56 protein-coding genes, 1 pseudogene and 1 other annotated feature (1 of these 58 only partly in view) are annotated in these 55,656 nt (G+C 57.0%); of the genes and pseudogenes, 32 read left to right on the plus strand and 25 right to left on the minus strand.

Annotated features, from left to right (window positions below; translation table 11 throughout):
* Window positions 1-42 precede the first annotated feature (42 nt).
* The 12 genes from SERRSCBI_RS07615 (at window position 43) to SERRSCBI_RS07665 (ending at window position 13,533) form a co-directional block, all read left to right on the plus strand.
* Complete coding sequence (locus tag SERRSCBI_RS07615; protein ID WP_019454384.1) at window positions 43-810, plus strand: ABC transporter permease; 768 nt, start codon at window positions 43-45, stop codon at window positions 808-810.
* Window positions 810-1,550 (plus strand): ABC transporter ATP-binding protein, encoded by a 741-nt coding sequence (locus SERRSCBI_RS07620; RefSeq protein ID WP_033650620.1) that lies wholly within the window; start codon window positions 810-812, stop codon window positions 1,548-1,550. The genes SERRSCBI_RS07615 and SERRSCBI_RS07620 overlap by 1 nt, the downstream gene beginning before the upstream one ends.
* Before the next feature lie 31 nt (window positions 1,551-1,581).
* On the plus strand, window positions 1,582-3,465 hold the full coding sequence (locus SERRSCBI_RS07625; RefSeq protein ID WP_042785674.1) for a DUF4422 domain-containing protein: 1,884 nt from the start codon (window positions 1,582-1,584) through the stop codon (window positions 3,463-3,465).
* Between the two features lie 4 nt (window positions 3,466-3,469).
* Entirely contained in the window at window positions 3,470-4,624 is a 1,155-nt protein-coding gene (gene glf / locus SERRSCBI_RS07630) for a UDP-galactopyranose mutase (RefSeq protein WP_033650766.1), read from the plus strand.
* A complete protein-coding gene (locus SERRSCBI_RS07635; protein ID WP_042784053.1) occupies window positions 4,621-5,520 on the plus strand; it encodes a glycosyltransferase in 900 nt (299 codons plus the stop codon). The genes glf and SERRSCBI_RS07635 overlap by 4 nt, the downstream gene beginning before the upstream one ends.
* A gap of 14 nt (window positions 5,521-5,534) precedes the next feature.
* Complete coding sequence (locus SERRSCBI_RS07640) at window positions 5,535-6,677, plus strand: glycosyltransferase family 4 protein (RefSeq protein ID WP_033650622.1); 1,143 nt, start codon at window positions 5,535-5,537, stop codon at window positions 6,675-6,677.
* A gap of 253 nt (window positions 6,678-6,930) precedes the next feature.
* Window positions 6,931-8,337 (plus strand): NADP-dependent phosphogluconate dehydrogenase, encoded by a 1,407-nt coding sequence (gndA, locus tag SERRSCBI_RS07645; protein WP_042784055.1) that lies wholly within the window; start codon window positions 6,931-6,933, stop codon window positions 8,335-8,337.
* Window positions 8,338-8,577: 240 nt separating this feature from the next.
* A complete protein-coding gene (locus SERRSCBI_RS07650; protein WP_232230748.1) occupies window positions 8,578-9,660 on the plus strand; it encodes an acyltransferase in 1,083 nt (360 codons plus the stop codon).
* A gap of 50 nt (window positions 9,661-9,710) precedes the next feature.
* Window positions 9,711-10,175, plus strand: a complete 465-nt coding sequence (locus SERRSCBI_RS25035; protein ID WP_232230749.1) for a glycosyltransferase family 2 protein — start codon at window positions 9,711-9,713, stop codon at window positions 10,173-10,175.
* Window positions 10,159-10,734, plus strand: coding sequence for a hypothetical protein (locus SERRSCBI_RS25040; protein ID WP_232230750.1), 576 nt, complete (start codon window positions 10,159-10,161; stop codon window positions 10,732-10,734). The genes SERRSCBI_RS25035 and SERRSCBI_RS25040 overlap by 17 nt, the downstream gene beginning before the upstream one ends.
* Before the next feature lies 1 nt (window position 10,735).
* Window positions 10,736-12,010, plus strand: coding sequence for a glycosyltransferase (locus SERRSCBI_RS07660; RefSeq protein ID WP_042784056.1), 1,275 nt, complete (start codon window positions 10,736-10,738; stop codon window positions 12,008-12,010).
* A 149-nt stretch (window positions 12,011-12,159) separates the two neighbouring features.
* Window positions 12,160-13,533, plus strand: coding sequence for a glycosyltransferase family 2 protein (locus SERRSCBI_RS07665; protein WP_049866667.1), 1,374 nt, complete (start codon window positions 12,160-12,162; stop codon window positions 13,531-13,533).
* A 120-nt stretch (window positions 13,534-13,653) separates the two neighbouring features.
* On the opposite strand, the gene hisIE is transcribed toward SERRSCBI_RS07665, so the two are convergent.
* From hisIE to hisL, 9 genes are all read right to left on the minus strand, one after another.
* Window positions 13,654-14,274, minus strand: a complete 621-nt coding sequence (gene hisIE / locus SERRSCBI_RS07670; RefSeq protein WP_015377251.1) for a bifunctional phosphoribosyl-AMP cyclohydrolase/phosphoribosyl-ATP diphosphatase HisIE — start codon at window positions 14,272-14,274, stop codon at window positions 13,654-13,656.
* Window positions 14,268-15,044 carry an imidazole glycerol phosphate synthase subunit HisF gene (gene hisF / locus SERRSCBI_RS07675; protein ID WP_033642483.1) on the minus strand — a complete coding sequence of 259 codons (777 nt, stop codon included), beginning with the start codon at window positions 15,042-15,044 and terminating at the stop codon, window positions 14,268-14,270. Before hisF ends, hisIE begins: the two co-directional genes overlap by 7 nt.
* On the minus strand, window positions 15,026-15,763 hold the full coding sequence (gene hisA / locus SERRSCBI_RS07680; RefSeq protein WP_042784058.1) for a 1-(5-phosphoribosyl)-5-[(5-phosphoribosylamino)methylideneamino]imidazole-4-carboxamide isomerase: 738 nt from the start codon (window positions 15,761-15,763) through the stop codon (window positions 15,026-15,028). The genes hisF and hisA overlap by 19 nt, the downstream gene beginning before the upstream one ends.
* Window positions 15,764-15,768: 5 nt before the next feature.
* Window positions 15,769-16,359 carry an imidazole glycerol phosphate synthase subunit HisH gene (hisH, locus tag SERRSCBI_RS07685; RefSeq protein ID WP_021504315.1) on the minus strand — a complete coding sequence of 197 codons (591 nt, stop codon included), beginning with the start codon at window positions 16,357-16,359 and terminating at the stop codon, window positions 15,769-15,771.
* Window positions 16,359-17,426, minus strand: coding sequence for a bifunctional histidinol-phosphatase/imidazoleglycerol-phosphate dehydratase HisB (hisB, locus tag SERRSCBI_RS07690; protein WP_015377254.1), 1,068 nt, complete (start codon window positions 17,424-17,426; stop codon window positions 16,359-16,361). The genes hisH and hisB overlap by 1 nt, the downstream gene beginning before the upstream one ends.
* Window positions 17,423-18,511 carry a histidinol-phosphate transaminase gene (hisC, locus tag SERRSCBI_RS07695; RefSeq protein WP_042784059.1) on the minus strand — a complete coding sequence of 363 codons (1,089 nt, stop codon included), beginning with the start codon at window positions 18,509-18,511 and terminating at the stop codon, window positions 17,423-17,425. Before hisC ends, hisB begins: the two co-directional genes overlap by 4 nt.
* Window positions 18,508-19,815, minus strand: a complete 1,308-nt coding sequence (hisD, locus tag SERRSCBI_RS07700) for a histidinol dehydrogenase (protein WP_042784060.1) — start codon at window positions 19,813-19,815, stop codon at window positions 18,508-18,510. Before hisD ends, hisC begins: the two co-directional genes overlap by 4 nt.
* Window positions 19,816-19,819: 4 nt before the next feature.
* The gene (gene hisG, locus SERRSCBI_RS07705; RefSeq protein ID WP_015377256.1) at window positions 19,820-20,719 is read right to left on the minus strand and encodes an ATP phosphoribosyltransferase; all 900 of its coding nucleotides are present in this window, start codon (window positions 20,717-20,719) and stop codon (window positions 19,820-19,822) included.
* Between the two features lie 70 nt (window positions 20,720-20,789).
* Window positions 20,790-20,916, minus strand: a sequence feature (His leader region).
* Entirely contained in the window at window positions 20,892-20,939 is a 48-nt protein-coding gene (hisL, locus tag SERRSCBI_RS24675) for a his operon leader peptide (RefSeq protein ID WP_156965121.1), read from the minus strand. (Overlaps the previous feature by 25 nt.)
* A gap of 229 nt (window positions 20,940-21,168) precedes the next feature.
* On the opposite strand from hisL, the gene SERRSCBI_RS07710 reads away from it, so the two are divergent.
* A complete protein-coding gene (locus SERRSCBI_RS07710; protein WP_033642487.1) occupies window positions 21,169-21,993 on the plus strand; it encodes an SDR family oxidoreductase in 825 nt (274 codons plus the stop codon).
* A gap of 6 nt (window positions 21,994-21,999) precedes the next feature.
* Here SERRSCBI_RS07710 and SERRSCBI_RS07715 read toward each other — a convergent pair whose 3' ends face one another.
* Window positions 22,000-22,914: a LysR family transcriptional regulator gene (locus tag SERRSCBI_RS07715; RefSeq protein WP_042784061.1), complete on the minus strand. Its 915-nt coding sequence runs from the start codon at window positions 22,912-22,914 to the stop codon at window positions 22,000-22,002.
* A gap of 249 nt (window positions 22,915-23,163) precedes the next feature.
* Here SERRSCBI_RS07715 and speB point away from each other — a divergent pair, with 249 nt between their 5' ends.
* The 5 genes and pseudogenes from speB (at window position 23,164) to SERRSCBI_RS25245 (ending at window position 27,813) form a co-directional block, all read left to right on the plus strand.
* Window positions 23,164-24,096, plus strand: coding sequence for an agmatinase (gene speB / locus SERRSCBI_RS07720; RefSeq protein WP_042784063.1), 933 nt, complete (start codon window positions 23,164-23,166; stop codon window positions 24,094-24,096).
* Between the two features lie 77 nt (window positions 24,097-24,173).
* Window positions 24,174-25,559 (plus strand): sodium:solute symporter, encoded by a 1,386-nt coding sequence (locus SERRSCBI_RS07725; protein WP_042784065.1) that lies wholly within the window; start codon window positions 24,174-24,176, stop codon window positions 25,557-25,559.
* Window positions 25,560-25,575: 16 nt separating this feature from the next.
* Window positions 25,576-27,003, plus strand: coding sequence for a cytosine permease (locus SERRSCBI_RS07730; protein WP_042784066.1), 1,428 nt, complete (start codon window positions 25,576-25,578; stop codon window positions 27,001-27,003).
* A pseudogene (locus SERRSCBI_RS25240) lies at window positions 27,000-27,359 on the plus strand (nitrilase-related carbon-nitrogen hydrolase); the annotation flags it as partial. The gene SERRSCBI_RS07730 and the pseudogene SERRSCBI_RS25240, both read left to right, overlap by 4 nt.
* A 1-nt stretch (window position 27,360) precedes the next feature.
* Window positions 27,361-27,813, plus strand: a complete 453-nt coding sequence (locus tag SERRSCBI_RS25245) for a nitrilase-related carbon-nitrogen hydrolase (RefSeq protein WP_255352657.1) — start codon at window positions 27,361-27,363, stop codon at window positions 27,811-27,813.
* 73 nt (window positions 27,814-27,886) lie between these two features.
* Here SERRSCBI_RS25245 and SERRSCBI_RS07740 read toward each other — a convergent pair whose 3' ends face one another.
* Both SERRSCBI_RS07740 and SERRSCBI_RS07745 read right to left on the minus strand, forming a co-directional pair.
* Window positions 27,887-28,870, minus strand: coding sequence for a magnesium and cobalt transport protein CorA (locus tag SERRSCBI_RS07740; RefSeq protein WP_033642493.1), 984 nt, complete (start codon window positions 28,868-28,870; stop codon window positions 27,887-27,889).
* An 11-nt stretch (window positions 28,871-28,881) separates the two neighbouring features.
* Complete coding sequence (locus tag SERRSCBI_RS07745) at window positions 28,882-29,301, minus strand: GNAT family N-acetyltransferase (protein WP_033642494.1); 420 nt, start codon at window positions 29,299-29,301, stop codon at window positions 28,882-28,884.
* A gap of 131 nt (window positions 29,302-29,432) precedes the next feature.
* Between SERRSCBI_RS07745 and SERRSCBI_RS07750 the strand changes: the two genes are divergently transcribed.
* Window positions 29,433-30,533 carry a PQQ-dependent sugar dehydrogenase gene (locus SERRSCBI_RS07750; RefSeq protein WP_033642495.1) on the plus strand — a complete coding sequence of 367 codons (1,101 nt, stop codon included), beginning with the start codon at window positions 29,433-29,435 and terminating at the stop codon, window positions 30,531-30,533.
* A 13-nt stretch (window positions 30,534-30,546) separates the two neighbouring features.
* Here the strand turns inward: SERRSCBI_RS07750 and SERRSCBI_RS07755 are convergent, their stop codons facing one another.
* The gene (locus SERRSCBI_RS07755) at window positions 30,547-31,167 is read right to left on the minus strand and encodes a glutathione S-transferase family protein (protein ID WP_033642496.1); all 621 of its coding nucleotides are present in this window, start codon (window positions 31,165-31,167) and stop codon (window positions 30,547-30,549) included.
* 92 nt (window positions 31,168-31,259) lie between these two features.
* A complete protein-coding gene (locus SERRSCBI_RS07760; protein ID WP_033642497.1) occupies window positions 31,260-31,916 on the minus strand; it encodes an HAD family phosphatase in 657 nt (218 codons plus the stop codon).
* 107 nt (window positions 31,917-32,023) lie between these two features.
* Between SERRSCBI_RS07760 and SERRSCBI_RS24005 the strand changes: the two genes are divergently transcribed.
* On the plus strand, window positions 32,024-32,260 hold the full coding sequence (locus SERRSCBI_RS24005; RefSeq protein ID WP_071845076.1) for a hypothetical protein: 237 nt from the start codon (window positions 32,024-32,026) through the stop codon (window positions 32,258-32,260).
* Entirely contained in the window at window positions 32,205-33,227 is a 1,023-nt protein-coding gene (locus SERRSCBI_RS07765; RefSeq protein ID WP_033644235.1) for an isopenicillin N synthase family oxygenase, read from the plus strand. The genes SERRSCBI_RS24005 and SERRSCBI_RS07765 overlap by 56 nt, the downstream gene beginning before the upstream one ends.
* Before the next feature lie 59 nt (window positions 33,228-33,286).
* Here the strand turns inward: SERRSCBI_RS07765 and SERRSCBI_RS07770 are convergent, their stop codons facing one another.
* Both SERRSCBI_RS07770 and SERRSCBI_RS07775 read right to left on the minus strand, forming a co-directional pair.
* A complete protein-coding gene (locus SERRSCBI_RS07770) occupies window positions 33,287-34,432 on the minus strand; it encodes a PLP-dependent aspartate aminotransferase family protein (protein WP_033642498.1) in 1,146 nt (381 codons plus the stop codon).
* Between the two features lie 12 nt (window positions 34,433-34,444).
* Complete coding sequence (locus SERRSCBI_RS07775) at window positions 34,445-35,812, minus strand: cystathionine beta-synthase (protein ID WP_042784067.1); 1,368 nt, start codon at window positions 35,810-35,812, stop codon at window positions 34,445-34,447.
* Between the two features lie 467 nt (window positions 35,813-36,279).
* Between SERRSCBI_RS07775 and SERRSCBI_RS07780 the strand changes: the two genes are divergently transcribed.
* A complete protein-coding gene (locus SERRSCBI_RS07780) occupies window positions 36,280-37,485 on the plus strand; it encodes a serine hydrolase (RefSeq protein ID WP_033633487.1) in 1,206 nt (401 codons plus the stop codon).
* 103 nt (window positions 37,486-37,588) lie between these two features.
* On the opposite strand, the gene SERRSCBI_RS07785 is transcribed toward SERRSCBI_RS07780, so the two are convergent.
* From SERRSCBI_RS07785 to SERRSCBI_RS07795, 3 genes are all read right to left on the minus strand, one after another.
* The gene (locus tag SERRSCBI_RS07785) at window positions 37,589-38,080 is read right to left on the minus strand and encodes a fimbrial protein (protein ID WP_226772988.1); all 492 of its coding nucleotides are present in this window, start codon (window positions 38,078-38,080) and stop codon (window positions 37,589-37,591) included.
* Between the two features lie 19 nt (window positions 38,081-38,099).
* Window positions 38,100-38,918 (minus strand): fimbrial protein, encoded by an 819-nt coding sequence (locus SERRSCBI_RS07790; RefSeq protein WP_033644236.1) that lies wholly within the window; start codon window positions 38,916-38,918, stop codon window positions 38,100-38,102.
* Between the two features lie 232 nt (window positions 38,919-39,150).
* On the minus strand, window positions 39,151-39,483 hold the full coding sequence (locus tag SERRSCBI_RS07795; protein WP_025302211.1) for a hypothetical protein: 333 nt from the start codon (window positions 39,481-39,483) through the stop codon (window positions 39,151-39,153).
* Between the two features lie 664 nt (window positions 39,484-40,147).
* On the opposite strand from SERRSCBI_RS07795, the gene SERRSCBI_RS07800 reads away from it, so the two are divergent.
* From SERRSCBI_RS07800 to SERRSCBI_RS07840, 9 genes are all read left to right on the plus strand, one after another.
* Window positions 40,148-40,669: a fimbrial protein gene (locus SERRSCBI_RS07800; RefSeq protein WP_025302212.1), complete on the plus strand. Its 522-nt coding sequence runs from the start codon at window positions 40,148-40,150 to the stop codon at window positions 40,667-40,669.
* 78 nt (window positions 40,670-40,747) lie between these two features.
* Entirely contained in the window at window positions 40,748-41,302 is a 555-nt protein-coding gene (locus tag SERRSCBI_RS07805) for a fimbrial protein (RefSeq protein ID WP_042784068.1), read from the plus strand.
* Between the two features lie 31 nt (window positions 41,303-41,333).
* On the plus strand, window positions 41,334-43,868 hold the full coding sequence (locus tag SERRSCBI_RS07810; RefSeq protein WP_074446877.1) for an outer membrane usher protein: 2,535 nt from the start codon (window positions 41,334-41,336) through the stop codon (window positions 43,866-43,868).
* 79 nt (window positions 43,869-43,947) lie between these two features.
* The gene (locus SERRSCBI_RS07815; RefSeq protein WP_089191437.1) at window positions 43,948-44,712 is read left to right on the plus strand and encodes a fimbria/pilus periplasmic chaperone; all 765 of its coding nucleotides are present in this window, start codon (window positions 43,948-43,950) and stop codon (window positions 44,710-44,712) included.
* A gap of 74 nt (window positions 44,713-44,786) precedes the next feature.
* On the plus strand, window positions 44,787-45,425 hold the full coding sequence (locus tag SERRSCBI_RS07820) for a fimbrial protein (RefSeq protein ID WP_042784069.1): 639 nt from the start codon (window positions 44,787-44,789) through the stop codon (window positions 45,423-45,425).
* 50 nt (window positions 45,426-45,475) lie between these two features.
* Entirely contained in the window at window positions 45,476-46,030 is a 555-nt protein-coding gene (locus tag SERRSCBI_RS07825; RefSeq protein WP_033642504.1) for a fimbrial protein, read from the plus strand.
* A gap of 24 nt (window positions 46,031-46,054) precedes the next feature.
* Complete coding sequence (locus SERRSCBI_RS07830; protein ID WP_046686746.1) at window positions 46,055-46,477, plus strand: hypothetical protein; 423 nt, start codon at window positions 46,055-46,057, stop codon at window positions 46,475-46,477.
* On the plus strand, window positions 46,474-47,862 hold the full coding sequence (locus SERRSCBI_RS07835; protein ID WP_042784071.1) for an FKBP-type peptidyl-prolyl cis-trans isomerase N-terminal domain-containing protein: 1,389 nt from the start codon (window positions 46,474-46,476) through the stop codon (window positions 47,860-47,862). Before SERRSCBI_RS07830 ends, SERRSCBI_RS07835 begins: the two co-directional genes overlap by 4 nt.
* The gene (locus tag SERRSCBI_RS07840) at window positions 47,859-48,524 is read left to right on the plus strand and encodes a helix-turn-helix transcriptional regulator (protein WP_033650640.1); all 666 of its coding nucleotides are present in this window, start codon (window positions 47,859-47,861) and stop codon (window positions 48,522-48,524) included. The genes SERRSCBI_RS07835 and SERRSCBI_RS07840 overlap by 4 nt, the downstream gene beginning before the upstream one ends.
* A 54-nt stretch (window positions 48,525-48,578) precedes the next feature.
* Here the strand turns inward: SERRSCBI_RS07840 and SERRSCBI_RS07845 are convergent, their stop codons facing one another.
* From SERRSCBI_RS07845 to deoC, 4 genes are all read right to left on the minus strand, one after another.
* The gene (locus SERRSCBI_RS07845; RefSeq protein WP_042784072.1) at window positions 48,579-49,946 is read right to left on the minus strand and encodes an L-serine ammonia-lyase; all 1,368 of its coding nucleotides are present in this window, start codon (window positions 49,944-49,946) and stop codon (window positions 48,579-48,581) included.
* Between the two features lie 93 nt (window positions 49,947-50,039).
* Window positions 50,040-51,338, minus strand: coding sequence for an HAAAP family serine/threonine permease (locus SERRSCBI_RS07850; RefSeq protein ID WP_033650641.1), 1,299 nt, complete (start codon window positions 51,336-51,338; stop codon window positions 50,040-50,042).
* Window positions 51,339-52,319: 981 nt separating this feature from the next.
* Entirely contained in the window at window positions 52,320-53,084 is a 765-nt protein-coding gene (gene deoR / locus SERRSCBI_RS07855; protein WP_042784074.1) for a DNA-binding transcriptional repressor DeoR, read from the minus strand.
* 153 nt (window positions 53,085-53,237) lie between these two features.
* A complete protein-coding gene (deoC, locus tag SERRSCBI_RS07860) occupies window positions 53,238-53,918 on the minus strand; it encodes a deoxyribose-phosphate aldolase (RefSeq protein WP_033642510.1) in 681 nt (226 codons plus the stop codon).
* 217 nt (window positions 53,919-54,135) lie between these two features.
* Between deoC and SERRSCBI_RS07865 the strand changes: the two genes are divergently transcribed.
* Window positions 54,136-54,969: a hypothetical protein gene (locus tag SERRSCBI_RS07865; protein WP_033650643.1), complete on the plus strand. Its 834-nt coding sequence runs from the start codon at window positions 54,136-54,138 to the stop codon at window positions 54,967-54,969.
* 39 nt (window positions 54,970-55,008) lie between these two features.
* Here the strand turns inward: SERRSCBI_RS07865 and ybjG are convergent, their stop codons facing one another.
* The gene (gene ybjG, locus SERRSCBI_RS07870; RefSeq protein WP_033642512.1) at window positions 55,009-55,614 is read right to left on the minus strand and encodes an undecaprenyl-diphosphate phosphatase; all 606 of its coding nucleotides are present in this window, start codon (window positions 55,612-55,614) and stop codon (window positions 55,009-55,011) included.
* Window positions 55,615-55,619: 5 nt separating this feature from the next.
* Window positions 55,620-55,656: the 3' portion of a phosphatase PAP2 family protein gene (locus SERRSCBI_RS07875; RefSeq protein ID WP_042784076.1), read on the minus strand. The gene runs 698 nt beyond the window's last position; the window shows 37 of its 735 coding nt (coding positions 699-735); its start codon lies off the right edge, out of view — the gene reads right to left on this strand; the stop codon is at window positions 55,620-55,622.

Consider the following 55,656-nt stretch of genomic DNA (forward strand, 5'->3'; position numbering starts at 1 on the left):
TTTCATCTGTCAGGGAATTTCAATCTTAAATCGAGTTTTTATATGAAGTATAGCTTAGGTTATCTTTGGGATTTGGCTTCGGTCATCACAGAGAAAGAATTAAAAGTAAGATATAAAAGCAGCTTCTTTGGCTATTTATGGTCAATTGCTAATCCATTACTCTTTGCTATGATCTATTATTTTATTTTTAAATTGGTCATGCGGGTTCAAATACCAAACTATACCATTTTCATTATTACAGGCCTGTTCCCTTGGCAGTGGTTTGCCAGCTCAACGACTAACTCCTTGTATTCGTTTATCGCAAACGCACAGATCATCAAAAAAACCGTATTTCCGCGTTCGGTCATTCCTTTTAGTAATGTCCTGATGGAGTGTCTGCATTTCCTCTGCACGATTCCGGTCATTATCTTCTTTCTCTATGTCTATGACATGCGTCCATCAATTGATTGGCTTTGGGGGGTTCCGCTTATCGGCATTGCGCAGATGATGATGACCTTCGGGATCGCGATGATGTTATCGACGCTGAACCTTTTCTTCCGCGATCTGGAACGTTTCATCACGCTGGGTATCATGCTGATGTTCTACTGCACGCCGATTTTGTACTCCGGTGATATGATTCCTGAACAATATCGCTTCCTGATTGATTTTAATCCACTGGCTAACATGATACTGAGCTGGCGTGATCTTTTTATGAATGGCGTAATTGATTATCACCAGATAGGCATGCTTTACGGATATGCGTTGCTGTTCATTATCATTGGTGTCAGCATTTTCAATAAGTTGAAGTACAGATTTGCAGAGATATTATAATGAGCGTAGCTATAGAATTTAAAAATGTGACTAAGCGCTATCCATTATACCATCATATTGGATCTGGCATTAAAGAGCTGATTTTTAACCCGCGTCGTGCACTAAGTTTACTGAGTGGTCGTAGTTATCTGGCGATTGAAGATATCAGTTTCCAGGTTAAAAAAGGCGAATCGGTTGCGCTTATTGGCCGAAACGGTGCGGGGAAGAGTACGTCGCTTGGTTTGGTCGCCGGTGTGATGAAACCGTCATCCGGTTCTGTTCATGTAGTTGGCCGTGTGGCTTCGATGCTGGAGTTAGGCGGTGGGTTTCACCCCGAGCTGACTGGCCGTGAGAATATTCGACTGAATGCGACGCTGTTAGGCCTTCGTCGTAAGGAGTTGAAGCAGCGTTTGGATAAAATCATCGAGTTCTCCGAGCTGGGTGAATTTATTGACGAGCCCATCCGAGTTTACTCCAGCGGTATGTTGGCGAAGCTGGGTTTCTCTGTCATTACGCAGGTTGATCCAGATATTCTGATTATCGATGAGGTTTTGGCAGTCGGGGACATCTCGTTTCAACGCAAATGTCTCGAAACTATTAATGAGTTCAAGAAGAAAGGGGTGACAATTCTTTTTGTTAGCCATAATCTTCGTGATATCGAAAAAATTTGCGATAGAGTCATCTGGATAGAAAACCATAAGATGAAAGTTATGGGTGAGGCTCATACTGTTATAGCGCAATATAAAGAAGCAATGAGTTGAAATTCATAACCGTGATTGCCAGGTAGTGCAAATGCAGAATATTAAAATATATACGTGTCATCACAAGCCTAGCGCTTTTCTCGACTCAAAGTGGATACAACCAATTCATGTCGGTAAGGCTAATAGTCTTACCGAGATTGGATGCCTTGGTGATGATACGGGTGATAATATATCGTTCAAAAACCCATTCTATTGTGAGTTGACTGCGCATTATTGGGTATGGAAAAATGCAGAGCCAGCCGACTATGTTGGGTTTATGCACTACCGGCGTCATCTAAATTTCTCTAACGATCAGCAGGCCCCGGAGGACCGATGGGGCGTGGTGAGTGCTGAGAAGGTAAGTCGAGAATACCAAGATAAATTTGGTTTGAATGATGAAACGATTCCTCTTTGTCTCGAAGGCGTCGACATTATTTTGCCTAAAAAATGGGATGTTGGTGCTGCAGGTAGCAAAAATAATTATCAGCATTATAAAATCTCTAACCACTTGCATATCGAAGACTATGATGCCGCATTGACCGTATTGGGAGAGCTTTATCCCGAATATATCACTGCCGCAGAAAAATTTAACCAAGCCTCAGATGGTTATTATACGAATATGTTCGTGATGAGAAAGGACATCTTTGAGGACTATTCAATCTGGCTCTTTTCTATTTTAGATAAGTTGGAAGAGAGGCTGAGGTTTAAAAACTACAGCGATCAGGAAAAGCGAGTTGTCGGCCACATTGCAGAACGGTTACTTAACATTTATGTTGGTCACAAGCGAGAAGTTGGCACCTTAAATATTAAAGAGCTGCAGAGAACCTTTATTCAGAATGAAACCTTCTCGGCGACGCTGGAACCTGCATTCTCTGATAATAATGTACCGGTTGTCATTTGCTTCGATGATAATTATGCGATTAGCGGGGCTGCATTAGTCAACTCTATCATTAAGCATGCTAATCCTCTTTTGAATTATGATTTGGTGGTGCTTGAGAACGGAGTGTCTCAGGCGAATAAGCAACGTTTCTTCTCTCTGCTTGCTGAGCATGACAATATCAATCTCCGCTTCTTTGATGTTAACGCTTTTTCAGAGATAAAGAATGCGTTTACGCGTGCACATTTCAGTGCTGCAACCTATGCGCGTTTGTTTATTCCTCGGCTGTTTGCTGAGTATGAAAAAGTGATCTTTATTGACTCGGATACTGTAGTCGAGAATGATTTAGCAGAGTTACTCGATATCCCGTTGGCCGATAACTTGGTTGCGGCGGTAAAAGATATCGTGATGGAAGGGTTTGTTTTGCTTGGCGCCATGTCACAATCCAGTGACGGAGTGATGCCGGCGAAGGAGTACCTTTCTTCTTCATTGGGTTTAATCAATCCAGATGAATATTTCCAAGCGGGAATATTGGTATTTAACATTGTTCAGATGAATAAAGAGAATACCTTTTCCAGCCTGATGGAGGCGATGCAGGGTAAGCAATACTGGTTCCTCGATCAGGATATTATGAATAAAGTTTTCCATGGCCGCGTACATTATTTGCCGTTGGAATGGAATGTCTATCATGGTAACGGTAATACAGAGACATTTTTCCCCAATTTGCCATTTTCAACCTACATGCATTTCCTTGAGGCGCGTCGTAATCCGAAGATGATTCACTTCGCTGGTGAGAATAAACCGTGGAATACGCGTTACGTTGATTTCTTCGATAATTATCACAAGAATATACTGAATACGCCCTGGGCTCCGGAGCTTTATGCCCGCTTGCAAGGCGAGAGGAAGGATTCGTCACCCGCACGTAAGAAGAGTGGGGCACCGATATTGAAACGCTCCATAATGTTTATTCTTAATCGTGTAGCGCCGAAAGGGACAACGCGGCGTAATGCAATGACCAAATACTACTACAAATTTAGACAGCTAATTCGCGGATCATAAGATGATGAACAGTAAGAAAATTTTAATCGTTGGAGCAGGCTTTTCCGGTGCGGTGATCGGGAGAAAATTGGCTGAGCAAGGCCATCAAATTCATATTATCGATCGCCGTACTCATATCGCTGGCAACTGCTACGATGCTCGGGATGAAAAGACGGACGTGATGGTGCATACCTATGGTCCGCATATTTTCCATACCGACAACGAGCAAGTCTGGAACTTTGTGAATCAGTACGCCACAATGATGCCTTATGTTAACCGCGTAAAAGCGACGGTAAACGGCCAGGTTTTCTCGCTGCCGATCAATTTGCACACCATCAACCAGTTCTTCAAAAAAACCTGTTCACCAACGGAAGCGAAAGCCTTGATCGCCGAGAAAGGCGATTCCAGTATCACCGATCCGCAATCGTTCGAAGAACAGGCGCTGCGCTTTGTCGGCAAAGAACTGTATGAAGCCTTTTTCAAAGGTTACACCATCAAGCAATGGGGCATGTCCCCGGCACAGTTGCCGGCTTCGATTCTGAAGCGTCTGCCTATTCGTTTTAATTATGATGATAACTATTTCAATCATAAGTTCCAGGGGATGCCGAAAGACGGTTATACCAAAATGGTGGAAGGTATTCTGGATCACCCGAATATCTCGGTGACGTTGGATACCCAGTTCCAAATGCAGGATCGTGAGGGCTACGATCATGTGTTTTACAGCGGTCCGCTGGATGCGTTCTATGACTTCCAGTTTGGGCGCCTCGGCTACCGTACGCTGGACTTTGAGAAATTTACCGTGGAAGGGGATTATCAAGGCTGTGCGGTGATGAACTATTGTGAACAGTCGGTACCTTATACTCGCATCACCGAGCATAAGTACTTCTCCCCTTGGGAACAGCACGAAGGGTCGGTTTGCTATAAAGAGTACAGCCGCGCTTGCGAAGAAAATGATATCCCTTATTACCCGATTCGTCAGGTCGGTGAAATGGCATTATTGGAAAAATACGTCGATTTGGCCGAAAAAGAACATGACATTACCTTCATTGGCCGCCTGGGTACGTATCGCTACCTGGATATGGACGTGACCATTGCCGAAGCACTGAAAACGGCTGAAACCTATCTGGCCAGTCTGGAGCAAGAAAACGCTATGCCAGTATTCACGGTCAGCATCAGATGAGATGTTCGGCGTTAATTGTTACATTCAATCGCCTGGAAAAATTGAAACAATGTTGGGCGGCAACCTCTGCGTTGCCGTTTGATGACATTGTCATTGTCGATAACGCGTCGACCGACGAAACGCAGTCGTGGCTACACAGTATCGAAGATAGCCGTTTGCACGCCATACGCGCTGCGCAAAACGACGGCGGCGCAGGCGGGTTCAGGCTCGGAAGTGAATATATTGCGAGTAAGATAGACACCGACTGGGTGTTTATGTTCGATGATGACGCTTATCCCGATCGGACATTGTTGACACATTTCGCTGAATTGGCGCAACGGTTCGGCTATGAGGCCTACTGTTGCCGAGTCCTGGATAGACAAGGGACGTTATGCAAAATGAACGTCCCTTTCAGCAAGATGCCAACGTCGTTGGTACACACGTTGGGTTATATTGCCAGACCCGAACGTTACATCCCCGCAGAGCTTAAGCCTGCGGATGTCGTGACTTTCTCATTTGTTGGTGCAATAATACGCAAAGACGTTTTAGCCGCTAACATTGAGTACATTTGGCCAGAACTTTTTATTTATTATGATGATCTTTACTTCTCTTACAGGTTGAGTCAACAAGGGTATCGGTTCCGGTACTCACCAGAGTTGGTATTTCTGCACGATGTGCCTGCTGGCCAGGGGGGGATAAACCCGCCCTGGAAAGTCTACTATCTGGTCAGAAACCTGCTCCTCTCAAGGATGCTTTTCAAAAAACATGAAAGACCTTACTCACTCGGAGCTATCGTGTTACGTATTGCAAAATATTTACTTTCTTTTACCTCTCAAGGCAAAAAAGGTGAATATATTAAATACGTAGTGCGCGGTATTGTTGACGGTATATCACGTAAAAATGGTAAACAACATTAGCCGGTAAGAGTTAAATGAAAAAGATTTGTTATTTTATCAACTCAGATTGGTACTTTGAACTGCATTGGGTTGAAAGAGCGCTGGCGGCTCAGGCTGCTGGCTATGAAATCCACGTTGTTAGCCACTTTGTGGGAGACGACATTCAGCAAAAGTTGGCAGATAAAGGTTTTATCTGCCACGATTCATCAGTATCTGAGCTGTCCATCAACCCGTTCAACTTCTTTGGTTCATTGGCCAAGGTATGGTCGTTGCTCAAAAAAATTGACCCAGACGTACTGCATTGCATCACTATCAAACCTTGTTTGATGGGGGGGTTCTTTGCGCGTTTTTACAACAAACCGATTATTCTGGGCTTTGTCGGGCTTGGGCGTGTCTTTATGGAAGACAAATTGTCAATGAACGTCATTCGTTATCTGACGTTACATTCGTACAATCATATCTTTAAGAACAAAAAATGCTTGCTGGCCTTTGAGCACGAACACGACCGCGATCGACTTCTTGCGCTGACTGAAGCGAAAAAAAGCCAAACGGTTGTTATCGATGGTGCCGGCATTAACCCCGATATTTATCACTACTCGCTAGAAATCAACCGCGAAAAACCGGTCGTCTTGTTCGCCAGCCGATTGCTCTGGAGCAAAGGATTGGGCGATCTGGTCGAGGTGAAAAAGCGCTTGGCGCAGAAAGGCGTGGATTTTGTGTTGAATGTGGCGGGAATTTCCATTGTTGACGATCCGGATGCGATTCCGCTGTCGCAAATAGAAGAATGGCACCAGCAGGGGCTCATCAATTGGTTGGGTCGTTGCAGCGACGTTTACAGCCTGATTGAGGCCTCTAACGTTGTCGCTCTACCTTCTACGTATTCAGAAGGCATTCCGCGTATTTTGCTGGAAGCGTCTTCGGTTGGGCGTGCTTGCATCGCTTATGACGTGGGTGGTTGCCAAAGTCTGATTATTGATGAGTACACCGGCAGCCTGGTGGAGATGCGCAATATCGAGGTTCTGGCAGAGAAGTTGGAGCAGTTGCTTACCAGTCCAAGCAAGCGCGTTGAGATGGGTGTGCGCAGCCGTGAGCGTATCGAGAGCAAATTCGCCTCATCATTGGTTATTGATGACACGTTAAAGCTCTATCAGCGTGCGATCGCAGCCGGAAGTTATTGAGCGTCGTGTGAGCGTTGGGTTTTTCGGTAAAAGGACAGTGGAAAATCCAAATTTGTAAGCAAGAGTCATGGCTGTAACCTAAACGGCTGTTATTGTCGCGATTGTGTAATTTTTGATGGTTCGTAATCTGTTGCAAAGCCTATCGCACCAATCACTACCCACCCGGCTCAATCCTGAGTTAACATGTGTGCCACATCACAAAACCTGCTGGCCGACGTTGCCAGCAGGGTCATCCTCAGACAGGAGTTCCTAAATGTCCAAGCAACAAATCGGCGTTGTCGGCATGGCGGTAATGGGCCGCAACCTCGCGCTGAACATCGAGAGCCGTGGTTACACCGTTTCCATTTTCAACCGTTCTGGCGACAAGACTGACGAAGTAATCGCTGAGAATCCGGGCAAAAACCTGGCGCCGTATTACACCGTTGAAGAGTTTGTCGAATCGCTGGAAAAACCGCGCCGCATCCTGCTGATGGTGAAAGCGGGCGAAGCGACGGATAAAACCATTGCCTCGCTGACTCCGCATCTGGACAAGGGCGATATCCTGATCGATGGCGGCAACACCTACTATCAGGACACCATCCGTCGTAACCGCGAACTGTCCGATCAGGGCTTCAATTTCATCGGCACCGGCGTTTCCGGCGGTGAAGAGGGGGCGCTGAAAGGGCCTTCCATCATGCCTGGCGGCCAGAAAGAAGCTTACGAGCTGGTGGCGCCGATCCTGGAGAAAATCGCTGCGGTTGCGGAAGGCGAGCCTTGCGTGACTTACATCGGCGCTGACGGTGCAGGCCATTATGTGAAGATGGTGCACAACGGCATCGAATACGGCGACATGCAGCTGATTGCCGAAGCCTATTCTCTGCTGAAGCAGGCGCTGAACCTGAGCAACGAGCAGCTGGCCGAAACCTTCGCCGAGTGGAACAAGGGGGAGCTGAACAGCTACCTGATCGACATCACCAAAGACATCTTCACCAAGAAAGACGAAGAGGGTAAATACCTGGTCGATGTGATCCTGGACGAAGCCGCCAACAAAGGCACCGGCAAGTGGACCAGCCAGAGCTCGCTGGATCTGGGCGAACCGCTGTCGCTGATCACCGAATCGGTGTTCGCACGCTACCTGTCCTCGCTGAAAGATCAGCGCGTTGCCGCGTCTAAAGTGCTGACCGGGCCGAAAGTGGCACCGTTCACCGGCGACAAAGCCGAATTCATCGAGAAAGTGCGTCGCGCGCTGTATCTGGGCAAGATCGTATCCTACGCGCAGGGCTTCTCTCAGCTGAAAGCCGCGTCCAAAGAAAACAACTGGGATCTGCACTACGGCGAAATCGCCAAGATCTTCCGTGCCGGCTGTATCATCCGTGCCCAGTTCCTGCAGAAGATCACCGACGCTTACGCGGCGGACGCCGATATCGCCAACCTGCTGTTGGCGCCATACTTCAAGCAAATCGCCGACGAGTACCAACAGGCGCTGCGTGATGTTGTGGCCTATGCCGTGCAGAACGGTATCCCTACGCCAACCTTCTCCGCCGCGATCGCCTACTACGATAGCTACCGTTCAGCGGTGCTGCCGGCTAACCTGATCCAGGCGCAGCGCGACTACTTCGGCGCTCATACTTACAAGCGTACGGATAAAGAAGGTGTATTCCACACCGAATGGTTAGACTAACTTACTGTAATCATTAAATATTTTAAACCACCATGCTACTGGCATGGTGGTTTTCTTGGCTTTAATTAATTATTCCTACTAGCCGTTTCTGCATTAATTGTTACTACTTCATTTGGCGTCATTCCCTCTGTCTTCAATATTGCGAAATTATCAAGACAGCATATATATGCTGACTCTTTACGACACTATTAGATAGAGAGAAAGGTTCATATTAAGGTTTTTATGAAAAAATAACCTATCTTGAAGGTTTACGGGGTATATGCTGCTTTTATTGTTATTATTGATCACTGCGTCAGTATCTATAAACCAGATATTAGATATACATCGTTTAGCGATATTGGAGGAATGCTGCGGCGGTTAATTGCATGGACACCATTAAATATAGTTTACAGTGGAATTGCACCTGTTTGCATTTTTTTCATTCTAAGCGGTTTTGTTCTTTCGATTAAGTTCAATAAAACCCACGAGGGTAGTGCCATATTCAATGGCGTTGTAAAGAGATACCCAAGGCTGGTTCTTCCTATTTTAGCCTCTACGCTGATGAGTGCATTGCTATATTATATATTGAAGTATACAACTGGCCATGTGATTGAACTCGGTTTTATTCCAGCGATTCTTGAAGCGGTGTATTTCGCGCCTTTCCAACATGTGCCTTTGCATAATTATGCTCTGTGGACTATATCTTTCGAGTTTTATGGATCTTTTATTGTTTTTGGTCTGCTTGCGTTCTTCGGTATGCACCGTAGGCGACTAATATTTTATGCATTGGTCTTCTCTTTCCTTTATGCATGGGGCTCCTTTTATTGTCTCTTCGTCTTTGGAATGATTTTAAACGATTTATATATCGACAATAAATTCAAAATCCATGGAGTGCTGCGTGCACTTATGTTTTTGATCGGCATTGTGCTGGCAACTTCGCCGTATGAACGGGATGGCGTGTATTTATATGGAGGCATCTATAAATACATTGAATACATTTCCGTTGGCTCATATCGAGATACTTATCAAATGCTTATGTTGACAGGAAGTATGCTGATTTTTATGTCGATTTTAGGCAGTAGTTTGAGTGAAAAGTTGCTCGAAAACAAGCTGGCGCAGTTTTTGGGACGTATCTCTTTCCCGTTATATGTCGTACATGTCTGTATACTTAATATTATTGCTGCAATAGCGAAGAGTTATTATGGTGACATACACATGTCTACGTTCATAATGCTATTGTTAGTTACCGTATCAGTGTGCCTGTTGCTTTCTTACTATTTTGAAAAGTATATTGACTTGCCATCAATTAAAATGGCAAATGTATTCGCTAAAAAAATAGCATGATTTTCGCAACCATCAAATATATGGCTGACATTTTTAAGTGGATTCAATGAATGAATAAGGATGCTATGATCGACGTTAATAGTAATACTTCCGCAGCAAGCGAAAGTGTTAAGATTTCGATAATAATCCCGGTATACAATGCTCAGAATTCCATTGTCGCAACCCTGGATTCTATTTTACGTGCGATTAAGAGTACACATGAAATCATCCTCGTCGATGATTGCTCTACTGATAATACTATCTCGGTGATCGAGGGTTATCTTGCTCAGAGAGGAAATATCAAGCTCATTAGGCAAGAGAAAAATCAGGGGCCGGGTGTTGCCAGAGATGTAGGCTTGGCGTCAGCGAGCGGTGAGTATACGATCTTCTTCGACAGCGATGACTTTATGCTGCCTAATGTGGCCGATAATGCCATCGCCAAGCTTGAAAAAAGAAAAACTGGACGTTGCCGTAACTCAGTACAATATCGTTTATGGCAAAGCCAAAGAAAGTATTGGCATGTGGGAAGGCGATGAGAAGTTGTTTGAGGAAGTGCGAGTAAAATATGGTGATATCCTTTCTCTGCAAAAGCTACCTGATTTCCTGACGCTAACAAACTATCCTTGGAATAAAATCTGTAGAACACGGTTTTTAAAGGATAATGACATAAAGTTTGGCAGTTTACGTTTACATGAAGATATTTTTCCGCACTGGAAAATATTGATGAATGCAGAGAGAGTTGCCATTCTGAACGATGCAATATGTAATTATATGCTTTGTCCTGAAGGCAGTAATGTGACTAATAATAAAAGTCAGTTACGTATGCAGTGCGTAGATGCTATTGCTGAGTTATATGACTATATTAAGTCAGATAAGCGCTATGATGTTTATACAACGAGTTTCTTCTTGTTTAGCGTAAATCTGATTGATTGGGCAAAAGAAAATATAGTTATTGACTTCAAATCAGCACTAGTCTCCAAAGTGAGAGACGTTTTCCTGCAGAGCAGTTACAGTGATCTGCAAAAGGTTTTCCACACAAATAAATATATTCATTCTAAAGTGTGTGAGTATTTAGTTAATAAAAAGGTTTTTTGAGATGACTGCAAAATTATCTATCATTGTCACGTCCTATAACATCGAAAAATACATTGGCGAATGTTTGGACAATGTTCTAGCTCAAACGCTAGAAGATATTGAAATCATTGTAGTGGATGATGGTTCTAAAGATAGCACGCCGAAAATTATCGAGTCTTATGCCGAGAAAGATAAGCGTATCATTCCTATTTTGATGAAAGAGAACTCACCTGGTGGGGTTGCTACCGTTGCTAATATTGGCATGGAAGCCGCTACGGGCGAATTTATTGGTTTTGCCGATGGTGACGATCTTTACGATCCGACAATGTTCGAGAAGCTTTATAACATTGCAGTGGCTGAAAATGCCGATGTCGCGATGTGTAACTTCCTCGAGTTTGAGACAGAAACCGGCATCGAGAATGCGCCGTATGAACCTGCCTGGGCAACATTAGCGAACAAACCCGTTTGGGATATTCGCAGCGTTGAGAACAAGAAGAAAGTTCTCGAATTGTTGCCTGTGCCATGGCGTAAAATTTACAAGCGGAAGCTCATTACCGACAATAATCTGAAATTCCCTGTTGGGAAATACTTCTTCGAAGATAATGGGTTCCATTGGTTTGTCACGTTAACGTCAGATAAAGTCTGCTTTATCGATGAAGTGCTCTGCTATCACCGCCGTAACCGTGCTGGCCAGACGATGATGGCCGGCGGGGATCGGTTACTCGGTGTTTTCCTGCAGCACCAGGTTATTTTTGACTATCTTGAAAAGTCAAAAATGCTGGCGCAATACCGCGAGTATTCACTCAACTGGCTGGTTGGCCATATTGCTTGGGTAAGCCAGGTTCTTACGCCTACGTTTTCCACAGAGTTCTACGAAACACTGTTGCCGCACGTAAAACGCTATCAGAAAGGTGAGATCCAGTCTTACTTGTCCACGCGCTTCTATGACAGAAAAACGGTTGGTCTCGTTATTGCACTGATGAAAGAAAGCAGTGCAGATTTCTCAAAAGTCATGAATGGTTGGGTAGCGAAAACGAAGGCTGAAAAATTACGCTTCAACTACGATAAACTGGGGCCTGGTGGGTTGCTGAATATGCTGGTGCGTATAGGCAAGCACAAGTTTATCGAACGCGGACTACATCGTAAGAGTACGCGGGCTTTGTTGATTGAAAATAATGCAAGATTGGACTCCATTCATTGGCGTTTGTCAGAGTTAGAGAGAATGATCGAGTCTGGGTTTATTCTGCAAGAGCAGAGAATTGCGGAAATAAAAAAGCAGGTTGAAGAGATTAAATAATCAGAAATAGGCCTTATGCGGTAGCATAAGGCTTTTTTCATTTAATCTCCTTCGATTATATGATTATAGGATCAAGCGCGGGAGGTTTCGCTGGGGGCCAATGTCATTCTAAAAGTTGGCTTTATTACAATGAACATGGTGGAATAATAATGTCTGAAGTTAAAACGATACCCTATGTTTCGGTAGTTATGCCAGTTTTTAATGCCGAGATTTATATTTTTGATGTCATTGATAAAGTCAGAAAGCAAACGCTGAAAGAACTCGAGATTATTATCGTTGACGATAATTCTACGGATGGTACCAAGGCGATCCTGGAGCGTATTGCCGCCGAGGATGACAGGGTTATATTGCTTTCCGGCATTGAAGGTGGTGGGGCCGGTGCTGCACGCAATGTTGGTTTAAGCCATGCCCGAGGTGAGTTTGTTGTTTTCCTCGATGATGATGATTTCGTTGATGAAAACCTGATGGAAAAAGCCTATTCAATGGCGAAATCGCATGATGCCGATGTTGTCATTTATAGAAGCCAGTTTTATAACGTTCAGCAGGATAAGCATCTGTCGATTCCCTGGTCGATACGCACAGATCTGCTGCCACAAAAAAACGTGTTCTCTTCCATTGAGATCGAGAGGGATTTTTTCAACGCTTTTATTTGGTGGCCTTGGGACAAAATGTTGAAGCGTGAGAGGATATTAGCTGAAAATTTGCAATTTCAGCAAATAAGAACCTCAAACGATCTCTATTTTATTTGTGCGTTCGTTTTGTTATCTGAAAGAATATGTATTCTTGATGATGTATTAATTGATCACACGGTTTCCAGAGAGACATCTCTGTCTAATACCCGCGAAAAGTCCTACCACTGTGCAATTGATGCGTTGGAAGCATTGAGATCCTTAATGATTGAGAGAGGGATCTATGATGGACGAAAAACCGATTTTATCAACTATTCGGCTTCATTTCTCGAGTGGCATTTAAATACCTTGTACGGTAAGGCTTATTTCACATTATATGATGATGTCAGAAGTTATCTGAATAAGCTCGGTGCTAAGTTCGAGGATTTTTACGAAGAAAGAACACACGTTTTTTTCGACAGTCTTTATCGTTTGTCAGCGGATGAGTACCTCTTTTATTTAAGCCGACGTTTGCAGAATGAAAACGATGAGTTGGTTTCTGCTAATTATGATCTCTCTTCTGCCAATCGTGAGGCCGAGTCGTCTTATCAGATGTTGTCTACCTCTTACCAAGACGTTTGCGCCGAGTTCAAACGTAAAGAGGAAGCGGAACAGAAGCTACATGCTGAACAGCAAGCTATGGAGGCTAAGCTGAGTGCTCTGGAGGCTCGACTCAGAGCCCATGAAGGGGTGATTCTCGAGAAAGGCCACCAATTGAGAGCCGCTGAAAGCGAGATAGAGTCGCTTACGCATCAACTAAGAGAGTGCGAAATGCGCAATCGTGAGATAGTAAATTCTTGGCCATGGCGGCTGATGGCCCTGTTCCGGCCTTCGCGCAAAAACGGAAAAAATTAAGAATCACGTAGTGGGGGCTGGGCTTTGATTCTCTTCTGCTGCTGTTTTCGATGCTTGTGAACAAATAAAAAGCCGCCGAGGTTAACGCCCGGCGGCTTTTTTATTGCGCGTGATTTAATGTCACGCTTTTTTCTGATGCCGCTCGCGCAGCCGGCCGATCACCGCGCTCAGATCCAAATCCTGGTCCTGCAGCAGCACCAGCAGGTGATAGATCAGATCCGAGGCCTCGTTGGTCAACTCTTCGCGATCGTTGACCGTGGCGGCCAGCGCGGTTTCCACGCCTTCTTCCCCGACCTTCTGCGCGATGCGTTTGGTGCCGCTGGCGTACAGGCTGGCGGTGTATGAGCTGTCCGGGCTGGCATGCTTGCGCTCCGCCAACAGCTGTTCCAGCTGATAGAGGAACGTCCAGTCGCTGGCGGCCGGGTGGAAGCAGCTGCTGTTGCCCAGGTGGCAGGTCGGGCCGATCGGGTTGGCCAATACCAGCAGCGTGTCGTTATCGCAGTCCGGCGTGATGCTGACCACCTTGAGGAAGTGGCCGGAACTTTCGCCTTTGGTCCACAGGCGCTGCTTGGTGCGCGAAAAGAAGGTGACATTGCCGCTCTGCTCGGTGGTCGCCAGCGCTTCCGGCGTCATGTAACCCAGCATCAGCACTTCGCCGGAAACGGCGTGTTGCACGATGGCCGGCATCAGGCCGTCGGTTTTCTCCCAGTCCAGCTGGTTTCTCTGTTGTTCTGTCAGCACACGCGAATCTCCACGCCTTGTTCGACCAGGAACCTTTTCAGTTCGCCGATATTGATGATTTGTTTGTGGAACACCGATGCCGCCAGCGCGCCGTCGACGTCCGCATCGCGGAACGCTTCCAGGAAGTGCTCCATCGTGCCCGCACCGCCGGAGGCGATCAGCGGCACTTTGCAGACCTCGCGCACCCGACGCAGCTGCTGCAGATCGTAACCGTTGCGCACGCCGTCCTGGTTCATCATGTTCAGCACGATCTCACCGGCGCCGCGGCGCTGCACTTCCTGCACCCAGTCGAGGGTTTCCCACTGGGTGACGCGGGTGCGGCTCTCGTCGCCGGTATATTGATTGACGTGGTATTTGCCGGTTTCACTGTCGAACCAGGTATCGATGCCCACCACGATGCACTGCACGCCAAAGCGATCCGCCAGGCGGCTAATCAGATCGGGATCGGCCAGCGCCGGTGAGTTGATGGAGATTTTGTCGGCGCCGAAAGACAGGATCTGGCTGGCGTCCTCGGCGCTTTTAATGCCGCCGGCGACGCAGAACGGAATATCAATCACCTCCGCCACGCGCGACACCCAGCTTTTGTCCACCACCCGGCCGTCGCTCGAGGCGGTGATATCGTAAAACACCAGCTCGTCCGCGCCTTCTTGCGCATAGCGCTGCGCCAGCGGCACGATGTCACCGATGATTTCGTGGTTGCGGAACTGCACGCCTTTCACCACTTGCCCGTCTTTAACATCCAGACACGGGATTATCCGTTTTGCCAGCATGCAATCGCCTCCTCAACGCTAAATTTACCTTCCAGCAGGGCGCGCCCGACGATCACGCCGGCAACGCCGCTGCCGCGCAACTGGGCGATGTCGTCCAGATTGCCGATGCCGCCTGAGGCCTGGAAGGCCACCTGCGGATAACGGCGGCTGATCGCCTGATACAGCGCCACGTTGGAACCGGCCAGCGTGCCGTCGCGCGAAATGTCGGTGCACAGCACGTGTTTCAGCCCGTAGGGCAGGAACTGCTCTACCACCTGTTCAAGCGTGGCGTCGGAATCCTCCTGCCAGCCGCTGATGGCCACGCGCTTCACGCCCTGCGCGTCGATGCGCACATCCAACGCCAGTACCAGCGCGTCGGCGCCATAGCGTTCGAACCAGCTTTGCACCAACTGCGGTTGTTTCACCGCGGTGGAGCCGATCACCACGCGCGTGGCGCCGGCCTCCAGCAGGGCGCTGACGTCTTGCTCGTTGCGGATGCCGCCGCCGACCTGCACCGGCACGTTAACCCCCGCCAACAGCTTGCGCAGCAGCGGGATCTGGCGCGCGGCCGGATCTTTGGCGCCGGTCAGATCGACCAGGTGCAGCACCTGGGCGCCCTGTTGTTGATAGTCCTGCAGGCGCAGCAGCGGATCGTTGCCGTAGTCGCGCTGTTGGCCGTAATCGCCCTGATGCAAACGCACCACGTTGCCGTCGATCAAATCCAAAGCCGGAATAATCATGCTGCCTACATCTCCAGAAAGTTTTTCAACAGTTGCGCTCCGGCCGCTCCAGAACGTTCTGGATGAAACTGTACGCCGAAGAAGTTGTCTTTTTGCACGGCGGCGGTGAAGGGCTCGCCGTAATTCGCCTGAGCGATGGTGCTGGGGCATATCGGCATCGCATAGCTGTGAACGAAATAGAAGTAGGCGCCGTCATCGATGCCGCGGAACAGATGGTGGCCCGCCTGCGCGGATACCTGGTTCCAACCCATGTGCGGCAGCGGCAGGCCGAAGTCGGTCATCTGCTTTACCGGCGTATCGATGAGGCCGAGCGTCGTTATGCCGCCGTTCTCTTCGCTGCTGGCCGCCAGCAGCTGCATACCGAGGCAGATGCCCAGCACCGGCTGAGTGCAGGCCCTGATAAGTTCGATCAGATCGCGTTCGCGCAGCTGATCCATCGCCGCCTGCGCGGTGCCGACGCCCGGCAGGAACAGCTTGTCGGCGCGCAGCACGATCTCCGGATCGCGGCTCACTTCCGGCTGATAGCCCAGGCGCCGCACCGCATAGGTGACGGAGGCCAGGTTGGCGCAGCCGGTATCCAAAATCACCACGTTCATCACAGCACTCCTTTCGAGCTCGGCAGGGTATTGCCCTCGACGCGGATCGCCTGGCGCAGCGTGCGGCCAAACACTTTGAACAGGCTTTCGACCCGGTGGTGGTCGTTTTTGCCTTTGGTCTTCAGGTGCAGCGTGCAACCCATGGTGTAGGAGAGCGAGCGGAAGAAGTGCTCGACCATTTCGGTGCTGAGATCGCCGACGCGCTGATAGTTGAACTCGGCCTTGTACTCCAGGTGCGGGCGGCCGGAGATATCCAGCGCGCAGCGCGCCAGACACTCGTCCATCGGCAGCACGAAGCCGAAGCGGGCAATGCCGCGCTTGTCGCCCAGCGCCTTGTTCAACGCTTCGCCCAGCGCCAGGCCGGTGTCCTCTACGGTGTGGTGATCGTCGATATACAGGTCGCCTTTGACATCGATCTCCATGCGGAAGCCGCCGTGGGTAGCGATCTGATCCAGCATGTGGTCGAAGAAGCCGACGCCGGTTTTGATTTTGCTGCCGCCTTCGCGATCCAGCCAGACGTTGACATCGATCTGCGTCTCTTTGGTCACGCGGTTAACCCGCGCATGACGGTCGCGCAGGGTCAGCTGGCGCACGATCTCTTTCCAGCCCAGCACGCCGCGCTGGTAGCGCAGCCCCTGAATGCCCATGTTTTCCGCCAGCTGCACGTCGGTCGGCCGATCGCCGATCACGTAGCTGTGGGCGGTATCGAGCACGCCGGGTTCGAGGTAACCCTTCACCAGCGCGGTCTTCGGCTTGCGGCAGTCGCAGTTGTCCGCCGGCAGGTGCGGGCAGATCAACACGTCGGCGAACTGAATGCCCTGCGAGCTAAGGATCTGCATCATCAGGTTGTGCGGCGGATCGAAGGTTTCCTGCGGGAAACTGGCGGTGCCGAGCCCATCCTGATTGGTGATCATCACCAGCTGATACCCCGCCTGTTGCAGCGCCAGCAGGGAAGGGATCACGTCCGGCTCAAGCGCCAGCTTGTCCAGGCGGTCAACCTGGAAATCTTCCGGTGGCTCGGCGATCAGCGTGCCGTCACGATCGATAAAGAGGATTTTTTGGCTCACATTGGCTCCTGGCGAGTCTGGTTGGCGCCGGGCAGGGCGGACAAGGCGTCCACCACGCGTTGACATTCGTCGCGGGTGCCTATGGTGATGCGCAGGCAGCCGGACAACCCGGGCTGTTTGTTTTGGTCTCGTAAGATAATGCCCTGATCCCACAAGCTTTTAAACACATTACTTGAGGCGGTGAAGCGGGCCAGCAGGTAATTGCTGTCGCTGGCGAAAACCTGCTCGACGCAGGCGCATTTTTCCAGCTGTTGCTGCAGCCAGCTGCGGGTGGCGGCGATGTCGGTGACGCGCTGGCGCATGGTGCGGATGCCTTCTTCGCTCAGCGCCTGCGCGGCGATATCCGCCACCGGTGTCGAGAGCGGGTAAGGCGCGATCACCTTCAGCAGCAGGGCGATCAGATCTTCGTTGGCGAGCGTAAAGCCGCAGCGCAGGCCGGCCAGCGCAAAGGCCTTCGACAGCGTGCGCAGAATAGCCAGGTGTGGATAGTCGCTCAGCCACCCGGCCACCGAGGCCTGCGGGCAAAACTCGATATAGGCTTCGTCCACCGCGACGATCGCTTTGCCTTTGGCCATCTCCAGCAGGCTGCGCAGAGAGTCCGGGTCAATCAGGTTACCGGTCGGGTTGTTCGGGCTGCAGACGTAGATCAGTTTCACGTTGTCCAGGCTGTCCGCGATGGCTGGCAGATCCAACTGCCAGTCCTCTTTGGCGGCCACGGTGCGGCGCTCCACGCCAAAGGTTTCGGCGCTGACGGCGTACATGCCGTAGGTCGGCGGGCAGAACAGAATGGCGTCTTTGCCCGGCTCGCAGAAGGCGCGGATCAGCAGCTCGATGCCTTCATCGGCGCCGCGGCTGACCAGCACCTGCTCTTTCTTGACCCCGGCATAGGCGGCGTAGCGTTCGATCACCTGCGCCGGCTGGCACTCCGGATAGCGGTTGAAGGTTTGCGCCGTCAGCTGGAATTCCGGGGCGATCGGGTATTCGTTGGCGTTCAGCCATACGTCGCCCTTGCCGCCGAGGCGGCGCGCCGATTGATAAGGGGTCAGCTCGCGAACGTTGGCGCGCGCCAGTTTTTCGATGCTCATGCTTGCTCCTTCAGGGCGGCGACGCGCAGGGTCACGGCGTTCTTGTGGGCGATCAGCTGCTCGGCGGCAGCCAGCGTCTCGATGGTGGCAGCCAGGTTGCTGAAGCCCTGCGGCGTCAGCTCTTGCACCGTCATGCGTTTTTGGAAATCGGCCAGACCAAGGCTTGAGCAGGTGGCGGTGTAGCCGTAGGTCGGCAGCACGTGGTTGGTGCCGGAGGCGTAATCGCCGGCGGACTCCGGCGACCAGTCGCCGAGGAACACCGAACCGGCGCTGGTGATGCCGTCCACCAGATCGCGCGCATTGCGGGTCTGAATGATCAGGTGCTCCGGGCCGTAACGGTTGCTGATGGCCACGCACTCCGGCAGATCGCGTGCCACGATCAGGCGGCTGCTCGCCAGCGCTTGGCGGGCGGTGTCGGCGCGCGGCAGCTCGGCCAGCTGGCTTTCCACCGCGTCGGCCACCGCCTGCGCCATCGCCGCGTCCGGCGTCAGCAGGATCACCTGCGAATCCGGGCCGTGCTCGGCCTGCGACAGCAGATCGGAAGCGACAAATGCCGGGGTGGCGCCGGCGTCGGCGATCACCAGCACTTCCGAAGGACCGGCCGGCATGTCGATGGCCGCGCCGTCAAGGCGCTGGCTGACCTGCCGCTTGGCTTCGGTCACGAAGGCGTTGCCCGGACCGAAGATCTTCGCTACGCGCGGCACGCTTTCGGTGCCGAACGCCAGGGCGGCGATCGCCTGCGCGCCCCCGACCTGAAACACTTCCTGCACGCCGCACAGCTGCGCCGCATACAGGATCTCATCGGCGATCGGCGGCGGCGAGCACAGCACTACCCGGCGGCAGCCGGCGATGCGCGCCGGCGTCGCCAGCATCAGCACGGTGGAGAACAGCGGCGCCGATCCGCCGGGAATATACAGGCCCACTGAGTCGATTGGGCGGGTCACCTGCTGGCAGCGCACGCCCGGTTGCGTTTCGACGTCCACCGGCGGCAGTCGCTGCGCGTTGTGGAAGGTTTCCACGTTGGCGACGGCCACCGCCATCGCCTGTTTGATGTCGTCGCCCAACCGCGCGGCGGCGGCGGCGATCTGCTCGGCGCTGACGCGCAGCGTCGAGACTTCCGCCTTGTCGAAACGGGCGCTGTAGTCGCGCAACGCCCGATCGCCGTTGGCCTTCACGTTGTCGAGGATCTCGTTCACCGTGCGGGTGATGCTGTCGGAAGCGGCGATCGCCGGACGCATCAGCAGCTCGGCCTGGCGTTCGGCGCTGCACGTCGCCCAATCGATCGGCGTGTTGAAGGTCGACATGGCGTTACTCCATCATCTTTTCAATCGGCAGCACCAGAATCGAGCTGGCGCCGAGCGCTTTCAGTTTTTCCATGGTTTCCCAGAACAGGGTTTCGCTGCTGACCATGTGCATCGCCACGCGGTTCTGCGCGCCGGCCAGCGGCAGAATGGTCGGGCGTTCGGCGCCCGGCAGCAGCGCGACGATCTCGTCCAGTTTCTCGCTCGGCGCGTGCAGCATGATGTATTTGGATTCGCGCGCCTGGATCACGCCCTGAATGCGGGTCATCAGGCGGTCAATCAGCTGCTGTTTGGCTTCAGGCATTTCGCCGTCGCGCTGGATCAGGCAAGCTTTGGAGCGGTAGATCACCTCCACTTCGCGCAGGCCGTTGGCCTCCAGCGTGGCGCCGGTAGAGACCAGATCGCAGATGGCGTCGGCCAGGCCGGCGCGCGGCGCCACTTCCACCGAGCCGTTCAGCAGGCAAGATTTGAAGCGCACGCCCTGTTTGTCGAGATATTGCTTCAGCAGGTGCGGGTAAGAGGTGGCGATGCGGGCGTCCTGCAGGCTTTGCGGGCCGGCGTATTCGGCGTCGAGCGGGGTGGCCAGCGACAGGCGGCAGCCGCCGAAATCGAGGCGGCGCAGGGTGAAGTAGCGCGGGTCTTCACCCTGGGCGCGGCGGCTGAGCAGCTCTTCTTCCAGCACGTTCTCGCCGATGATGCCGAGATCGACCACGCCGTCCATCACCAGACCCGGAATGTCGTCGTCGCGCACGCGCAGGATATCGATCGGCATGTTTTCGGCGAAGGCGATCAGACGCTGCTGCTGCAGGTTAATCTTGATGCCGCAGCGCGCCAGCAATTCCTGGGATTCATCGCTCAGGCGGCCCGACTTCTGCATTGCGATCCGTAAACGTGTCTTGTCCAGCATGGTAACCTCTGTTTAATCTGTAATTTTATGAATTTATTGTAAAAACTATTCTTTCTGTCTGTCCGGAGCCAAAAAAAAACCCTCGGAAGAAATCTTCCGAGGGCTCTCTCTTGCGTTCTGCGCGCCACTGGAAGATTAACAAACCGTCTTCCAGCACACATCGCCTGAAAGACTAGTCAGGGTGATGGAGATGATGGTGGTTGAACTGAACGCGTGTCATGGTGTTTTCTCTCAGCAAAAGTCGGTAAAAAACCGTATGGCAATTAAGCTAAACTATCCGCTGTCCGCCGTGCAACTCTTTTTTATCGTCATAAATTTAATTTATTGAAACAGGTTGAGTTATTAGCCACACGCGGCTTTACCTAACCTTAAGCCGGTCAGATTGTATCGCCGCGCGCAGTGGCGTAGCCTTAGGGGCAGGGCGCTGCGATCTTCAGGAGAGGAAGAGGATGAAAAAGGTAGCCATTATTGGTCTGGGTTGGTTGGGCATGCCGCTGGCGTTGTCGCTGATGGGCCGCGGGTACGACGTGGTCGGCAGCAAAACCACGCCGGACGGCGTCGAGGCCGCGCGGATGAGCGGCATCGAATGTTATCAGTTGGAACTGACGCCGGAATTGATCTGCGACCCGGACGATCTGGCGTCGCTGCTGCGCGTGGATGCGTTGGTGGTCACGCTGCCCGCGCGCCGCACCGTCGAAGGCAGCGAGAACTATTTCAATGCGGTGCGCATGCTGGTGGACAGCGCAATGGCTTTCGGCGTGCCGCGGGTGATCTTCACCAGTTCCACTTCGGTGTATGGCGAAACCGCCGGCACGCTGCGCGAAGAGTCGCCGCTGCGGCCGGTCTCGCCGTCCGGCCGGGTATTGGCCGAGCTGGAGCGCTGGCTGCACGAGCTGCCGAATACCTCGGTGGACATTCTGCGCCTGGCGGGGCTGGTGGGCGCCGATCGTCACCCCGGCCGCTTCCTGGCGGGAAAGCTCGATGTGAAGGGCGGGTCGCAGGGGGTGAATCTGGTGCACCAGGACGACGTCATCGCCGCCATCCAACTGCTGCTCAAGCTGCCGAAGGGCGGCCACGTGTACAACCTGTGCGCGCCGCGTCATCCGGCCAAGCGCGATTTTTATCCGGCCCTGGCCGAGCAGCTGCACCTGGAGCCGCCGCAGTTTGCCGACGAAGCGGAACAGGATGAGCGGCTGGTGGACGGCAACCGCATCTGCAACGAGCTGGGTTTTGAATACCAGTATCCCGATCCGGCGCGCATGCCGGTCAGTTAACGTCCGTCAGGCCCCGCGCATGCGGGGCTTTTTTTCGCCGGCGCGCGCCAAATCCTCCAGCAGCGCGTTCAACGCCTCGTCGGGTTGGACGGGGCGGCTGACCAGGCTGAGCGTGGCGCGGTAAGAGAGCGCCGTGCCGCCCAACTGCCGCAGCAGCCCTTGCTCCACCCAGCGCGCCGCATAGTGGGTGGGCAGATAACCGAGACAGGTGCCGCTCAGCACCAGATGGGCGACGCTCTCCATGTGGTGGGCCACCGCGGCCAGATGCGGCGGGGCTATCGGGCACAGCTGCTGCGCCAGCAGGTAGCCGCGCTTGACCCAGCGCGCGTTTTCAATCTGCTCGCGCTCGGGTTCTTCCACCGCGAACAGCGGGTGATCCTCACTGCAATAGATCGCCTGCGTCTCCTCCAGCCACGGTTGATAACGCAACGCCTCCAGCTGCTGGCCAAAGTAGCCGATGCCCAGATCGAGCTGCCGGTGCAGCAGCCCTTGTTCAATCTCGTTCGGTGAACAGATGCGGCACTGCAATTGCACGTCCTGGCGGCGCCGCTGAAAGTGCTTGATGGCCTGACTGAACGGGTTGCCCGGCAGTGAAACCAGGTTATCCACCAGACCGATTTGCAGATCGCCGGTCAGCAGGCCGTTCAGCGACTGGCTGACCCGGGTGAAGTCGCGGGCGGCGTTGAACAAGGAACGGCAGGCGATCAGCATGCGTTCCCCTTTTGGCGTCAGCCGGAAGCCGGAGCGCCCGCGCTGGCACAGGCGAAAACCCAGTCGCGTTTCCAGCGAGGCCAGATGGGTGCTGATGGTGGATTGGTTCATCAGCAGCGTTTCCTGTGCGGCGCTGACGCCCTGGGCTTCCGCCACCGCGACGAACACCCGCAACAGCTTCAGATCGATATCGCTTAGGTTAGTGAGCATCGCCCCCTCCGCAGAACGTCGGCCGCTTAACCCATTTTTAACATCGAAGAAATAGGCGCGGCGCTGAAGATATGGCCTTTCTTATGGCATGAGATTGAAATAAAAATCAACGCTTCAATGGGTTAGTTACATCGTGTTTTTCGATGTTTACATGCAAAAGCGGGAATGGTAGCCGGTGCGGTCAACGGGGTAGTCTGCGAATGTTGCTTAAATGTTTCAATTTATCGCAGCCCAAGACAAGGAAACGCCATGCTGAACCAACCCCAAAGCGGCAACGACATGCCGCGCTTTGCCGGTCTCCCCACCATGATGCGCCTGCCCGCCGCCGATCAGGCGCGTGGTCTGGACGCCGCCTTTGTCGGCATTCCTCTGGATATCGGCACCTCCAATCGCAGCGGCACCCGCTATGGCCCGCGCCAGATCCGCCAGGAGTCGGTGATGATCCGCCCCTACAACATGGGCACCGGCTCCGCCCCATTCGAACGGCTGCAGGTGGCCGATCTGGGGGACGTCGCCATTAACCCCTACAGCCTGGCGGACAGCGTACGGCGCATCGAGGCGGCTTACCGCGAGATCCTGGCGCACGGCTGCACGCCGTTGACGCTCGGCGGCGACCACACCCTGACGCTGCCGGTGCTGCGCGCCATCGCCCGCCGACATGGCCCGGTCGGGCTGATCCACGTCGATGCGCATTCCGACACCAACGAGGAGATGTTTGGCGAACAGCTGGCGCACGGCACCACCTTCCGCCGCGCGTTTGAGGAGGGGCTGCTGGCGCCGGAAAAAGTGGTGCAGATTGGTCTGCGCGGCAGCGGCTATGCGGCGGATGACTTCGATTGGTCACGGCGCCAGGGCTTCCGCGTGGTGCCGGCCGAAGCCTGCTGGCATCGGTCGCTGACGCCGCTGATGGCGGAGATCCGCGAGCAGATGGGCGATGCGCTGGTTTATCTCAGTTTCGATATCGACGGGCTGGATCCGGCCTTCGCGCCGGGCACCGGCACGCCGGAGGTCGGCGGACTGTCGGTTTGGCAAGGGCTGGAGATCGTGCGCGGCTGCCGTGGGCTGAACCTGATTGGCGGCGACGTGGTGGAGGTGTCGCCGCCTTACGATCGCTCCGGCAATACGGCGCTGCTGGCGGCCAACCTGCTGTTTGAAATGCTGTGCGTGCTGCCGGCCAGCTGAGGCCGGCGTACTGACCCTGCCGGCGGAGCGGTTGCGTCGGGCCCCCTGATAACAATAACAACGGAGTGGAGGTACCCATGAATTTCGATCTGCTGGTTGTGGTGATTTACTTTTTGGTGATAGGCGCGGTGGGGTGGATGGGCATTCGCCGCGCCAACTCCAAAGAGGCGTATCTGGTGGCCGGGCGCAACCTGGGGCCGGGGCTGTATCTGGGCACGCTGTCGGCGGTGGTGCTCGGCGGCGCGTCGACCATCGGCAGCGTCAAGCTCGGCTACACCTACGGCATCTCCGGCGTCTGGCTGTGCGGCGCGCTCGGGCTGGGCATTGTGGTGCTGAGTCTGGTGCTGGCCAAACCGCTGCTCAAACTGAAGCTGTATACCGTCAGCCAGGTGCTGTCGCGGCGGTATCACCCGGCGGCGCGGGTCACCAGCGGCGCGATCATGCTGGCGTATGACCTGATGGTGGCGGTGACCTCGATCATCGCCATCGGCAGCGTGATGCAGGTGATGTTCGGCCTGTCGTTCAGCGCGTCTATCCTACTCGGCGGCGGGCTGGTGGTGCTGTATTCGACGCTGGGGGGCATGTGGTCGCTGACGCTGACCGACATCATTCAGTTCATCATCATGACCGTCGGCATGATGCTGGTGCTGATGCCGATGAGTATCGTCAAGGCCGGCGGCTGGGAGGCGTTCACCAGCCTGCTGCCCGCCGGTTACTACCAGCTGTCGTCGATCGGGCTGGATACTATTCTGGTATTTTTCCTGATCTACTTCTTCGGCATTTTGATCGGTCAGGACATCTGGCAGCGGGTGTTCACCGCCCGTAGCGCCAATGTGGCGCGCTTCGCCGGGCTGGGGGCGGGCGTCTATTGCGTGCTGTACGGCGTGACCGGCGCGCTGATCGGCATGGCCGGCAAGATCGTGCTGCCGTCGCTCAGTAATACCGACGGCGCCTTCGCCGCCATCGCGCAAGCGGTGTTGCCGGTCGGCGTCAGCGGGCTGGTGGCCGCGGCGGCCCTGGCGGCGCTGATGTCCACCGCCAGCGCCTGTCTGTTGGCGTCTTCGACCATCGCGCTGGAGGACGTGCTGCCGGCCATCCGGCGCAAACCTTCTGGCGGGTTGGCCGCCGGGCGCTTCACCACGCTTTTCATGGGCGCGGTCATGCTGGGGCTGGCGTTTGTGGTGCGCGACGTGCTGGCGGCGCTAACGCTGGCTTACAACCTGTTGGTGGGCGGCATGCTGATCCCGTTGGTGGGGGCTATCTTCTGGCCGCGCGCCACCAGCGCCGGCGCCATCGCCAGCATGCTGACCGGCAGCCTGTGCGTGGTGGGGCTGATGATCTGGCACGGCATCGACGCCAACAGCCCGATCTACGGCGGTCTGCTGGGCGGCGGCGTCGCCTTCGTGCTGGGCAGCCTGCTGAGCCGCCCGGCGCCGCAGCTGCAGACCCAAACCGAGCGTTGAAACGACGAGGTGGGACATGAACAATCGCAATGTGGCGCCACGCCCAAAAATTGAAGTGCGCTCGATAGACTATGTGCCCCGTCACGAGCGGCATGGCAAGGTTTGGCATCAGGCGCCGTTTTGGTTCACCGGTAATTTCGTTTTGACGACGATGGTGGTCGGTTTCACCGGCCCGGCGTTGGGGTTGGGCGCGCTTTATTCGATGCTGGCCATTGTCGTCGGCGTGGGGTTCGGCACGTTCTTCATGGCGTGTCATGCCAATCAGGGGCCGCGCATGGGGCCGCCACAGATGATCCAGTCGCGGGCCCAATTCGGCCTGCGTGGCGCCATCGTTCCCTTTGCCGCCGTGGTGTTTGTTTACATCGGTTTCAACGTGTTCAACGTTATTCTCGCGACCGATGCGATCAACACGGTATTGCCGGGTCACCGTCCGCCCTGGTATGCGTTGCTGATCGCGGTGGCCGTGCTGTTGGCGATCGTCGGCCACGATATGCTGCATGCGGTGCAGCGCTGGCTGACCTATGTGATGATGGCGGTGTTCGGCGTGCTGACGGTCGGTGCCGTGCTGTCGCTGCGGATGGACGCTGTCGTCGGCGCCGGGCATTTTTCGTGGGCGGCTTTTTTGATTCAGCTGTCGGCGGCCGCCGGCTACCAGATCAGCTACGCGGTGTATGTCTCCGACTACTCGCGCTATTTGCCGCATGAAACGCCGTCGGCCAACGTGATCTTTTGGACTTATCTGGGGGCGGCCGGATCGGCGCTTTGGCTGATGTCGCTGGGCGCGTTTCTGGCCTCAGCATTACCGGCTCCCGATGCGATCGGCAGCGTACAGGCGGTGGGGAATGGCATCTATCCGGGGTTCGGCACGCTGGCCGTGTTGATCGCTGTGCCTTCGCTGGTCGGTATCATGGCGGTCAACTGTTATGGCGCAATGCTGACCAGCCTCAGCGCGATTGACGCGTTCCGTAAAGTGACGCCAACGTTGAAATTACGCATGGCCGGCATCGGCGTCGTCGCTCTGACGGTGTTCGCGGTGGCGTTGGCTATCCCGGCGAGCTATCTCGCCAGCTTCAATACCTTCGTGCTGCTGATGCTGTATTTCCTGGTGCCCTGGACGGCGGTGAATCTGATGGACTTTTACGTGGTGCGCGGCGGGCATTACGCGATAGGTGAAATCTTCAACCCGGCGGGGATCTACGGCCGTTGGGGCGGCTCCGGTCTGACGGCCTACGCGATCGGCCTGCTGGCGATGGTGCCGTTCATGACGTTGGGCTTTTACACCGGCCCCTTTGCTGTTTTACTGGGCGGCGCGGATATCGCTTTTCTGATCGGCTTGCTGGTGGCCGGGAGCGTTTATGTCGTCATGTGCCGAAAGCTCGATCTCGAAGCCGAACGGCGGGTGGCGTTGCGTTGCGAGGGATTATTGGAAGGAGAACGGGAGTGAAGGAAAAAATCAGCGTCGCATGCTGCCAGTTGGCGCTGCGGGTAGGGGAAGCGGAGCACAATCGGGCGCTGTCCGCCCAGGCGATCCGCCGGGCAGCGCAGCGTGGCGCCAACGTCATCGTGTTGCCGGAGTTGGTGAACAGCGGCTATGTGCTGCGCGACAAGGCGGAGGCGCGGGCGTTGGCCGAGGCCGAAGACGGCCCTAGCCTCAGCCTGTGGTGTGCCCTGGCGAGTGAGCTGGATGTGGCGATCGTCGCCGGTTTTTGCGAGCGCCTGCCCGAGGGTGAGGTGGCCAACAGCGCGGCGTTGATCGATGCGCAGGGGGTGAGGGCGATTTATCGCAAAGCGCACCTGTGGCATGAAGAGAGTTCGATCTTTACCGCCGGCGATCGGCCGCCGCCGGTCGTCGAGACGCGTTTTTGGCCGGTTGGCGGTGATGATCTGTTACGACCTCGAGTTTCCGGAGTGGGTGCGCTTGCCTGCGTTGGCCGGTGCTCAGCTGCTGTGCGCGCCGGTCAACTGGCCGCTGGCGCCGCGCCCGCAGGGCGAACGGCCGGCGGAGATGGTGAAGGCGCAGGCCAACGCCGCCGTCAATCGGCTGTTCATCGCGGTGTGCGATCGTTGCGAAACGGAGCGCGGCGTTGCGTGGATCGGCGGTTCGGTGATCGTCGACGCCGACGGCTATCCGTTGACGCAGAGCCTGACAGGCGAAGGCATGGTGCTGGCATCGATGGATATCGGCGCTGCCGATGACAAGCACATCGGCCGCCACAATCACGTGCATCGCGATCGGCGTCCGATGCTGTATTGAAGCGGCGGGGCGGCCGGTGATCCCAGCCGCCCCGCGATCGTTTTCGTCGGCGGGAAAAGCGCCGTTCTGGCGCTTACAGCCAGCCCGATTTCTTCAGTTTCTGATACAGGAAAATGCAGCCGACGGCGGTCACTCCCAGCGTGGCGTGATAGGCCCACGGGAACTTCAGTTCCGGCATGTCGGCGAAGTTCATCCCGTACAGGCTGAAGACCACCGTCGGGATGGCCAAGATTGCCCCCCAACCCGCCAGCCGTTTCACCACTTCGTTTTGTTTGACCGTCACCAGCGCCAGGTTGACGTGCATGGCGTTGGTCAGCATTTCGCGCATGTCGTCGATATTGCTGACCACCTGATGGGCGTGATCTTGCACGTCGCGCACGTAGGCGCGCAGCTCTTTCGGGATCACCTCTTCGTGCAGGCGGATCAGCTGGTTGCAGATTTCATCCATCGGCAGCGCGGCGTTGCGCAGCGCCAGCAGATGGCGGCGCAGGGTATAGACGTTCTCGATCGCCGCCTGATCGAACTCTGACTGAAACATGTTGGCTTCAATGTTCTCGATGGTGCTCTCGAAGCGCGCCACCACGCTGCGGTAGTTATCCACCACGAAGTCCAACACCGAATAGAGGGCGAAGCCCGGCCCGCGGCACATCTGCTTGTGGTTCTCTTCCGCCTTGGCGCGGATCGGCGCGTAACTGGGCGAAGCGCCGTGGCGCACCGTCACCAGAAAGTTTTTGCCGACGAAGAAGTGGGTTTCGCCATATTCGATTTCGTCGTGCTCGCCCCACTGCGCGGTTTTCACCACGATGAACAGCGAGTCGCCGTAGGTCTCCAGTTTCGGCCGCTGGTGCGCGCACAGCGCGTCTTCGATCGCCAAATCGTGCAGCCCGAACTCCTCCTGCACCTTGCGCATAAACGCCGGCTCAGGCTGCCTTAATCCCAGCCAGATGAAGGTGTCGGGCTGTTTGACCACCTCGCTGATATCGTCGATGGTCACTTCGCCCAGCCGTTGGCCGGCTTTGTACGCCACACAGTTCACCACCATGCTTTTGCTGTCCATCCGTCCATCCATTAATCAGTCAGCGTTTTGGTAAGTAAATAACACTCATGTTCTACCGGATACTCTTTCAGCGTCATTTGCAGCTGATAGCCGAGCTTTTCGTAGAACGGTCGCGCCTGGAAGCTGAAGGTGTCGAGGCGGGCGTAGCGGCAGCCGCGCGCCTGCGCCTCATGCTCGGCGGCGCGCATCAGCCGGCCGCCGAGGCCGCTGCCGCGCTGGGTATCCGCCACCCATAGCCACTCGACGCTCAGCCAGTTGCCCCAGGTTTCGGCGGTCAGGCCGCCGATCACCGCGCCGGCTTCGTCGCGCGCATAGACGCTGAGCGGCTTGCGGTGGCTGGCGTCGATATGCGGCAGGTTGTAAGCGCGCAGGCCTTGCCTGATCGCATCGAGGGTTTGTTCGTCGATCGCGTCGGTAACGGTAATGTCCATTTTTCCTCCTGGGTAATGGATTAACTTAAGCACATGGCGGCTAAAAGGCAACCCGTTGAAATGTAATGCAAACGACCGCGGCCGCTGAGTGGGCTACACTAAACTGGTCATTTCATCTTCAGGAGGACGCCATGCCCCGATTGACTCTGCTGGCCGGTTTGCTGCTGTGCAGCGGCCTGGCGCACGCCGCGCCGACGGTCAGCCAATTGCAGGACGGCCTGGAACACCCTTGGTCGCTGGCCTTCTTGCCGGCGGAACAAGGCCTGCTTATCACCGAACGGCCCGGCCGGCTGCGGCTGTGGCAGCAGGATAAAGGGCTGTCGCCGCCGATCGCCGGTGTGCCGCAGGTCTACGCCGAAGGGCAGGGCGGCCTGCTGGAGGTGCTGCCGGCGCCCGATTTCGCCGCCAGCCGCCGGGTGTATCTCAGCTTCGCCGAACCGGGCGAGGGCGGCAAAGCCGGCACGGCGGTCGGCTATGGCCGCCTGAGCGACGATGGCGCGCGGCTGGAAAACTTTAAGGTGATCTTCCGTCAGCAGCCCAAGCTGTCGGTCGGCAATCACTTCGGCGGCAAATTGGCGTTTGATCGGCAAGGCTACCTGTTTATCACGCTGGGCGAAAACAATCAGCGGCCGACGGCGCAAGAGACCGACAAATTGCAGGGCAAGCTGGTGCGGCTGACCGCCGAGGGCGCCGTGCCGCCGGACAACCCCTGGGTCGGCCAGGCAGGTAAACGCCCGGAGGTTTGGTCTTACGGCCACCGCAATCCGCAAGGGCTGGCGTTGAACCCGTGGAGCGGCGCAATCTGGGAGCATGAGCACGGTCCACGCGGCGGCGATGAGCTCAACATCCCGCTGCCGGGTAAAAACTACGGCTGGCCGCTGGCCACCTACGGCATCAACTATTCCGGCCAGCCGATCCCCGAGGCGAAAGGGGAGCGGGTGCCCGGCACCGAACAACCGCTCCACTATTGGCGGGTTTCGCCCGGCCTCAGCGGCATGGCGTTCTATGATGGGCAGCGCTTCCCCGCCTGGCGGCACTCGCTGTTCATCGGCGCGCTGGCGCAAAAGGCACTGATTCGCCTGACGCTGAAGGGGGACAAGGTGGTGGCGGAAGAGCGGCTGCTGGGCGATCGCGGCGAACGCATCCGCGAGGTGCGCAGCGGGCCGGATGGCTACCTGTATCTGCTGACGGACGAACGGGACGGCAAGCTGCTGAAGGTCGGGGCGTCGTAACGCCCCGCACGCGTCAGGTGAGTGCGCTCATCACGCCGCGCTGGTAGGCCGGGCGTGCGCGCAGTTGCTGATACCAGCGCTCCATGTTCGGCCGCGGGCGGCGGGCGATCGGCATTTCGAACCAGGCGTAGGCGAAGCTGCCGAGCGGGATATCGCCGAAACCGAACGCGCCGCCGGAGAGGTAAGGCTGGTGCGCCAGCGTCTGTTCGATGACGTCGAAGTGTTTTTCCAGCGTGGCGATCGCCGTTTCGATTTTCGCCATGTCGCGCAGCTCCGGCGCGGTGCGTATCAGGCCCCAAAAGACGATGGTGAAGGCCGGGACAATCGTCGAGGTGGTCCAGTCCATCCATTTCTCGGCGGCGGCGCGCGCCTGCAGATCTTGCGGATAGAACGTCGCGTCGCCGAATTTCGCCGCCAGGTAGCGCACGATGGTGTTGGACTCCCACAGCACGAAGTCATCGTCCTGCAGCAGCGGCACCAGGCCGTTCGGGTTCAACGCGCGGTAACTCTCTTCGTTGACTTTGCCGAACGCCCCGCCGGCGTTGATGTGGGTGTAGTTGAGCCCCAATTCGGCGGCGCACCACAGCACCTTCCTGACGTTGTTCGAATTCTCACGACCCCAAATGGTCAGCATGGGATAACTCCGTTAGCGGATAATAAGGACCCTCTATACCTACGCCACAACGCGCTTTTTGTCACACCGCAGGGCACTTTTTTGTCTGCCGCTCAGCGTTCCCAGCGGCACACTTCCCAGCCGCGCTCCGCCGCCAGCGCGCTCAGTTCGCTGTCGGGGTTGATCACCGTGGCGCTGTCGACGAATTGCAGCATCGCCTTGTCATTGAGAGAGTCGCTGTAGCCGTGGCTGTGCTCGAACTTCAGGTGCGGGTGCTGCGCCAGCCAGTGCTGCAGGCGGATCACCTTGCCCTGTTGATAGGTCATGGTGCCGTAGGTGTTGCCGGTGAAGCGGCCATCGCTGATTTCCACGCCGATCGCCAGCGCATCGTCGGCGCCGAGCTGTTCGGCGATCGGCGCCACCAGATGCTCGCCGGTGGCGGAGATCACCAGGATGCAGTCGCCGCGTTCGCGGTGCCACTGCAGGCGTTCGCGGGCGGCGGGATAGACGCGCGGCAGGATGTCGCGGCGGATGTAACGCTGCACCCAGCCGGCCACGGTTTGCACGCTCAGGCCGGCCAGCGGCGCCAGCGTGGCCTGCATGTAGTCCTCCATCGACAGCTTGCCCTGATAATAGAGCTGCATCAGCTGCTGCTCCTGCAGTTCCAGCTCCGCCGGCGCGAACCCCTGGCCGACCAGCCAGCGGATCCACAGGCTGGCGCTGTCATCGTCAATCAGGGTTTCATCCAGGTCGAATAAGGCTAAATCCATCAGTATTTCTCCGGCAGGCAGGGTATGAGGTCGTTTACAGGATAGCGGATAGCGCACGTCGCCAGCCAGCGGCGTCGGCGAAATTGCGCAGAGCATAAGAAACATTGATGACGGTTTTGCGACAGTTTGTTGAACGTTTGCATAACTTAGAACGCAACAATATTGGCCGCTCCGGCGAGCGCGGTGATAACTATGAAGCAAATGCAGCTACCCGCTGGGGAGTGACAATGTTGATTATTCGCCTGTATGGCAGCCCGATCGTTATCGGGGAAGAAGAGGAACCGCATGATGACGCATCTGACGACGCAGAAGACGCTGCCGCTGCTGGATCTTTCGCAGCTTGACGGTGATGCGCGCCAACGGCGCGCCTTTCTCGACGATCTGCGCGCGGCGGCCCGCGATGTCGGTTTTTTCTATCTGCGTGGGCACGGCGTGGACGGCGCGCTGAATGCGCGGCTGCAGCACGCCGCGCGGCAATTCTTCGCCCTGCCGGAAGCCGACAAGCTGGCGGTGCAGATGGTGCATTCGCCGCACTTTCGCGGTTACAACCGGGCGGCGGCGGAACTCACGCGCGGGCAGCCTGACTGGCGCGAGCAGTTCGATATCGGCGCTGAACGCCCGGCGCTGACGCTGTCTGATGACACGCCGCGCTGGGCGCGCCTGCAGGGGCCAAACCAGTGGCCGGCGGCGCTGCCGACGCTGAAACCGCTGCTGCTGCAGTGGCAACAGGCCATGACCGCCATGTCGCTGCGGCTGCTGCGCGCTTTCGCTTTGGCGCTGTCGCTGCCGGAGCAGGCGTTCGATCGCTTGTACGGCGAGAAGCCCAACGAGCACATCAAACTTATCCGCTATCCGGGGCGGGACGCCACCGGCAGCGCACAGGGCGTCGGCGCGCACAAGGACTCCGGGTTTCTCAGCTTTTTGCTGCAGGACGCGCAAAAAGGGCTGCAGGTAGAGGTGAGCGAAGGGCAATGGATAGACGCGCAGCCGCGTGAAGACACCTTCGTGGTGAACATCGGCGAGCTGCTGGAGCTGGCGACCAACGGCTACCTGCGCGCCACGGTGCACCGGGTGGAAACGCCGCCGGCGGGGCGCGACAGGTTGTCGATCGCTTTCTTCCTCGGCGCGCGGCTGGACGCGGTGGTGCCGCTGTATCAACTGCCGCCGCAGCTGGCGGCGCAGGCGCGCGGCCCGGCCAGCGATCCGCTCAACCCGCTGTTTCGCGACGTGGGCGACAATTACCTGAAAGGGCGCATCCGCTCTCACCCCGATGTGGCGCACCGTTTTTATCAGGACGTCATCGGCGTCTGAACGCCGGGCGTAAAAAAGCCCGGCGCGTCGGCCGGGCTGATGGTGCGCTGATGCGGTGATTATTCCGCCAGCGCCTGCTGCAGATCGGCGATCAGATCTTCCACATCCTCAATCCCTACCGACAGGCGCACCAGCTGCGGCGTGATGCCGGTTTCCAGGCGCTGTTCCAGCGGAATGGAGGCGTGCGTCATGCTGAACGGCTGGCTGATCAGGCTTTCCACGCCGCCCAGGCTTTCCGCCAGGGTGAACAGGCGCGAACGCTGGATGACCCGGCGCGCATAGGCGTCGTCGCCTTTCAGCCGTACCGAGATCATGCCGCCGAAGCGCGTCATCTGGCGTGCCGCCAGCTCATGCTGCGGATGGCTCGGCAGGCCGGGGTAATAGACGTTTTCCACCTGCGGCTGGCTCTCCAGCCACTGGGCGATGCGCAGCGCGCTGTCGCTGTGGCGCTGCATGCGCAGTGCCAGAGTGCGAATGCCGCGCAGCGTCAGGAAGCTGCTGAACGGATCGAGAATGCCGCCGACCGCGTTTTGCAGGAAACCGAGCTGTTCCGCCAGCGCCGGGTTATTCCCCACCGCCGCGACGCCCGCCACCACATCGGAGTGGCCGTTAAGGTATTTGGTGGCGGAGTGCACCACCACGTCAAAGCCCAGATCCAGCGGACGTTGCAGATACGGCGAGGCGAAGGTGTTGTCCGCCACGCTGATGAGCTGATGCTTTTTGGCGATCGCGGCGATGGCGCTCAGATCCGCCAGCTTGAGCAGCGGGTTGGTCGGCGTTTCGACCCAGATCATTTTGGTATCCGGCTCGATCGCCTGTTCCAGCCCGGCGAGATCCGCCGGCGACACGTAAGTCACGCGCAGGCCGGCGGTGCGGCTGCGCACTTTTTCCAGCAGGCGATAGGTGCCGCCGTACAGGTCGTCTACCGCGATCAGGTGGCTGTCTTTATCGAGCAGCTCCAGCACCGTGGAGCAGGCCGCCAGACCGGAGGCGAAGGCGTAGCCGCGGCTGCCGCCTTCCAGTTCGGCGATGGCGCTTTCCAGCGCGGTGCGCGTCGGGTTGGCGCTGCGGGAGTATTCGTAGCCGGTATGTTCGCCCGGCGCCGGTTGGGCGTAGGTGGAGGTGGCGTAAATCGCCGGCATCACTGCGCCGGTCGCGTCCGGGGTGTAACCGGCGTGAACGGTCAACGTATCAAACTTGGCCATAATGGATCCTTATTAACGTAATTTTTGGCGCCAGGCGTTAAGCACGTCTGTGCGGGTAATCAGGCCGAGGAAGCGCTCGCCGTCGAGCACCACCGCGACGTGGCCATGGTTGAAGGTGGCCTGTAATTCCTCGTAGCCGGCTTCCTTTTGCAGCGTCTGGACCTGCTTGGTCATCGCGCTGCCGGCCGGCAGGCTGAAGTGGGCGGCGTCGGCCTGGACGGCGTTCAGCAGATCCCACTCATCGATCAATCCGACCACCCGATCGCCTTCCAGCACCGGTAGCTGCGAGATGTCGTACAGCCGCATGCGGGCGTGCACGATCGCCAGCGTGTCGTCCGGCGCGGCGGAAACGGCGGCGCCTTCGTCGTGGCGATAAGCGATCAGATCGCGCAGATCGCCGTGCTGCGGTTTGCTCAGCAGGCCCTGCTCCAGCATCCAGTGGTCGTTATACATTTTAGACAGGTATTTGTTGCCGCTGTCGCAAACGAAGGTCACGACCCGCTTGGGTTCGGTTTGCGCGCGGCAGTAACGCAGAGCGGCGGCCAGCAGGGTGCCGGTGGAGGAGCCCGCCAGCACGCCTTCCTTGCGCAGCAGATCGCGCGCGGTGGTGAAGGCTTCTTCATCGCCGATGCGGTAAGCGTGGCGCACCTGGTCAAAGTCGCTGAGCGGCGGGACGAAGTCTTCGCCGATGCCTTCCACCAGCCAACTGCCCGCTTCGCCGATTTGGCCGTGGTCGAGATAGTCCGCCAGGATAGAGCCGGCAGGGTCGGCCAGCACGAATTCCGTCTGCGGCGAAACCTCGGCGAAATAGCGGCTCAACCCGCCCAGCGTGCCGCCGGAACCGACGCCGACCACGATGGCGTCCACGTCATGATCCATCTGCCGCCACAGTTCGGGCGCGGTGGTGGTGGTATGGGCCGCCGGGTTGGCCGGGTTGTTGAACTGATCGATATAAAAGGCACCGGGGATCTCCCCGGCCAGGCGTTTAGCGTAATCCTGATAATAAGCTGGGTGCCCCTTGCCGACGTCCGAACGGGTCAGCAACACCTCTACCCCCAACGCGCGCAGGTGGAAGATCTTTTCGCGGCTCATCTTGTCCGGCACCACCAGCAGCAGCTTATAGCCTTTCAGCGCCGCCACCAGCGCCAACCCCAGGCCGGTATTGCCGGCGGTGGCTTCGATGATGGTGCCGCCCGGCTGCAGTTTGCCGTCGCGCTCGGCCTGCTCGATCATCGACAGCGCCACGCGGTCTTTGATCGAACCGCCGGGGTTTTGGTTCTCCAGCTTGACGAACAGCCGGCACGGGCCGGTATCAAACTGGGTCAGTTCCAACATCGGGGTATTGCCAATCATCTCGATGACGGAATGGGGGATCGCCATGACTCATCTCCAGGATTATTCGGTATAAAAGTCGTTGTGCGGATGATAGCGCTGAGGATAAGCGCTTTAAAAAGAACAAATAACGGTTCTATATGCCATTATGGAATATATTAATCTTTTTTAGACGTATGGAAGCGCAGATGTTTAGCGGTGCAGATGCTTGGCCGTTTAGCCGTCGATGGGGGCGAATGTGCGCGTCTCGATGCTTTTTTGAACGATAAGTGCGTGCCTGCGTACAGTTATGTAAAAATGCTGAAAATTCACGCTAAACCCTGCAAAAATAAGATAAATCACATAAACTCACAGCAAGGGCATTTTCGGTGTGTTGTGTTACCCGCTACGGGCGCCGCAGGGGGTTGCGGCCGGCACGCGCGCACCGGGCCACTCTCGCTGGTTGGCTTAAAACGTGAACATGTTTGAAAGTTAACGCTATTTCAATGGTTTTGAATGGACACTCTGGCGACGTCATGATGAAAAAAAACTTATCCACTTCCCTGAAAAAACTGACCTTCAGCGTAGGCATCCTGTTGCTGGCCGCCCCGGCCGTACACGCGGCCGAGCCGCCGGCGCCGCCGCAGGTAGACGCCAAGGCCTTCATTCTGATGGATTACAACAGCGGCAAGGTGCTGACTGAAGGCAATGCCGATACGCGTCTCGATCCCGCCAGCCTGACCAAGATCATGTCCAGCTACGTGATCGGCCAGGCGATCAAGGCCGGCAAGATCAAGCCGGAAGACATGGTCACCGTCGGCAAAGACGCCTGGGCGCCCGGTAACCCGGCGCTGCGCGGCTCTTCGCTGATGTTCATCAAGCCGGGCGATCAGGTGCCGGTGCTGGAACTGAATAAGGGCATCGTGATCCAGTCCGGCAACGACGCCAGCATCGCGCTGGCGGACTACGTGGCGGGCAGCCAGGATTCGTTCGTCGGCCTGATGAACAACTACGCCAAATCCCTGGGCCTGCAGAATACCCACTTCCTGACGGTGCACGGCCTGGATGCGGAAGGGCAGTACAGCACCGCGCGCGACATGGCGCTGTTGAGTCAGGCGCTGATCCGCGACGTGCCGGACGAATACGCGCTGCATAAAGAGAAAGAGTTCACCTTCAATAAGATCCGCCAGATTAACCGCAACCGTCTGCTGTGGAGCAGCAACCTGAACGTTGACGGCATCAAGACCGGCTACACCAGCGGCGCCGGTCACAACCTGGTGGCGTCCGCCACCGACGGCCCGATGCGCCTGATCTCGGTGGTGCTGGGCGCGCCGAGCGATCGCGTGCGCTTTAGCGAAAGCGAAAAGCTGTTGACCTGGGGCTTCCGCTTCTATGAAACCGCGACGCCGATCAAGGCCGATAAACCATTCGTCACCCAGAAAGTGTGGTTCGGCGACGTCAGCGAAGTGCCGCTCGGCGTGGCGAAAGACGCCTCGGTCACCATTCCGAAAGGGCAGATGAAAAACCTGAAGGCCAGCTACAAGCTGACCCAACCGACGCTGGAAGCGCCGCTGGCGAAAAACCAGGTGGTCGGCACCATCGATTTCCAGCTGGATGGCAAAACCATCGAACAGCACCCGCTGGTGGTGATGCAAGAGGTGAAAGAGGGCAACTTCTTCAGCCGCATCTGGGATATGGTGATGATGAAGCTGAGCCAGTGGTTCGGCGGGATCTTCGGCTGAATAGCCTGATGTGAGGAGCGCCCCGGGCGCACCATCCTCGACCAAGCCGCAACGGAGACGTTGCGGCTTTTTTTTATTTTCAGTATCCGGCCGAAGCGGCGCTTTAAAAATAGTCCACCAGCATGGTGGCTCCGCTGGAGAAGTCGCCTTCCGCCAGGGTGACGGCGCTGTTTTTCACCGGCACTGCATCAAGCGTCGGCGGATTGGCGTAGTCGATGTTCAGCGGCGTATTGATGGCGAAGGCCTTACCGTTGGCCAACAGCTTGATGCCCAATCCAGTGACGCTGCTGGTCAACACGCTGTTGTCAAAGGCCGCCGCGCTGCCCATGATCTTCATTTTCAACTGGCGGCTGTTATCCAGAAACTCGCATTTGATGCTGTAATCGATGCGTTGCATATAGCGGCTGCCGTCGATGCGTTTGATGCCGACCTTGCCGAAGTCGATATCGATGGTGCGCCCGTCGTTGATCACGCAAGGCGGAGGCGCCACCACGGTGGCGGTGATGTTGACTTTGGTGCCCTGATCGGCGGCCTGAGCGGCCGAGCTAATCAACTCCAGCGCCAACAGCAGGGCGCAGCCCGTTTTTATCGTCATGTTCATTCTGGCTCCCGTCTCAAGGTGCGCTGAAGATCAGCGTGGCCGAGCCCGACAGCGGACCGGTGGCGATGCTGGTGTAAGGGACATTGTTCTTCACCGGCACAAAGGTGACGGTGTCGTTGCCCAGACCGTTGACGATGCGCGTTCTGAAGGCATTGTTGGGCTTTACCACCGCGCCGTTGTACACCATGGCCACGCCGACGTTGGGGTTGGTGGTCTTGATAAAATCGCTGGAGAATCCGCTGGCGTCGCTGACCATCCGGATCAGAATATCCTGCGTCGCACTCTGATCGTCGCACTGGTAGCTGAGCGCTTTGTCCTGTTTGATCTGGGCGTCGTTGGCGCTCTGGGTCAGGAAGTCCTGGCGGATCTGACCAAAATCGACATTAATTTGCTGGCCGTTGTTGATGGTGCAACTGGTGGTGACGAAGTAGGCGTCGTTGTCGGCGATCAGGCGCCAGCGATAAACGCCGCACTGTGGGCAGCCCGGTTGATCGTTGGTCTGAATAAAGTTGATTTGGCCGATGACGTCACCCTTATTCACCTTGATGTCCGGCGTTGGGAAACGGTTCAACACGATATAGACCCGGATGGCGACAGACTGGGTCTGCAAGCCGGTGAGGCTGAGTACGCTGATGCCGGCAGGCACCGGGGAGTTATAGTCGCTGCCGTTGATGGTCGTGCCGCTGCCGATCGAGCCAAAAATCGCGCCGTTCATCGACAGCGCCGGGCTATCGGTTTTGAGATAGTCGTACCAGCTCGCGACGTCGTTTTTACAGGTGACCTGGCTGACGTTGACGATTTCGTTTTTGCCATAAGAAAGCTGCGGCCCGATGCGAACCCGGACGTCAACCGGCGTGGCCGATCCCCCCGGGGGAATAAGTCCGCCATCGGACGTGCGGCAAGTAAATGCGTTGGCGTTGCCAAACAGCAGGAAGAAAGAGAGTGCCAGGCAGCAACGTAAAAATAGCAGGGCTGTTTTTCTCACGATAATATCCCGATATATATAAATGGTGTGCGGCGTTACTCCGCAATGAAATATTGCCAATCAGGCCGGCTGGCCATATTTATTCCGTTAAAGGAGAGTGAGATGCATCTTTGTTGGGTATGCCGTTGTTATCGCCACCGTCCAGCAACGCGGTGGGATACCACCTCAACGAGTTGTTGATGGAGCCGTCCGTCACAATCACTTCTTGTCGGGCGACAAGATCCAATAACAGCCGTCGAGCTCGGTAAACACCGACGTTGACGGCATTGGCCAGTTGCCGTGTCGAAAGCCACTGCTGCTGTGGCGGCGGCCCGGCGACGGGACATTGACGGGGCGATTGCGCGAATAATGTTTGCAGCAGATCGTGCTGCAATTGCCGTATTTCCTTTTGTTTCGGAGATAACGCTTCCATAGCACTTCCTCTGTATTCCGATTGCCGTATTCCTAAGAAAAAACAAACATTCGCCGTCTACCAACAACGAGGTAAAACGCGAACAAAGAAAATTCCTATCTATTTATCAGGATTGAAAAAAAAGGCGTTGCCCGCCCCGTTTTTACCTATGTTCAGGCAGGGGTGGCGTCACGCAGAAACCTAAAATTTTGGTTTATTATATTCACAAAGAGCCACTTTGCGATCTGATTACTTGTGAATCTCGCAAAAACAGGATATTGCTCTATAAAAGTATTTTTTACGATCTATGAGCCTAAAAATAACAGTAAATTAACTTTAATTAGGAAATAAATTGCGAATGTTCGCCTTGATCAAAAAAAGCCTTTTTTTGCTGAGAGGCATTTGCCAGAATATTCATCGCCGGACAAGAAGGGCGGATTAGAAAGTATTGGCCCCTGCTCGTTGTGGTTTCGTTTATTTTTATAGGACGAATTCATTAATGGGTGGGCCGCTGCAGACTTACCGTTATCGACTTTTTATTGTCGGTGCCTTTGGGTTTTGGCAGTTAACCAACTAGCAAGATGCTAAAGAATCAGGGCTGCGCACATATAAGCGCGAGCAGGTTTCCTGTTGCTCTTTTTCTTGATTGGAATATGCATTTTTTCTTATAAGGAATATAGGTTCTATGAAACTTAACAAAATCATGATGGCTGCAGTGATTGCATTTGGCGCAAGTTCTTTTGCACAGGCAGCCGATCAGGGACACGGTAAGGTCACTTTCACGGGCTCTATTATTGATGCGCCATGCTCTATTGCGCCTGAGTCGATCGATCAGACCGTAGATCTGGGCCAGGTGTCCAACGTGGCGTTGAAAAACGGCGGCAAATCCAACCCGCGTCCGTTTGAAATCAAGCTGGAGCAGTGCGACATCACCACCCTGAAAACCGTTAAAACCACCTTCAGCGGCGTAGCATCGTCTACCGATAAGGATCTGCTGGGCATCGCGGGCACCGCCAGCGGCGCCGGCGTAGCCATCTCTTACAACGGCCAGCCGATCAAATTGGGTGAAGCGACTACCGCGCAGACCCTGAACACCGGCAACAACACCCTGCATTTCGCCGCCTACCTGCAGGGCGAAGGCGCTTCCGCCGCCATCGTTCCGGGCGACTTCACCGCCGTAGCCGATTTCACCCTGGCTTATCAGTAAGTGAGTCCGAAGGCTTAATCAACCAGGCATGGGGCTCGCCGCATGCCTGGTGAATCTCCCTGTCAAAGGAATGTCGCGATGTTTTTACCAAGGAATCGAGCGGGTGCCGTTCTTTTGGCGTCGTTGGCGTTTGCGCCCGGCTATGCAACTTCCGCCGCGCAGGGGTGGGGCAAGGTCAGCATGCACGGCGCCATTATCGACACCGCCTGCGCCATTGCCGCCGGCAGCCGCGATCAGACGATCGATATGGACACTCTTCCTCTCGGGCAGATCATTCGTGACGGCCAGGGGATGACCAAACCTTTCAGTATTGAATTGGTCAACTGCATTTTGGAACGGCCGGAAAATAAACCTGATTGGAAATTCTTTCAGGTCACGTTTGATGGTTATGCGGAAGGCGCTCTGTTTGGCGTACAGGGCGAGGCGCGCGGCGTCGCATTGAAGATAAAAGACAGCAACGGCACGCCGGTTATTCCAGGGAAACCCTTACCGATGGAAGGAATAATACCGGGAAATAGAGTGCTGAATTATTCCATGACGTTGATGCCGAATCATCAGCCGTTGAAGGCGGGAGCGTATTTTTCCACAGTGCGTTTTAAGCTGGATTTATTTTTGTATTTTTTCTCGTACTGACGGTTAATTCGTTATTGAAAGGACTTTTATTATGCTTTCACCGGCAGGGAAGTTATTTCGTCTTCAAGCTTTGGGGCTTTGTGTTGCCCTTTCTCTGGGAAATCCGATCGCGTTGGTCTATGCCGCCGACGTTATTCAATTCAATACTGACGTATTAGACATCAACGATCGTAAAAATATCGATCTGAGCCAATTTACGCGCAGCGGCTACATCATGCCGGGCGTTTATACCATGGTGGTGCACGTCAATAAGAACGACCTGCCGGAACAGCCGGTGACGTTTTTGGCGCCTGAGAACGATCCTAAAGGCAGCGAAGCCTGTCTTTCACCGGCATTGGTCAACCAACTGGGGCTGAAAGAAAAGCTGTTAAGCACGCTGAACTGGACACACGGCGGCCGCTGCCTTGACGCCTCCAGTCTGGCGGGGATGGAAGCGCGCGGCGATCTCGCCAGTTCCGCGCTGTATCTCAACATCCCACAGGCCTATCTGGAGTACAGCTCGGAAAACTGGGATCCGCCTTCGCGCTGGGATGACGGTATTCCCGGGCTGCTGTTTGACTATAACGTCAACGCCCAAACGCAAAAGCACCAGAAAGGCGGCAGCAGCTACAGCCTGAGCGGCAACGGCACCGGCGGCGCCAACCTGGGCGCCTGGCGCCTGCGCGCCGACTGGCAGGCCAACCTCAACCACCAGACCGGATCTTCTCAGCCGACTGACAAACAGTTCGACTGGAGCCGCTATTACGCCTATCGGGCGATCCCGGCGCTGCGTTCGCGGCTGACGATGGGGGAGGATTACCTGAACTCCGACATTTTCGACAGCCTGCGCTTTACCGGCGTCAGTCTGCGATCCGACGACAGCATGTTGCCGCCCAACCTGCGCGGCTATGCGCCGGAAGTGACCGGCGTGGCGAAAACCAACGCCAAGGTGGTGGTCAGCCAGCAAGGGCGCGTGCTGTATGAAACGCAAGTGGCGGCGGGGCCGTTCCGCATTCAGGACATCAACGACGCCGTTTCCGGCGAGCTGGACGTGCGCGTCGAAGAGCAGGACGGCAGTGTGCAGGAGTTCAAGATGAACACCGCCAACATTCCTTACCTGACGCGCCCGGGCACGGTGCGTTACAAGCTGGCGACGGGCAAACCGTCGGAGTGGGGGCATCACCTGCGCGGGCCGATGTTCGGCACCGGCGAGTTCTCCTGGGGCATCAGCAACGGCTGGTCGCTGTACGGCGGTGGCATCGCCGGCGGCGATTACAACGCGCTGTCGCTGGGGATCGGGCGCGATCTGATGGCGCTGGGGGCGCTGTCGTTCGACGCCACGCAGTCGCGCGCGCGTTTGCCGCAGGAGGGCACGCTTACCGGCGGTTCGTATCGGTTGAGCTATTCGAAGAACTTCGATGAATACGACAGCCAGGTCACCTTCGCCGGTTACCGCTTCTCCCAGGAGGACTTCATGAGCATGGGGGACTACCTCGATGCGCGTTACGAAGGGGGACGCAGCGGCAAGAGCAAGGAGATGTACACCATCACCTTCAACAAACAGTTCCGCGATCTGGGGCTCAGCACCTATCTCAACTACAGCCACCAAACCTATTGGGATCGGGCGCCGAACGATCGTTACAACCTGATGGTATCGCGCTACTTCGATATCGGCGATTTCAAGAACGTCAGCGTATCGCTGTCGGCCTATCGCAACCGTTACAACGAGCGCAACGACGACGGGATGTACCTGTCGCTGTCGCTGCCCTGGGGCAGCGCCGGGACGCTCAGTTACAACATGACGCTCGATCGTGAAGAGAACGCTCATCGGGTCGGTTACTACAACCGGGTCGATGAACACAACAACTATCAGATCAGCGCGGGCGCCGCGCGCAGTGGGGCGACCGCCAGCGGGTATTACAGCCATCAGGGCGATATGGCGCAGATCAACGCCAACGCCAGCTACCAGGCCGGTCGCTACAGCGCCGTCGGCATCGGCGCGCAGGGCGGCCTGACGATGGCGGCGGAAGGGGCGGTGCTGCATCGGGTCAATACGCCGGGCGGCACGCGCTTGCTGCTCGATACCGAAGGCGTCGCCGGCGTGCCGGTGCGTGGCTACGGCAGTACGGTGCTGACCAACCGTTACGGCAAGGCGGTGGTGGCGGATGTGAACAGCTACTACCGCAACAAGGCCAGCATCGATCTCAACAGCCTGGGCGACAACGTCGAGGCGACGCGTTCCGTGGTGCAGGCCACGTTGACCGAGGGCGCCATCGGCTACCGCAAGTTCGAGGTGATTGCCGGCGAGAAGGCGATGGCGATCGTCAAGCTGGCGGACGGCAGTGAGCCGCCGTTTGGCGCCACGGTGCTGAATGCCCGCAAACAGGAGACCGGCATCATCAATGACGGCGGCAGCGTTTACCTGTCCGGCCTCAACCCCGGCGAGCGCATGAGCGTGCACTGGAACGGTGCGGCGCAGTGTGAAATCCAGCTGCCGGCGCCGTTGCCGGCCGAAATGCTGATGAACACGTTGCTGCTGCCTTGCCGTCCTCTCACCGGTAACAAGCCGGCGGAGAACGCCAACTGATACCCCCGGCGGAGCGTGCTTCGCCGCTAAACCGCCGGGGCGGAATCGCCCGCCTTCGGCTGACTGGAACCGTGAAGACATGATGAATCTGACTATGACCAGAAAGACCGTTTCCCTTTTGAGCTCGCTCGCCGCCGCGTTGACGATCGGCGCGATCGGCCTGCCCGCCCATGCGGCTATCGCGCTGGATCGCACGCGCGTGATTTTCGACGGCGACCAGAAAACGGTCAGCCTCAACATCAGCAATCAGAATAAGCAATTGCCCTATCTGGCCCAGGGGTGGATTGAAGACGATCGCGGCAACAAGATCCAAAGCCCTTTCACCGTGCTGCCGCCGGTGCAGCGGGTGGAGCCGGGCAAACCGAGCCAGGTGAAGATCCAGTCGCTGCCGGCGGCGCGTCAGCTGCCGCAGGACAGAGAGACGCTGTATTACTTCAACCTGCGCGAGATCCCGCCGCGCAGCAATAAGCCGAACACGCTGCAGATAGCGTTGCAGACGCGCATCAAAATGTTTTATCGCCCGGCGGCGCTCGCCCCGAAAAAGAACGCCGCACCGTGGCAGGAGCAGCTGACGCTGACCCGGCAGGGTGACAAGTACGTGGTGAACAATCCGACCCCGTATTACGTGACGATCGTTGAGGCGAGCGCCGGCAAGGGCGGGAAAGGGGCCGCCGGCTTTGAACCGTTGATGGTGGCGCCGAAGGCCAGCGCCTCGCTGAACGTCTCAGCCGCGAGCCTCGGCAGCGGCCCGTCGCTGGCGTACATCAACGATTACGGTGGTCGGCCGCAGTTGAACTTCCGCTGCGCCGGCAATGCCTGCCAGGTCGTGCCGGTCGCCAAATGACGCGCCGCGCGCAAGCAGGGAAGACCAAGTCATGAACACAGCGGAGTGAACGAATCATGCAACGAAAGAACCCCATGCTGTTGGGAAAGGCCTATGAACGTCATCAGCGACGCACTATTGGCCTGACGGTGTTGGCCGCGCTGATGGTGCCGCTGACGGCGGGCACGATGCTGATGCTGATGCCACCGGCCCGCGCGGTGGATAACTGGGACGTTGAGGGGGCGAACGGCACGCTCCACGTCTACGGCGCGTTAACGGAAAGCGCCTGCAGCCTGGAAATGACCACCGCCCGCCAGGAGGTATGGCTGGGCGAGACGGGAACGGCGCACTTCCAGCGCCCGGGCGATCGCGGCACGCCGGTCGCCTTCGAGCTGACGCTGAAAGACTGCCTGCGGGCGCCGGCGAGCAACCGCGACGCCTGGACCGGGGTTCTGGCCTGGAGCGGCAGCCAGCCTGCGGTGTCCGTCGCGTTTTCCGCGCCGACGGATGACGACGCGCCGGGTCTGGTCAGCGTCGCCGGCGTCACCGGTTTGGGGTTGCAGTTGGCGGATGCCCACGGTCTGCCGGTCCGCCTCGGCGCGCGCAACAAACCGGTATTGCTGACGCCGGGACAAAACACCCTGACGTATACGGTGACGCCGGTGCGCACTCCGGCGACGCTGAGCGCCGGCGCTTACCGCGCGGCGATCGATTTCCGTCTTTATTACGACTAATACGCCGCTTGCGCCTGGCAGGCGCAAGCATAACCAAAGGGAGTGGCGTCATGCGCGCGACAGAGACGAACCGGCGCCGAAGCGCGCTGCTGGGAGCCGGCATGGTGATGCTGGCCGGCATGATGGCGCAGCCGGCGGCTGCGGCGGAAAACATGCGCTTTCACGGTACGCTGGTGGCCGAGCCGTGTGTCATACAACCGGGGGATGAGGACATCCAACTGGATTTCGGCACCATCGTCGACAAATACCTGTACCTGAACACCCGCACCCACAGCCAAACCTTCGCGTTGCACCTGACCGAGTGCGATCTCAGCCTGGGCAATACGGTGGCCATTACGTTTACCGGTACTGAGAACGCCAAACTGCCCGGCCTGTTGGCGTTGGATGGCGGCAGCCTGGCGTCGGGGATCGGCATCGGGCTGGAGGACAGCAGCGGCAAGGCGCTGCCGCTCAATCGCGCCAGCGATAAATTCCGTCTGAACGCCGGCAACACCACACTCACGCTGCAAGCCTATGTGCAGGGAGAGCCGGAAGCCATCCAGACGAAGTCCATCGGCCGCGGCACCTTCAGCGCGGTGGCCACCTTCACGTTGGAATACGAATAAGCGCCTACAAGGACAAGAAACGCAATGATGAGAAAGCACGTCAATCACGCCCTGCGCATGGGGATGCTGTGCCTGTTGGCGTTGAGCGCCGCCGCTTGCCAAAGCCAAAAGCCGGGCAAGCCTGCCGTGAACACCCAAAATCAGGCTGCGCAACCTCCGTCAGAAGAGGTGTTGCGCAAGCAGCGTGAGGCCGAGCAACTGCGCCAGTGTCAGGAGCAACTGGGCGCGTTGCGCACGATCAACGAGAAACAGTATCAGCGCTACAAACAGGCGTTCGACAGCCTGATGAGTGGCGCTTCCCAGTACGCCAACCTGCGCGCCCGGGTAAACGGTGACACGCAGGAGACGGTGGATGCGCTGTATCGCTACAAGGTCAACTATCTGTGCGCCGGGGTGAATCAGGCGGTGTTGACAGGGCTGGCGGATCGCGGGGAGCAGGTTAAATGAGGCTGCGTCTGCTGGGCTGTGTCGCTTTGCTGTTCACCGGCGTCGCGCAAGCGGACGACGGCGTGCCGGCGCTGCTGCAGTTTGCCGAGCAGTATCAACGGCAGAATATCGGTCCGGCGACCGAAAAAACGGCGCCGGACGACCGTGAGTCAGGGAAAAAAAAGCGTGAGCCGGCGAAGCGCCTGTCGGACAACAGCCAATCCGCCTCACCGGCCAAAACGTTTACGCTGAGCCAGGAATTATTGGCGCGCGATCAACAGCTGGCGCGCCAGCGAATGGCGCTGACGGCGCTGCGCCAGGAGCTCGCCGCGCTGCGGGCGGAGAAAGCGGCGCCACCCGTCGCGGCGTTGCCGGACTCGTCAACGCTTCAACAGTGGATCGCCGGACTGGGCGCCGCCTGGCGTGGTTCGCCCGACGCGCAGCGCGCCGAGGCGCTGTTGCGTCAGGCGACGCAGGAAACCGCCAAAAGCAGAGCGACGGCGGCGCAGGCCGAACGGCGCGTCACCGAACTTGAGTCTGCCGCGCAGGCATCGGCACAAACGCTTGCACAACGCCAACGCGAGCACCAGGAGGCGTTGCACGCTCTGCGCGCCGCGTTGGAAGAAAGCGAGCAGAAGCGGGCCGGTGAGCAGAAGGCGACTCAGCAGGCGCGCGAAGACCTGCTGGCGTTGCGTAAGCGGCTGCAATGGGAGATGACGCCGGAGCAGTTGAAGGATGAACGCAAGCGTTTGTCCTATGCGGCGGGCAGTGCGCTGGGGCGGGATATTCAGGGGTTGATGACGGAGCGTCAAAGCTGGGGCGTGCCGGTGGATCGCGACAGCCTGTTGGCGGGCGTTATCGACAGCGTGTCGGGACGTTTGCAACTGTCGCCGCAGGAACTGAATACGTTGACGGCGCAGGCGGATGCCGCCGCCGTGGCCGCGCGTGAGAAACGCGTTAACCAGCAGCGGCGGCGCGATGACGATTACCTGACGCAGTTCAGTCAACAAAAGGGCGTAAAGCAGTCGGCGATGGGCTTCTGGTATCGGGTGGATTATGCCGGGGAGGGGGCGCTGGCGCAAACGGCGGTGGTCGATGTTGTGGTGAAAGAGAAGCTGACCGACGGCACGGTGATCCAGGATATGGATCTGAGCGGCAAGGTGCTGTCGCAACCGCTGTCCGAATACCCGCCGCTGTTCCGGGAGGCGATAAGTCATCTGCACAACCACGGCTCGTTGACGATGGTCGTGCCGCCGGCGCTGGCCTACGGTGAAACCGGCTACCCGCCGAAGGTGCCGCCCAACGCCACCATGGTTTATGAATTGCGCATCGACAACAGCCAGGCGCCGGCAAAGGGCGTCCAGGCGGTTAAACGGGAAGCCGACACGGCGGGAGAGCAGGGATGAACACGATGATAAAAATCGCGCTATTTGATGAGAATCGATACTTCAGCGCCGGTTGGCAAGAGGCTCTGGCGCTGCACTTCAGCACTTACGGCAAGCGCACGCTGTTAGTGGATGCGCGGCAGGCTCATGAAGCCGATCTGGTGTTCTGCTATTTTCCTCCCGGCGTGCAAAGCTGTTTTTGTCACCTCTCTGAGGCGCAGCCCGTGGGGCGTAAAACGCTGTATTTCTCGTTGCGAACGCCGGAGGGACGGCATAAACGCACCGTCGGTAACCGCTGCTCGCTGGAGGCCGGCGTCATCTACCACGATATGCCGTTGGTTTCGGCGCTGTATCAGGTGAGCGCCGAGCTGGAGCGGCGCAGCAAATGGCCGGGCCGACTGAGCTGTGGCAGGAACTGCGCATGCCAACACCGGGGCTTGACGTTGCGCGAACAAGAGATCATGCGCTGCATGACGCGGGAGATGGGAGTCACGCAAATCGCCCGGATGCTGGATATTAGCGTGAAGACGGTCAGCAATCACAAGATGAGCGTCATGCGCAAAATGGGATTCCGGCGTAATGCCGAACTTTACGGCTGGCTGCGGCACAGCGCTCGTCCCGGGGCTGTGGGGCTTCGCGCGGGCATTCAGCCCGGCGTTGCGGCAGGAAAGGATCGCTATTGAAACGGCGCCGGCCAAGTCACACCGGCCGGCGCCTTAAGTGCCTCGCCGTGGCGATCAGTTGCAGGCCACGACCTTGATCGCCAGCCCGCCCTGTGAGGTTTCGCGGTATTTGGCGTTCATGTCTTTGCCGGTCTCGTACATGGTTTCGATCACCTTATCCAGACAAACCCGCGGTTCGCTGGTCCGGCGCATCGCCATGCGTGCGGCGTTGACCGCCTTAACGGCGGAAATGGCGTTGCGTTCGATGCACGGCACCTGAACCTGGCCGGCGAGCGGATCGCAGGTCAGCCCCAAATGGTGCTCCATGGCGATCTCCGCCGCGATGCACACCTGCGCCGGGCTGCCGCCGAGCAGCTCGGTCAACCCGGCCGCCGCCATTGAACAGGCCACGCCCACTTCCCCCTGGCAACCCACTTCGGCGCCGGAGATCGAGGCGTTCATCTTGTACAGCGCGCCAATCACGCCGGACGCCAGGAAATAGCGGGTGTAGGAGTTGGCGTTCACCGGGCGGATGAACTTGTCGTAGTAGGCCAGCACCGCAGGGATGATGCCACACGCGCCGTTGGTCGGCGCGGTGACCACGCGGCCGCCGGCCGCGTTCTCTTCGTTGACCGCCAACGCGAACATGTTGATCCAATCGACCACGTTCATTGGATCGATATTGTTCTTGTCTCCGGTCACCAGAATGCGGCGCAGCGCGGCGGCGCGGCGCGGCACTTTCATCGGGCCGGGCAGCAGCCCTTCGGTGTTGATGCCGTGCTCGATACCGGCGCTCATCACCTGCCAGACATCGGCGAAATGCGCGTCGATATCCGCCTTGCTGCGCAGCGCCAGCTCGTTTTGCATCACCAGGCCGGACAAGGACAGCCCGGTCTCCTTGCAATGCTGCTGCAGATCGTGCGCTGATTTGAACGGATAGGGCACCGGCGTGGCGCCCTCGGCGGACTGGCCGAAGTGCTCTTCGTCGACGATAAAACCGCCGCCGATCGAGTAATAGGTTTTGCTGTGCAGCAGGCGTTCACCGGCGAAGGCGCGGATGCGCATGCCGTTTTCATGCAGCGGCAGGTTGTCGCTGTGGAAGTTCATGCCGCCGTGCAGCGGGAAATCCACCTCGTGGTGGCCGTTGGCCAGCGGCAGGCGGCCGCGTTGCTCAACGTCGCGAATAAAGCCCGGAATGCTGTCGATGTCCACATCGTGCGGCAGGTTGCCAGCCAGGCCCATGATGATGGCGATGTCGGTGTGGTGACCTTTACCGGTCAATGACAGCGAACCGTAGACGTCGACCACCACGCGGGTGGTGTCCTGCAACTGCTGGTGCGCGATCAGCTCGTCGACGAACTGTTTGCCGGCCTTCATCGGGCCAACGGTGTGGGAGCTGGATGGGCCGATGCCGATTTTGAAAATATCGAAAACGCTGACCATGGTCTCGCCTCCTTCTTCAGGTTTCAGGCGGTGAATACGGGAAATGGGGGAGTGCGGGAGGGCCGGCGCGCAAGCGGCGCCGGCCGGGCGTGATTAGCCGAGCAGGCTGAACACGATGGCAGAGATGGCGATCAGACCCATCACAACCACGAACACGTTGCTGATGTGGCCGCTGTACTTGCGCATGGCAGGCACTTTACGGATGGCGTACATCGGCATCAGGAACAGCAGCATGGCGATGATTGGGCCACCCAGGGTTTCGATCATGCCCAGGATGCTTGGGTTCAGGGTGGCGACGATCCAGGTGGTCACCAGCATGAAGATAGCGGTCATGCGGTTCAACTTGGCGGTGCTGACGGTTTTGCCGCGGCTCTTCATCGACTTGGCGACCAGGCCGTTGAAGCCTTCACGGGCGCCCAGGTAGTGGCCCAGGAACGATTTGGTGATGGCGACGAAGGCGATAACCGGCGCGATGTACTCGATCATCGGGTTGTTAAAGTGGTTGGCCAGGTAAGACAGAATCGAGATGTTCTGCGCCTTGGCTTCCGCCAGGTTTTCCGGCGTCAGGCTCAGCACGCAGCTGAACACGAAGAACATCACGGTCAGCACCATCATGATGTGTGCATAAGCCAGAATGCGGGAGCATTTCTTCTCGGCGTCTGCGCCGTACTCTTCGCGTTTGGCGACGGCGAAGGCGGAGATGATCGGCGAGTGGTTGAAGGAGAACACCATCACCGGGATTGCCAGCCACAGGGTCATGATCAGGCCGTGACCCATGCCGGTACCGCTGCCGGACAGCGACACGTTTTCGAAGATGGCGCCGGTCCAGTTAGGGATCAGGTATACCGCCAGCAGCATCAGCACCGCCACGAACGGGAAGACCAGGATGCTCATGGTTTTCACGATGGCCTGCTCACCGAAGCGCACGATGGTCATCAGGCCGACGATCAGGATCAGCGACAGGATGGCGCGCGGCGGCGACGTCATGCCCAACTGGTGGGTAATGAAGCTGTCGACGGTGTTGGTGATCGCCACGCTGTAAACCAACAGAATCGGGTAGATGGCGAAGAAGTACAGCAGAGTAATCAGTTTACCGGCGGTGATGCCGAAGTGCTCTTCTACCACGGCGGTGATGTCTTCACCGGGATTTTTACCGGACAGAACGAAACGGCACAGGCCGCGGTGGGCAAAGAAGGTCATCGGGAAAGCGATGATGGCCATGATGATCAAAGGAATCAAACCGCCGATGCCGGCGTTGATTGGCAAGAACAGGACGCCTGCGCCGATGGCGGTGCCGTACAGGCCCAACATCCACATGGTATCCGTTTTACGCCAGGTAGTGCTGGAACCCGAAGCCGCAGAGGCAATTGTGCCGGTCTGTGTAGTGTCCATAAATATCTCCGAAGTGAACACGAATTTAAAATTAAAAGGCAAAACTTAAGGTTAAACCGTCAAACGTCCTATTCAGGCAACGCTTGCGGTAAGAATCAGGTGTTGCTTGCGGGGATGTTTTGGCGTCCCCCTGGTTGTTTATTGTGTTCATTACCACAGGCACAGCGCCGGGTAATTCACCAAAGACTTTTCACCGCCACGGGGTGATAAAAGTCGTTACCGCTGCCGACAGGTCTTTGCCTGTCGATTTTTGTTGGCGGCAAGATAACGATTTACAGTAGAAACAACCGTGATCCTGCTCTCAAATGCGTAATATGTGCAGTTATCTGCTTTTTTATCGATTTTTCGCGCATTTGTTGCACATTTGTGTAAGATTTTGTGCTGAGAACGCTCTCATAAAAATTTCTGCGATTATGCGGCTTGTACAATAATTAGCCGGATAAAGCGCTGTGCTCAGCAGCAAGCCGAGCAATATATTTTATGCGTGGTTTTGGATCTAGCTAAAAACCCGGATTAAGCAGTTTTAGTGACTTAGATCACATTGTATTTTTAAGTTAAATGGGAAGTATTGATTTGTTTTTAAAGGATTTTAATTGAAAAACACCGCTAGTAACGAAGGGAAATTACTTACGTGGTTAGCGGATAAAAATGCGTAACCATTCATCATATAAATAACAGATAGCTAACAGGTATTGGCGAGATTTGCTGCAATAGCCTAACCGGCCGTTTATTTAAACATCCCGGTCTTTGGCGCGATTTATCATATAAAAGCCATAAATAGTCGTTAATTCATCCAGCCGAAGGCGGGTTTGACCAGAGAGAAAATAATCACTCGGGTGACCTGTTGCATTTTATTAACCTGATGTTGCGTGAGGATAAGCGAAAAATGCGTATCGATTGCGCATTATTTGTTCATCTCGGGCTGTGGGAAAAGAGAGATTTCAGCGGCGCGCCGTCGTTTCCGACGGCGCTGAAGGGGGATCAATAGCGGGTAGCGATGGCGTTATCGTTGAAGAACGCCATGAAGTCGGCGTCCGGCTGGCGATCGGTGATCACCCGATCGAACTGCGTCAGCGGGCCGATACAGGCCGGCTTGATTTTGCCGAACTTGCTGTGATCCGCCACCAGGATCTTTTGCTGCGCCATCGCCATCGCGCGATGCTTCATCTCCAGCTCGTCGAAGTTGAAGCAGGTGGCGCCGTGCCGCAGGCTGAGACCGGCGGCGGAGATAAAGGCGATGTTCGGGCAGATGTGATCGAGCTCATTGCGGCCGCCGACGCTGGAAAAGATGTAGTTGTTCGGTTTGAACTCGCCGCCGCACAGGATCACCTTGCAATTCGGTTTGTCTTGCAGCGCCAGGAAGGTGTTCAGCGAATGGCACACGGCGGTGAAGGTCAGCTCGTCGGCAATGGCGTCGATGATCGTCGGGGTGGTGGTCCCGCAGTCGAAAAACACCGTGTCGTTTTCATTGATCAACGGCGCCGCCAGCAGGCCGATGCGCCGTTTCTCCGTGACCTGTTTGGCTTTTTGATCGGAAACGAAGTAGTTGGTTACGCCGTTGCTGCGCGGATCGGTCACCACATAGCCGCCGAGCAGCACCACCGCCGCCGGCTCGGCGCTCAGATCGCGGCGAATGGTCATCTCCGAGACCCCCAGCAGCGCGGCGGCTTCTTTCAGGTGGATCTTGTCAGCGCGTTTTAACGCCTGAACTAACCGGTTGATACGTTCTTCGCGCCGCGTTTCCATAGATCCGTCTTCCCACAGGTAGTAGAGGTAAAAAAGCGTGCCGCCGTTTCCGGCGCTAAACACAACGATGCGGGGCAATATCGGGCCGCATCGGCCGCCCGTATTGTCCCGCATCGGAGTGTATTGGCTGCGCCCGTCAAGGCGCGCCGACGATCAGTAGCTGCCAGCCGCCGCCTGCGCGCCGGATACGATGGCAACGCCGGAGCTGGTGCCGATACGCGTGGCGCCGGCTTTGATCATCTTCTCGGCGGTGGCGCGATCGCGCACGGCGCCGGAAGCTTTCACGCCCATTTCGCTGCCCACCGTCTCGCGCATCAGTTTGACGTGCTCTTCCCGAGCGCCGCCGGTGCTGAAGCCGGTGGAGGTTTTAACGAAGGCGACATCGAGTTCGCGACACATTTCACAAACCTGGACGATCTGCGCATCGCTGAGCAGGCAGGTTTCCAATATTACCTTCAACGGGATCGCCGCGCAAACCTCGCGCACGGCGGCGATGTCGGCTTTCACTTCGTCCAGCAGGCCGCTTTTCAGCCAGCCGACGTTGATCACCATATCGATCTCTTGCGCGCCGGCGGCGATCGCCGCTTTGGCTTCAAAGGCTTTGGCGACGGTCAGGCCGGCACCCAGCGGGAAACCGATCACCGAGCAGACTTTCACGGTGCTTTCCTGCAGCAGCTGGGCTGCCAACGGCACGTAGCCGGAGTTGACGCACACCGCATAGAAGTTGTGCTGCTGGGCTTCTTCGCACAGTTTGGCGATCTGCATTTCGGTGGCGTCCATGGCCAGCAGGGTGTGGTCGACATAGCGGGCGTAATCGATGTTTTCGGAGGTCATCGCGGTTCCTTAATGAAGTTGAGAAAAGAGCGTTGATAGAGAATGTGAAAATAATAACATTGCAATGCGGGTAAACCTAGCGGGATTTGAAAAATGTCGACGAGATCATAGTTATCTCACTGTTATATGTATAACTTAGGGGAGGTTTATTTGTTATTTAAATAACATTTTCAGCGGCCGCTCGCGGCCTGCGCGGGCGAAATGTCGAGGGAAAACGATGAAAATCAACATTGATCTGGTTCCTGCCGCGTTCGGGGCGCATCGGCAGGCGCTGTTCCGCAATGCGGATTTCGCGGTGAGCGCCCATCGCTGCGCAGAGCGCGGGCCAATGCTGACGCTGGCGAATCGGCGCGGGGCACTGACGGTCTTGCCGTATCAGGGCCTGGCGATTTGGGATGCTGAATTTGACGGTTACTCATTGAAATCGGGCCGCCGCAGCGGGCGGGGCGCCGGAAGAAAGCGCGATGATGTCGCCGCGTTCTGCCCCGCCTGGCCGAGTCACGACGGCGCATCGCTCCAGATGCAACGCGTGTGGCTGCAGCTGGCGGGCGACGAGCTGACGTTGCAGGGCGAAGGCGAGCGGTTGGGCGAGGGATGGCGCATCGGCCCGGCGCTGCGCTTGGCGGCGCAGAGCGCGCAGTTCGCCATTGAGATGAAAGTCACCAATCTGGCCGATCGGCCGCAGCCGCTGCGCTATGTGTGCCGCCTCAACTACGATTGCATTCCCGACGCGGTATTCCGCCAAAACTTGCCGACGCCGGCGCTGTTGGGGGAGGCGCTCGGGCAGGAACTGCTGTGTTCCGATGATCTGTCTCGCTACGTGGACCGAGCCGAATTCTTTATGCTGGCGCCGCAAGGCCGGCGCTATGTAACGCGTTTCGCCACCGGGCAATTCAACTATGGTCTCCGGCGCATCGCCGTTCAGGGCAACCGGCAGTTGCTTTCCTTTATCCAGCCGGCAAACTGCCGCCCGAATGCGCCAGAGGGTGAGGGAGTGATGCTGGGAGCGGGAAAAACGCGGGCGTTCTGCGTGACCACCGGCGTGGTGTGAAATAAGCAGGGGCGGTAACGCCCCTGTCATGTTGTGCGGTTACTCTTTCACCCAACCGCGGCGAATGGCGAAGGCGAACAGGAAACGATACAGGCGCGACAGCCTGTCGGCGATGACATCGCCGAACAGATTCCACACCAGTTGGGCGAACAGGCAGCCCACCAGGCCGAGCAGGAAACCGCCGACCATATCCAGCGGCCAGTGCACGCCGAGGTAAACGCGTGACCAGGCGATGCCGACGGCGACGATCATCAGCAGCACGCCGGACCAAACGCGGTGCCAGAACAGGAACGCCAGCGCGAAGGTAAAGATGGCGGTGCCGTGATCGCTCGGGAACGAGCTGTCCGGCGCGTGTGGCAGGAAGGTATAACCGACGCCGGCGACGAACGGGCGCTCATGCGGCAGCAGCGCGCCAATAGCGGAAGCGGCAAGCATGGCGAACAGCAGCGCGATAGTGGTTTTCGCTACCACCTGGCGTTGCGAAACCAGCTGGCTTTGCGGCCCCCACAGCCAAAGACCGACGATCAGCAGCGGCACGATGATGATCAGATCGCGCGCCAAAAAGGTGGCGAAATCGATCATCCATTCAGGAGACGCCGGAGTCGCATTGATCCAGGCGAAAAGAAAATGGTTCAACTGTTCCATAACCGTTACCTCGTCTTGCGGCGCCAATAGCCGCTAACCGTC

This window comes from Serratia sp. SCBI (assembly GCF_000747565.1).
GTDB lineage: Bacteria > Pseudomonadota > Gammaproteobacteria > Enterobacterales > Enterobacteriaceae > Serratia > Serratia ureilytica.

Excerpts from the sequence above, each read along its gene's own strand:
- SERRSCBI_RS07615 (WP_019454384.1), top strand. The coding sequence starts at position 43 with ATGAAGTATAGCTTAGGTTATCTTTGGGATTTGGCTTCGGTCATCACA.
- SERRSCBI_RS07620 (WP_033650620.1), top strand. The coding sequence starts at position 810 with ATGAGCGTAGCTATAGAATTTAAAAATGTGACTAAGCGCTATCCATTA.
- SERRSCBI_RS07625 (WP_042785674.1), top strand. The coding sequence starts at position 1,582 with ATGCAGAATATTAAAATATATACGTGTCATCACAAGCCTAGCGCTTTT.
- glf (WP_033650766.1), top strand. The coding sequence starts at position 3,470 with ATGAACAGTAAGAAAATTTTAATCGTTGGAGCAGGCTTTTCCGGTGCG.
- SERRSCBI_RS07635 (WP_042784053.1), top strand. The coding sequence starts at position 4,621 with ATGAGATGTTCGGCGTTAATTGTTACATTCAATCGCCTGGAAAAATTG.
- SERRSCBI_RS07640 (WP_033650622.1), top strand. The coding sequence starts at position 5,535 with ATGAAAAAGATTTGTTATTTTATCAACTCAGATTGGTACTTTGAACTG.
- gndA (WP_042784055.1), top strand. The coding sequence starts at position 6,931 with ATGTCCAAGCAACAAATCGGCGTTGTCGGCATGGCGGTAATGGGCCGC.
- SERRSCBI_RS25035 (WP_232230749.1), top strand. The coding sequence starts at position 9,711 with ATGAATAAGGATGCTATGATCGACGTTAATAGTAATACTTCCGCAGCA.
- SERRSCBI_RS25040 (WP_232230750.1), top strand. The coding sequence starts at position 10,159 with ATGTGGGAAGGCGATGAGAAGTTGTTTGAGGAAGTGCGAGTAAAATAT.
- SERRSCBI_RS07660 (WP_042784056.1), top strand. The coding sequence starts at position 10,736 with ATGACTGCAAAATTATCTATCATTGTCACGTCCTATAACATCGAAAAA.
- SERRSCBI_RS07665 (WP_049866667.1), top strand. The coding sequence starts at position 12,160 with ATGTCTGAAGTTAAAACGATACCCTATGTTTCGGTAGTTATGCCAGTT.
- hisF (WP_033642483.1), bottom strand. The coding sequence starts at position 15,044 with ATGCTGGCAAAACGGATAATCCCGTGTCTGGATGTTAAAGACGGGCAA.
- hisA (WP_042784058.1), bottom strand. The coding sequence starts at position 15,763 with ATGATTATTCCGGCTTTGGATTTGATCGACGGCAACGTGGTGCGTTTG.
- hisH (WP_021504315.1), bottom strand. The coding sequence starts at position 16,359 with ATGAACGTGGTGATTTTGGATACCGGCTGCGCCAACCTGGCCTCCGTC.
- hisC (WP_042784059.1), bottom strand. The coding sequence starts at position 18,511 with ATGAGCATCGAAAAACTGGCGCGCGCCAACGTTCGCGAGCTGACCCCT.
- hisD (WP_042784060.1), bottom strand. The coding sequence starts at position 19,815 with ATGTCGACCTTCAACACGCCGATCGATTGGGCGACGTGCAGCGCCGAA.
- hisG (WP_015377256.1), bottom strand. The coding sequence starts at position 20,719 with ATGCTGGACAAGACACGTTTACGGATCGCAATGCAGAAGTCGGGCCGC.
- SERRSCBI_RS07710 (WP_033642487.1), top strand. The coding sequence starts at position 21,169 with ATGAAAAAGGTAGCCATTATTGGTCTGGGTTGGTTGGGCATGCCGCTG.
- SERRSCBI_RS07715 (WP_042784061.1), bottom strand. The coding sequence starts at position 22,914 with ATGCTCACTAACCTAAGCGATATCGATCTGAAGCTGTTGCGGGTGTTC.
- speB (WP_042784063.1), top strand. The coding sequence starts at position 23,164 with ATGCTGAACCAACCCCAAAGCGGCAACGACATGCCGCGCTTTGCCGGT.
- SERRSCBI_RS07725 (WP_042784065.1), top strand. The coding sequence starts at position 24,174 with ATGAATTTCGATCTGCTGGTTGTGGTGATTTACTTTTTGGTGATAGGC.
- SERRSCBI_RS07730 (WP_042784066.1), top strand. The coding sequence starts at position 25,576 with ATGAACAATCGCAATGTGGCGCCACGCCCAAAAATTGAAGTGCGCTCG.
- SERRSCBI_RS25245 (WP_255352657.1), top strand. The coding sequence starts at position 27,361 with ATGAAGAGAGTTCGATCTTTACCGCCGGCGATCGGCCGCCGCCGGTCG.
- SERRSCBI_RS07740 (WP_033642493.1), bottom strand. The coding sequence starts at position 28,870 with ATGGACAGCAAAAGCATGGTGGTGAACTGTGTGGCGTACAAAGCCGGC.
- SERRSCBI_RS07745 (WP_033642494.1), bottom strand. The coding sequence starts at position 29,301 with ATGGACATTACCGTTACCGACGCGATCGACGAACAAACCCTCGATGCG.
- SERRSCBI_RS07750 (WP_033642495.1), top strand. The coding sequence starts at position 29,433 with ATGCCCCGATTGACTCTGCTGGCCGGTTTGCTGCTGTGCAGCGGCCTG.
- SERRSCBI_RS07755 (WP_033642496.1), bottom strand. The coding sequence starts at position 31,167 with ATGCTGACCATTTGGGGTCGTGAGAATTCGAACAACGTCAGGAAGGTG.
- SERRSCBI_RS07760 (WP_033642497.1), bottom strand. The coding sequence starts at position 31,916 with ATGGATTTAGCCTTATTCGACCTGGATGAAACCCTGATTGACGATGAC.
- SERRSCBI_RS24005 (WP_071845076.1), top strand. The coding sequence starts at position 32,024 with ATGACGGTTTTGCGACAGTTTGTTGAACGTTTGCATAACTTAGAACGC.
- SERRSCBI_RS07765 (WP_033644235.1), top strand. The coding sequence starts at position 32,205 with ATGACGCATCTGACGACGCAGAAGACGCTGCCGCTGCTGGATCTTTCG.
- SERRSCBI_RS07770 (WP_033642498.1), bottom strand. The coding sequence starts at position 34,432 with ATGGCCAAGTTTGATACGTTGACCGTTCACGCCGGTTACACCCCGGAC.
- SERRSCBI_RS07775 (WP_042784067.1), bottom strand. The coding sequence starts at position 35,812 with ATGGCGATCCCCCATTCCGTCATCGAGATGATTGGCAATACCCCGATG.
- SERRSCBI_RS07780 (WP_033633487.1), top strand. The coding sequence starts at position 36,280 with ATGATGAAAAAAAACTTATCCACTTCCCTGAAAAAACTGACCTTCAGC.
- SERRSCBI_RS07785 (WP_226772988.1), bottom strand. The coding sequence starts at position 38,080 with ATGACGATAAAAACGGGCTGCGCCCTGCTGTTGGCGCTGGAGTTGATT.
- SERRSCBI_RS07795 (WP_025302211.1), bottom strand. The coding sequence starts at position 39,483 with ATGGAAGCGTTATCTCCGAAACAAAAGGAAATACGGCAATTGCAGCAC.
- SERRSCBI_RS07800 (WP_025302212.1), top strand. The coding sequence starts at position 40,148 with ATGAAACTTAACAAAATCATGATGGCTGCAGTGATTGCATTTGGCGCA.
- SERRSCBI_RS07805 (WP_042784068.1), top strand. The coding sequence starts at position 40,748 with ATGTTTTTACCAAGGAATCGAGCGGGTGCCGTTCTTTTGGCGTCGTTG.
- SERRSCBI_RS07810 (WP_074446877.1), top strand. The coding sequence starts at position 41,334 with ATGCTTTCACCGGCAGGGAAGTTATTTCGTCTTCAAGCTTTGGGGCTT.
- SERRSCBI_RS07815 (WP_089191437.1), top strand. The coding sequence starts at position 43,948 with ATGATGAATCTGACTATGACCAGAAAGACCGTTTCCCTTTTGAGCTCG.
- SERRSCBI_RS07820 (WP_042784069.1), top strand. The coding sequence starts at position 44,787 with ATGCTGTTGGGAAAGGCCTATGAACGTCATCAGCGACGCACTATTGGC.
- SERRSCBI_RS07825 (WP_033642504.1), top strand. The coding sequence starts at position 45,476 with ATGCGCGCGACAGAGACGAACCGGCGCCGAAGCGCGCTGCTGGGAGCC.
- SERRSCBI_RS07830 (WP_046686746.1), top strand. The coding sequence starts at position 46,055 with ATGATGAGAAAGCACGTCAATCACGCCCTGCGCATGGGGATGCTGTGC.
- SERRSCBI_RS07835 (WP_042784071.1), top strand. The coding sequence starts at position 46,474 with ATGAGGCTGCGTCTGCTGGGCTGTGTCGCTTTGCTGTTCACCGGCGTC.
- SERRSCBI_RS07840 (WP_033650640.1), top strand. The coding sequence starts at position 47,859 with ATGAACACGATGATAAAAATCGCGCTATTTGATGAGAATCGATACTTC.
- SERRSCBI_RS07845 (WP_042784072.1), bottom strand. The coding sequence starts at position 49,946 with ATGGTCAGCGTTTTCGATATTTTCAAAATCGGCATCGGCCCATCCAGC.
- SERRSCBI_RS07850 (WP_033650641.1), bottom strand. The coding sequence starts at position 51,338 with ATGGACACTACACAGACCGGCACAATTGCCTCTGCGGCTTCGGGTTCC.
- deoR (WP_042784074.1), bottom strand. The coding sequence starts at position 53,084 with ATGGAAACGCGGCGCGAAGAACGTATCAACCGGTTAGTTCAGGCGTTA.
- deoC (WP_033642510.1), bottom strand. The coding sequence starts at position 53,918 with ATGACCTCCGAAAACATCGATTACGCCCGCTATGTCGACCACACCCTG.
- SERRSCBI_RS07865 (WP_033650643.1), top strand. The coding sequence starts at position 54,136 with ATGAAAATCAACATTGATCTGGTTCCTGCCGCGTTCGGGGCGCATCGG.
- ybjG (WP_033642512.1), bottom strand. The coding sequence starts at position 55,614 with ATGGAACAGTTGAACCATTTTCTTTTCGCCTGGATCAATGCGACTCCG.